General features: G+C 66.8%; 53 protein-coding genes and 1 pseudogene (1 of these 54 running past the window's edge). 34 read left to right on the top strand and 20 right to left on the bottom strand.

The window, feature by feature from the left end:
- A protein-coding gene (locus A5740_RS16225) for a PE-PPE domain-containing protein (RefSeq protein WP_175616267.1) crosses the window boundary here: on the top strand, nt 1-434 show its 3' end. 742 nt of this gene lie to the left of the window's left edge; only the last 434 of its 1,176 coding nucleotides appear in the window; its start codon lies beyond the left edge, outside the window; its stop codon occupies nt 432-434.
- A gap of 8 nt (nt 435-442) precedes the next feature.
- Here the strand turns inward: A5740_RS16225 and A5740_RS16220 are convergent, their stop codons facing one another.
- The 3 genes from A5740_RS16220 to A5740_RS16210 form a co-directional block, all read right to left on the bottom strand.
- Nucleotides 443-3,487: an RND family transporter gene (locus A5740_RS16220; protein WP_217696700.1), complete on the bottom strand. Its 3,045-nt coding sequence runs from the start codon at nt 3,485-3,487 to the stop codon at nt 443-445.
- A gap of 111 nt (nt 3,488-3,598) precedes the next feature.
- On the bottom strand, nt 3,599-4,333 hold the full coding sequence (locus A5740_RS16215) for a hypothetical protein (protein WP_076195500.1): 735 nt from the start codon (nt 4,331-4,333) through the stop codon (nt 3,599-3,601).
- Between the two features lie 11 nt (nt 4,334-4,344).
- Nucleotides 4,345-4,713, bottom strand: a complete 369-nt coding sequence (locus tag A5740_RS16210; protein WP_076195599.1) for a transcriptional regulator — start codon at nt 4,711-4,713, stop codon at nt 4,345-4,347.
- Between the two features lie 135 nt (nt 4,714-4,848).
- Here A5740_RS16210 and A5740_RS16205 point away from each other — a divergent pair, with 135 nt between their 5' ends.
- Both A5740_RS16205 and ileS read left to right on the top strand, forming a co-directional pair.
- Entirely contained in the window at nt 4,849-5,415 is a 567-nt protein-coding gene (locus tag A5740_RS16205) for a hypothetical protein (protein ID WP_076195499.1), read from the top strand.
- Nucleotides 5,416-5,661: 246 nt separating this feature from the next.
- Nucleotides 5,662-8,790 carry an isoleucine--tRNA ligase gene (gene ileS, locus A5740_RS16200; RefSeq protein ID WP_076195498.1) on the top strand — a complete coding sequence of 1,043 codons (3,129 nt, stop codon included), beginning with the start codon at nt 5,662-5,664 and terminating at the stop codon, nt 8,788-8,790.
- Between the two features lie 7 nt (nt 8,791-8,797).
- Here the strand turns inward: ileS and A5740_RS16195 are convergent, their stop codons facing one another.
- A complete protein-coding gene (locus A5740_RS16195) occupies nt 8,798-9,016 on the bottom strand; it encodes an RNA-binding S4 domain-containing protein (protein WP_076195497.1) in 219 nt (72 codons plus the stop codon).
- 33 nt (nt 9,017-9,049) lie between these two features.
- Between A5740_RS16195 and A5740_RS16190 the strand changes: the two genes are divergently transcribed.
- On the top strand, nt 9,050-10,417 hold the full coding sequence (locus tag A5740_RS16190) for a DNA polymerase IV (RefSeq protein WP_076195496.1): 1,368 nt from the start codon (nt 9,050-9,052) through the stop codon (nt 10,415-10,417).
- A gap of 7 nt (nt 10,418-10,424) precedes the next feature.
- Here the strand turns inward: A5740_RS16190 and A5740_RS16185 are convergent, their stop codons facing one another.
- Nucleotides 10,425-10,895: a hypothetical protein gene (locus A5740_RS16185; protein ID WP_371454764.1), complete on the bottom strand. Its 471-nt coding sequence runs from the start codon at nt 10,893-10,895 to the stop codon at nt 10,425-10,427.
- A gap of 23 nt (nt 10,896-10,918) precedes the next feature.
- Nucleotides 10,919-11,890, bottom strand: a complete 972-nt coding sequence (locus A5740_RS16180) for an asparaginase (protein ID WP_254849213.1) — start codon at nt 11,888-11,890, stop codon at nt 10,919-10,921.
- A 75-nt stretch (nt 11,891-11,965) separates the two neighbouring features.
- Here A5740_RS16180 and lspA point away from each other — a divergent pair, with 75 nt between their 5' ends.
- The 5 genes from lspA to dnaE all read left to right on the top strand — a co-directional run bounded on the left by lspA (nt 11,966) and on the right by dnaE (nt 18,813).
- The gene (gene lspA, locus A5740_RS16175; RefSeq protein WP_254849212.1) at nt 11,966-12,598 is read left to right on the top strand and encodes a signal peptidase II; all 633 of its coding nucleotides are present in this window, start codon (nt 11,966-11,968) and stop codon (nt 12,596-12,598) included.
- Nucleotides 12,598-13,521 carry an RluA family pseudouridine synthase gene (locus A5740_RS16170; RefSeq protein WP_076195494.1) on the top strand — a complete coding sequence of 308 codons (924 nt, stop codon included), beginning with the start codon at nt 12,598-12,600 and terminating at the stop codon, nt 13,519-13,521. Before lspA ends, A5740_RS16170 begins: the two co-directional genes overlap by 1 nt.
- Nucleotides 13,522-13,571: 50 nt before the next feature.
- On the top strand, nt 13,572-14,471 hold the full coding sequence (gene rarD, locus A5740_RS16165; RefSeq protein ID WP_076195596.1) for an EamA family transporter RarD: 900 nt from the start codon (nt 13,572-13,574) through the stop codon (nt 14,469-14,471).
- A 67-nt stretch (nt 14,472-14,538) separates the two neighbouring features.
- Nucleotides 14,539-15,243, top strand: a complete 705-nt coding sequence (locus A5740_RS16160; RefSeq protein ID WP_076195493.1) for a TetR/AcrR family transcriptional regulator — start codon at nt 14,539-14,541, stop codon at nt 15,241-15,243.
- Nucleotides 15,244-15,255: 12 nt separating this feature from the next.
- On the top strand, nt 15,256-18,813 hold the full coding sequence (dnaE, locus tag A5740_RS16155; RefSeq protein ID WP_076195492.1) for a DNA polymerase III subunit alpha: 3,558 nt from the start codon (nt 15,256-15,258) through the stop codon (nt 18,811-18,813).
- On the opposite strand, the gene A5740_RS16150 is transcribed toward dnaE, so the two are convergent.
- The gene (locus A5740_RS16150) at nt 18,810-19,268 is read right to left on the bottom strand and encodes a PPOX class F420-dependent oxidoreductase (protein ID WP_076195491.1); all 459 of its coding nucleotides are present in this window, start codon (nt 19,266-19,268) and stop codon (nt 18,810-18,812) included. The two genes, dnaE and A5740_RS16150, sit on opposite strands and share 4 nt — an antisense overlap.
- A gap of 58 nt (nt 19,269-19,326) precedes the next feature.
- Here A5740_RS16150 and A5740_RS16145 point away from each other — a divergent pair, with 58 nt between their 5' ends.
- Complete coding sequence (locus tag A5740_RS16145) at nt 19,327-19,716, top strand: MerR family transcriptional regulator (RefSeq protein ID WP_076195490.1); 390 nt, start codon at nt 19,327-19,329, stop codon at nt 19,714-19,716.
- A 15-nt stretch (nt 19,717-19,731) separates the two neighbouring features.
- Here the strand turns inward: A5740_RS16145 and A5740_RS16140 are convergent, their stop codons facing one another.
- The 3 genes from A5740_RS16140 to A5740_RS16130 form a co-directional block, all read right to left on the bottom strand.
- Nucleotides 19,732-20,565 (bottom strand): class I SAM-dependent methyltransferase, encoded by an 834-nt coding sequence (locus tag A5740_RS16140; protein WP_076195489.1) that lies wholly within the window; start codon nt 20,563-20,565, stop codon nt 19,732-19,734.
- Nucleotides 20,566-20,647: 82 nt separating this feature from the next.
- Entirely contained in the window at nt 20,648-20,878 is a 231-nt protein-coding gene (locus A5740_RS16135; protein ID WP_076195488.1) for a hypothetical protein, read from the bottom strand.
- 75 nt (nt 20,879-20,953) lie between these two features.
- Complete coding sequence (locus tag A5740_RS16130) at nt 20,954-21,352, bottom strand: lipoprotein LpqH (protein ID WP_076195487.1); 399 nt, start codon at nt 21,350-21,352, stop codon at nt 20,954-20,956.
- Nucleotides 21,353-21,478: 126 nt separating this feature from the next.
- On the opposite strand from A5740_RS16130, the gene A5740_RS16125 reads away from it, so the two are divergent.
- Entirely contained in the window at nt 21,479-21,913 is a 435-nt protein-coding gene (locus A5740_RS16125; RefSeq protein ID WP_076195486.1) for a nitroreductase family deazaflavin-dependent oxidoreductase, read from the top strand.
- Between the two features lie 31 nt (nt 21,914-21,944).
- On the top strand, nt 21,945-23,237 hold the full coding sequence (ilvA, locus tag A5740_RS16120) for a threonine ammonia-lyase IlvA (RefSeq protein WP_076195485.1): 1,293 nt from the start codon (nt 21,945-21,947) through the stop codon (nt 23,235-23,237).
- Nucleotides 23,238-23,254: 17 nt separating this feature from the next.
- On the opposite strand, the gene A5740_RS16115 is transcribed toward ilvA, so the two are convergent.
- Entirely contained in the window at nt 23,255-24,421 is a 1,167-nt protein-coding gene (locus A5740_RS16115; RefSeq protein ID WP_254849209.1) for an MFS transporter, read from the bottom strand.
- 83 nt (nt 24,422-24,504) lie between these two features.
- Here A5740_RS16115 and A5740_RS16110 point away from each other — a divergent pair, with 83 nt between their 5' ends.
- Nucleotides 24,505-24,963, top strand: a complete 459-nt coding sequence (locus A5740_RS16110) for a helix-turn-helix domain-containing protein (RefSeq protein ID WP_076195483.1) — start codon at nt 24,505-24,507, stop codon at nt 24,961-24,963.
- A 16-nt stretch (nt 24,964-24,979) separates the two neighbouring features.
- Here the strand turns inward: A5740_RS16110 and treZ are convergent, their stop codons facing one another.
- The 4 genes from treZ to A5740_RS16090 are packed head-to-tail and all read right to left on the bottom strand — an operon-like array spanning nt 24,980 to nt 33,310.
- Complete coding sequence (treZ, locus tag A5740_RS16105) at nt 24,980-26,716, bottom strand: malto-oligosyltrehalose trehalohydrolase (RefSeq protein ID WP_076195482.1); 1,737 nt, start codon at nt 26,714-26,716, stop codon at nt 24,980-24,982.
- Nucleotides 26,709-28,976 (bottom strand): malto-oligosyltrehalose synthase, encoded by a 2,268-nt coding sequence (treY, locus tag A5740_RS16100; protein WP_076195481.1) that lies wholly within the window; start codon nt 28,974-28,976, stop codon nt 26,709-26,711. The genes treZ and treY overlap by 8 nt, the downstream gene beginning before the upstream one ends.
- Before the next feature lies 1 nt (nt 28,977).
- Nucleotides 28,978-31,146: a glycogen debranching protein GlgX gene (gene glgX, locus A5740_RS16095; protein ID WP_076195480.1), complete on the bottom strand. Its 2,169-nt coding sequence runs from the start codon at nt 31,144-31,146 to the stop codon at nt 28,978-28,980.
- A gap of 4 nt (nt 31,147-31,150) precedes the next feature.
- Entirely contained in the window at nt 31,151-33,310 is a 2,160-nt protein-coding gene (locus A5740_RS16090; protein WP_076195479.1) for an acyltransferase family protein, read from the bottom strand.
- Nucleotides 33,311-33,401: 91 nt separating this feature from the next.
- On the opposite strand from A5740_RS16090, the gene A5740_RS16085 reads away from it, so the two are divergent.
- The 4 genes from A5740_RS16085 to A5740_RS16070 are packed head-to-tail and all read left to right on the top strand — an operon-like array spanning nt 33,402 to nt 37,095.
- Nucleotides 33,402-34,709, top strand: a complete 1,308-nt coding sequence (locus tag A5740_RS16085) for an adenosylmethionine--8-amino-7-oxononanoate transaminase (protein WP_076195478.1) — start codon at nt 33,402-33,404, stop codon at nt 34,707-34,709.
- A 52-nt stretch (nt 34,710-34,761) separates the two neighbouring features.
- Nucleotides 34,762-35,910 (top strand): 8-amino-7-oxononanoate synthase, encoded by a 1,149-nt coding sequence (locus A5740_RS16080; protein WP_076195477.1) that lies wholly within the window; start codon nt 34,762-34,764, stop codon nt 35,908-35,910.
- Nucleotides 35,907-36,584, top strand: a complete 678-nt coding sequence (gene bioD / locus A5740_RS16075) for a dethiobiotin synthase (protein ID WP_076195476.1) — start codon at nt 35,907-35,909, stop codon at nt 36,582-36,584. Before A5740_RS16080 ends, bioD begins: the two co-directional genes overlap by 4 nt.
- Nucleotide 36,585: 1 nt before the next feature.
- Nucleotides 36,586-37,095 (top strand): 2'-5' RNA ligase family protein, encoded by a 510-nt coding sequence (locus A5740_RS16070; RefSeq protein ID WP_076195475.1) that lies wholly within the window; start codon nt 36,586-36,588, stop codon nt 37,093-37,095.
- 10 nt (nt 37,096-37,105) lie between these two features.
- On the opposite strand, the gene A5740_RS16065 is transcribed toward A5740_RS16070, so the two are convergent.
- Nucleotides 37,106-37,723 (bottom strand): TetR family transcriptional regulator, encoded by a 618-nt coding sequence (locus tag A5740_RS16065; protein WP_076195474.1) that lies wholly within the window; start codon nt 37,721-37,723, stop codon nt 37,106-37,108.
- Nucleotides 37,724-37,818: 95 nt separating this feature from the next.
- On the opposite strand from A5740_RS16065, the gene bioB reads away from it, so the two are divergent.
- The 3 genes from bioB (at nt 37,819) to A5740_RS16045 (ending at nt 39,828) form a co-directional block, all read left to right on the top strand.
- A complete protein-coding gene (gene bioB, locus A5740_RS16060) occupies nt 37,819-38,826 on the top strand; it encodes a biotin synthase BioB (RefSeq protein WP_076195473.1) in 1,008 nt (335 codons plus the stop codon).
- 13 nt (nt 38,827-38,839) lie between these two features.
- Nucleotides 38,840-39,088, top strand: coding sequence for a hypothetical protein (locus A5740_RS16055; protein ID WP_083654174.1), 249 nt, complete (start codon nt 38,840-38,842; stop codon nt 39,086-39,088).
- 62 nt (nt 39,089-39,150) lie between these two features.
- A complete protein-coding gene (locus tag A5740_RS16045; RefSeq protein WP_076195595.1) occupies nt 39,151-39,828 on the top strand; it encodes a DUF2567 domain-containing protein in 678 nt (225 codons plus the stop codon).
- Here A5740_RS16045 and A5740_RS16040 read toward each other — a convergent pair.
- Both A5740_RS16040 and A5740_RS16035 read right to left on the bottom strand, forming a co-directional pair.
- Nucleotides 39,794-41,125: a lipase family protein gene (locus A5740_RS16040; RefSeq protein ID WP_076195471.1), complete on the bottom strand. Its 1,332-nt coding sequence runs from the start codon at nt 41,123-41,125 to the stop codon at nt 39,794-39,796. The two genes, A5740_RS16045 and A5740_RS16040, sit on opposite strands and share 35 nt — an antisense overlap.
- 42 nt (nt 41,126-41,167) lie before the next feature.
- Nucleotides 41,168-41,860, bottom strand: coding sequence for an NUDIX domain-containing protein (locus A5740_RS16035; protein ID WP_076195470.1), 693 nt, complete (start codon nt 41,858-41,860; stop codon nt 41,168-41,170).
- Between A5740_RS16035 and nadA the strand changes: the two genes are divergently transcribed.
- The 3 genes from nadA to nadC are packed head-to-tail and all read left to right on the top strand — an operon-like array spanning nt 41,859 to nt 45,378.
- On the top strand, nt 41,859-42,950 hold the full coding sequence (nadA, locus tag A5740_RS16030; protein WP_371454763.1) for a quinolinate synthase NadA: 1,092 nt from the start codon (nt 41,859-41,861) through the stop codon (nt 42,948-42,950). The genes A5740_RS16035 and nadA overlap by 2 nt on opposite strands.
- Nucleotides 42,947-44,521 (top strand): L-aspartate oxidase, encoded by a 1,575-nt coding sequence (locus A5740_RS16025; RefSeq protein WP_076195469.1) that lies wholly within the window; start codon nt 42,947-42,949, stop codon nt 44,519-44,521. Before nadA ends, A5740_RS16025 begins: the two co-directional genes overlap by 4 nt.
- The gene (gene nadC / locus A5740_RS16020) at nt 44,521-45,378 is read left to right on the top strand and encodes a carboxylating nicotinate-nucleotide diphosphorylase (protein ID WP_076195593.1); all 858 of its coding nucleotides are present in this window, start codon (nt 44,521-44,523) and stop codon (nt 45,376-45,378) included. The genes A5740_RS16025 and nadC overlap by 1 nt, the downstream gene beginning before the upstream one ends.
- A gap of 41 nt (nt 45,379-45,419) precedes the next feature.
- Here the strand turns inward: nadC and A5740_RS28415 are convergent, their stop codons facing one another.
- Both A5740_RS28415 and A5740_RS16010 read right to left on the bottom strand, forming a co-directional pair.
- Nucleotides 45,420-46,754, bottom strand: a complete 1,335-nt coding sequence (locus tag A5740_RS28415) for a hypothetical protein (protein ID WP_139335163.1) — start codon at nt 46,752-46,754, stop codon at nt 45,420-45,422.
- Nucleotides 46,755-47,149: 395 nt separating this feature from the next.
- Nucleotides 47,150-47,560 (bottom strand): nitroreductase family deazaflavin-dependent oxidoreductase, encoded by a 411-nt coding sequence (locus A5740_RS16010; protein WP_076195467.1) that lies wholly within the window; start codon nt 47,558-47,560, stop codon nt 47,150-47,152.
- Nucleotides 47,561-47,665: 105 nt separating this feature from the next.
- Here A5740_RS16010 and hisD point away from each other — a divergent pair, with 105 nt between their 5' ends.
- The 11 genes and pseudogenes from hisD to A5740_RS15955 all read left to right on the top strand — a co-directional run.
- Nucleotides 47,666-48,994, top strand: a complete 1,329-nt coding sequence (gene hisD, locus A5740_RS16005) for a histidinol dehydrogenase (RefSeq protein WP_076195466.1) — start codon at nt 47,666-47,668, stop codon at nt 48,992-48,994.
- On the top strand, nt 48,991-50,133 hold the full coding sequence (locus tag A5740_RS16000; protein ID WP_076195465.1) for a histidinol-phosphate transaminase: 1,143 nt from the start codon (nt 48,991-48,993) through the stop codon (nt 50,131-50,133). The genes hisD and A5740_RS16000 overlap by 4 nt, the downstream gene beginning before the upstream one ends.
- Nucleotides 50,130-50,738, top strand: a complete 609-nt coding sequence (hisB, locus tag A5740_RS15995; RefSeq protein WP_076195464.1) for an imidazoleglycerol-phosphate dehydratase HisB — start codon at nt 50,130-50,132, stop codon at nt 50,736-50,738. The genes A5740_RS16000 and hisB overlap by 4 nt, the downstream gene beginning before the upstream one ends.
- The gene (gene hisH / locus A5740_RS15990) at nt 50,735-51,352 is read left to right on the top strand and encodes an imidazole glycerol phosphate synthase subunit HisH (RefSeq protein WP_076195463.1); all 618 of its coding nucleotides are present in this window, start codon (nt 50,735-50,737) and stop codon (nt 51,350-51,352) included. Before hisB ends, hisH begins: the two co-directional genes overlap by 4 nt.
- Complete coding sequence (gene priA / locus A5740_RS15985) at nt 51,349-52,083, top strand: bifunctional 1-(5-phosphoribosyl)-5-((5-phosphoribosylamino)methylideneamino)imidazole-4-carboxamide isomerase/phosphoribosylanthranilate isomerase PriA (RefSeq protein ID WP_076195462.1); 735 nt, start codon at nt 51,349-51,351, stop codon at nt 52,081-52,083. Before hisH ends, priA begins: the two co-directional genes overlap by 4 nt.
- Complete coding sequence (locus A5740_RS15980; protein WP_076195461.1) at nt 52,080-52,910, top strand: inositol monophosphatase; 831 nt, start codon at nt 52,080-52,082, stop codon at nt 52,908-52,910. The genes priA and A5740_RS15980 overlap by 4 nt, the downstream gene beginning before the upstream one ends.
- The gene (gene hisF / locus A5740_RS15975) at nt 52,907-53,692 is read left to right on the top strand and encodes an imidazole glycerol phosphate synthase subunit HisF (RefSeq protein ID WP_076195460.1); all 786 of its coding nucleotides are present in this window, start codon (nt 52,907-52,909) and stop codon (nt 53,690-53,692) included. Before A5740_RS15980 ends, hisF begins: the two co-directional genes overlap by 4 nt.
- Entirely contained in the window at nt 53,689-54,033 is a 345-nt protein-coding gene (hisI, locus tag A5740_RS15970; protein WP_076195459.1) for a phosphoribosyl-AMP cyclohydrolase, read from the top strand. Before hisF ends, hisI begins: the two co-directional genes overlap by 4 nt.
- A gap of 109 nt (nt 54,034-54,142) precedes the next feature.
- Nucleotides 54,143-55,702, top strand: a complete 1,560-nt coding sequence (locus A5740_RS15965; protein ID WP_076195458.1) for an HNH endonuclease signature motif containing protein — start codon at nt 54,143-54,145, stop codon at nt 55,700-55,702.
- Between the two features lie 75 nt (nt 55,703-55,777).
- Nucleotides 55,778-57,400, top strand: a complete 1,623-nt coding sequence (locus tag A5740_RS15960; RefSeq protein WP_076195589.1) for an N-6 DNA methylase — start codon at nt 55,778-55,780, stop codon at nt 57,398-57,400.
- A pseudogene (locus A5740_RS15955) lies at nt 57,390-57,671 on the top strand (hypothetical protein); the annotation flags it as partial. The gene A5740_RS15960 and the pseudogene A5740_RS15955, both read left to right, overlap by 11 nt.

Genomic DNA, 57,671 nt, shown 5'->3' with positions numbered 1-57,671 from the left:
ACATCGTGGTCACCGTCAACTCCAAGGGAGCAACGCAGACGACCTATTTCCTGCCGACCACGGTCCTGCCACTGACCAGGCCGCTTCGCGATCTCGGCGTCCCAAATGAACTGGTCGACCAGCTCGACGGCGTGGTCCGGCCCATGGTGGACGCCGGATACTCCCGAAACGACTACCCGGGTGCTCCGGCGACCGGTATCGACCCGGTGGCTCGGGCCAACGTGGAGAACTGGCTGCGGCAGGCCGGCGCCGCGCTGCCACCGGCAGTGCCGGCGTCACCGCAGGCGGCTACCCAGCCCACCGTCAAACTGAGTCGCACCGACCAGGAGAACATCGACAAGGCCGTGCAGGGCATCAAGCTGAGCCCGACCGATCAGGCCAACATCGACAACGCGGCTCAGCAAGTGAAGAACCTGTTCCCGGGATTCGGCTGACGCTCGGCTCAGCTGCCGGTCCCAGCCTTTCGCCTGGCAGCCCCCGGTAGCCGGGGTCGGAGCCGGTCGAGTTGCCCGGTGACGAAGTCGGATGGCCACCAGTTCGCCGTGCCGATCAGGGTGGCGATCGCCGGAACGGTCAAGGTGCGTACCAGGAACGTGTCCAGCAGAATTCCCACGCCCACGACGAATCCGGCTTGGACGACTGTGGTGATACTGGCGAACAGCAGCCCGAACATCGAGGCGGCGAAGATCAGCCCCGCCGCGGTGATCACGCCGCCGGTGGATCCCACGGTCCGGATCACCCCTGAGCGCACGCCATTCGGTGACTCGTCCCGAATCCGGGAGATCAGCAACAGGTTGTAGTCGGCGCCGACAGCCACCAGCACGATGAAGGTCAGTGCGGGCACGCTCCAATGCAACTGTTGGCCGAGCACGTACTGGAACATCACGACACCGATACCCAATGCCGACAGGTAGGAGATCACCACCGAGGCAATCAGGTACAACGGCGCCACCAGCGCACGCAACAGCAGAACCAGGATCAAGAGCACCACCGCGATCGTGACGGCGATGATGAGCCGGATGTCGTGGTTGTAGAAATCGCGGGTGTCGCGAAGCATCGCCGGGTAACCGGCGATGGATACCGAGGACCCTTCGAGCGCGGTGTTGGGCAGGGCGCCGCGGGCGGTATCGCCGATCGAATTGACGAGATCCATCGCCTCGATACTGAACGGATTGATGTCGGTCTGGATCAGATAGCGGGCAGTATGGCCGTCGGGGGAGATGAATGTGGCTGCGGCCTTACGGAATTCGTCTTGTGTGAGAACCTGTGCGGGCACGTAGAAGCCGGACATCGGCGGGCTGGCCGCATCGGTCTTCATCGTGAGCAGGAACGCCGACGCCTCGTCGAGCCCCGATCCCATCCGTTTCGTCTCGCTGACCAGTTGCGACACCCCGTCTGCGATCTGCCTGCTGGCATCGGCGAGGGTATCGGCACCTTTCTGCAAGGTGTTCAGCTGCGATTGCGCTTGGGCCGGGTTGGCCAATCCGATGGATTGCATGGCCCTGCTCGCGGTGTCGACGGTGGTGCCGAGCTTCTTGACCGTGTCATCCAGGGTCTGCATGGGTTCGGTTGCCCGAAGATCCCTTGCCAGCGCGGCGATCTGATCGAAGGTTCCGTCGGTGCGCGCCGTGGCCAGTCGGCGCAGCGCGCCGCGGGCCTCGAGACAGGCCGGGTCGGTAAGGCAGACCGGGCTCGTATCCAGACCGCGCAGCACCGGATCGATCCACGGCATCCCGTTGGTCAGGTCGGCGAAATTGGCACCGAGCGAGTCGCCGAGCGCGCGCATGCTGTTGACGAGCTTTGCCGCGCTGTCGATCTGCTGCAGTGTCGCGTCGCCGCCGACCTGTTTCTGCATCGTCGCGAGCGCATCGACCAGGCCCCGCGCTCCGGCCACGCCACGGGTGACCTGGGTGCGTACGTCCAGCAGGCTGGCGGCCAGTGAATCGGCCCCGTCGGTGAGCCGGTTGAGATCGCTTGCCCGCCCGTTGATCTGAGTGGACGCGTCGTTCAGCTTGGTCCCGACCTCACCGGCCTGATAACTCAGTCGGGCCTGTTGCAGTGATTCTCCGGTCGGTCGGGTGATGCCGCGCACCGTCGCAATCCCGGGAAGCTGGCTCACGCGCTGGGCCATCTGCTCCAGATCGGCCAGCGCCTGAGGAGTACGCAACTCGTTCGGCGACTGGATTATCAGGTACTGCGGGATGGCCGAGCTGATCGGGAAGTGGTTCTCCAGGGCCGCGTAGCCCATCGAACTCTCGGCATGTGCCGGCAGCGCTTTGCGGTCGTCGTAGTTGTATTGGATCAGCGCCGCCGAACTGGCCAGTGCGGCAAGGATGACGAGGCTCACCGCCAGGTGCGACCACGGCCGGCGCACGATACGTACCCCGGAGCGTCGCCACATCCGGCTGGTCAGGTCACGGCGCGGGGCGATCCAGCCGCGGCGTCCCACCAAGACCATCACCGCGGGCAGCAGCGTCAGAGCAGCCAGTAGGGCGATGCCGATCGCGACTGCGAGCGCGGTGCCCACCGTGGAGAACACGCCGAGTTGGGCGAACGTCATCCCGAGGAAGGTGACGGCGACCGTGGCCGCGGATGCGGCGATGACCTTGCCGATCGAGCCGAGTGCCTGTTCGACCGCGCGGTCGGACTCCAGACCGTCCCGTAGGTAGTCGTGGTACCGACTGACCAGGAACACGGCATAGTCCGTGCCGGCACCGGCCATCATCGCGGTCAGAAAGACCACGGTCTGGTTCGAGATACCCATGCCAAGGTATGCCAGGCCGGCGATCACTGATTGCGCGGTGACCAGCGATGCGCCGATGGTGAGCAACGGCAGCAACATCGTGACCGGGTTGCGGTAGATCAGCAGCAGGATCACCAGAACCAGTCCGATGGTGGCGATCTCGATGGCGGTCGTGTCGCGTTCACCGATATCGGTCAGGTCGGCGACGGTGGCGGCGGGCCCGGTGAGACTCGCCGTGAGAGACGCGTCGTGGACGCTGTCTTCGGTGTTGACACTGTCTTTCACGATGTCGGCGACGCGGGTATAGGACGCGTAGGACTGGGGTGACCCGACGTCGCCGGCGATGCCGACCGGCAGGATCCAGGCCTTGCCGTCCTTGCTGGCCATGAACTCGCGCAAGGGCGGAGCACTGATGAAATCCTGCAGCATCACGACGTCCTTGTCGTTCTTGCGCAGGTTCTCGACCAGGGTGCGATAGGTAGCCTCGTCCGACGGGCCGAGCCCCTTGTCGTTGGTCAAGACGACCAACAGGACGTTCTCCGAACCCGATTCGTGGAACGCCTCGGTCATCTCGTGGGTGGCGATGGTGACCGGTGCGTGTGCCGGCAGGATCGCGACCGGCCGTTGTTGCACCATCAGGGTCAATGACGGGAATGTCAGCGGCAGGGCCGCTGCGATGACCAACCAGATTCCGATGACCACCCAGGGCCATCGGACGATCAGTGAGCCGAGTCGGACGAACAGCGAGGAGTGTTCGGTGCCGCTCCTACGTTCGGTCTGCGTCGGCACTTTTTGATCCTACGGGCGAGCGCAACGGCAGCGGTCGGTACCCGGAAAGCGGTGAGACGACGGGCGTCACCGATTACTCGACGCCAACCAACGCGTCTTGATCCGCCAGGAGTGGGCGGAGGTGAGTGCGAAAAGCGCACCGCAGCCGCAGGCGAAAATCCATACCAGCCGGCCGTTCTCGATCGGTTGCAGGGACGGCACCAACGCGGTGACGATGCGGACCGTGCAGGCGAGCATCCCGCTGGCCGAGGCGAACAGGTAGACGTTTGCGATCCGGCGGGACCGCGGGTCCTGGCGCAGTACCAGCATGGCGCGGAATCCGTAGCCCAGTAGATAGAGCAACGTGCCGCAGAGCAGGATCCAGTAGGCGCTGAGCCAGAAGTCGGTGGGCACCTGGAAGAAATCCGGCCGGTATATCGCGGCGCCGTTGCCCAGTGAGAACGTGGCCAGCAGCACCGGGATGCAGATCGTCGCCGGACGCTCGACGTACTGCTTGAACGAGCGCTGCATGGCGTTGTCGTCCTGGAGCCGGCCCAACGAGTTGTAGACGATCGCGGACGCGGCGACGATGTAGCAGTCGTGACCGATGTAATCCTCGAGGTTCCACTTGCCGGTCAGGTTGTACAGAACCGGACCGATGGTGCTCGACGCCCACGGTGACATCAGCAGCACCGCCGCGCCTTGCAGCGCGATGTTGAGCGTGGCGGCCACTTCCCATCGGCAGGACCAAGTGACTCGCCTGATCCACAGGCTCCACAGGATGCAGCCGAGTGTGATCGCGATGAGCGTGGCGACGGACATGGAAACTCCGCTCAGAGCGGTGGCGCGTCGGGACGTGGACTGAGGTCGGACAGCCGCGGGCGCCGATGAACGACCGGTCGATGGCGGGTGGCGGTGCGGCCGGCTTCCACGGTCACCGGTGCGGATTCCATGTAGTGCCAGACTTCCTCATGGCTCATCAGCCCGAACCGAATCTGCAGGTCCGGGTAGCTGAGCTGGAAACGATCGGCGACCTGGCGCAGTTCTTCGGCGTTGGGGTAGTCGGCTTCTTTGATGCGCCGGTAATACGTGCTGCTGGACACGCCCAGCGCACTGTAAACGGCCTTGGCGTCGACCTCGCCGTCCAGCAGGTAGTCGAGCAGGGCCTTGAGCTGCCTGCCGTTCTCGTCGGTGCGCGGCATTGGACCACCATAGACCTCGTCCCGGTGATTGGTCATCGCGAACCGCCACGAAGCAGTTGCCGCGTAATTGACAGCGATGTCAGACTTATGGCACAGGTCTCCCAATTTTGGGACTGAATGACTACCGTTACAGATATGTCTGTTTCCGTCTTGCCCGATGCGCCCGGCGCGAGTTCGTGGATCGTCGACTACGGCTTCGCCGGGCGGCCGCGTCCCGCCGACGTCGCCACGGTGTCCAGTTCGTTGGACGACGTGCTGATCGAGGAACTGCGGGGCGCCCAGGTCGCCATGGGATGCACCGTCGAGGACTTGTTGCTGGCCACGTTGGGCCGGGCAGTGGCTCGAACGATCGGTGAAGGCGTGTTGCGCGTGGACGTCGTCGGTGGCGTCGGACGCCACGACGTTCGCCAGATCGGCGTGCCCTGTGTGTCCCGTCGGGGTCTGTCGGGGCCCGAACTGCTGGCGGCGGCCTATCCGACGAATGACAGCTCGGGTCATCCGTCGGCGGACATCAGCTTTGCGTTCGGTGAGGGTTTGCCGGCCCACCGGGCCCGGTCTCCACTGGCCGTCCACATTCATCCCGGTCCCGAGACCACCATGTGTCTGCAGTGGCGATTCGACCGCCGGGGATTCGACCGGTGCACGATCGAGGAGTTGGCCGAGCAGTTCCCGCTGGCGCTGATCGAGCTCACCTCGGGATAGACGTCGGTGCGGCGCGATTTGCGGTGCTCATTAGACTTGGGAAATCGGCGTTGATCCGGCCATCACCGGGGAGCCTCCGGAAGAACAGCACTGACGCCCAGTAGAACCGGACGGGTGGGCCCGTGATCGCCCGAAAGTTGAGCGGCGCGTTGCGGTGCAACGCGCAAGCGGGGTGGTACCGCGGCGCTTGCGCACCCGTGCGACGTCGTCCCCGTGCCTGGAAGCGTCATAGGCACAGGAGACGACGTGACTGCCTCTTCCCAGCCGGCCTACCCCAAACCGGCCGCACCGAATTTCCCCGAGCGGGAACTCGAGGTGCTCGACTACTGGGCTGCCGACGACACCTTCCGGGCCAGCATCGCCCAGCGTGAGGGCGCCGAGGAGTACGTCTTCTATGACGGTCCGCCCTTCGCCAACGGTCTGCCGCACTACGGGCACCTGCTGACCGGGTACGTCAAGGACATCGTGCCCCGCTACCGCACGATGCGCGGCTACAAGGTGGAACGCCGGTTCGGCTGGGACACCCACGGTCTGCCGGCCGAGCTCGAGGTGCAGCGTCAACTGGGCATCGCGGACAAGGCCCAGATCGAAGAGATGGGCATCGAGAAGTTCAACGCGGCCTGCCGTGCCTCGGTGCTCAAGTACACCGACGAGTGGCGCGCCTACGTCACGCGCCAGGCCCGCTGGGTGGACTTCGACAACGACTACAAAACTCTGGACCCGACCTTCATGGAGTCGGTGATCTGGGCCTTCAAACAGCTGTGGGACAAGGGGCTGGCCTACGAGGGCAACCGGGTCCTGCCGTACTGCTGGAACGACGAGACCCCGTTGTCCAACCATGAGCTGCGCATGGACGACGACGTCTACAAGAGCCGCCAGGATCCGGCGGTGACCGTGGGCTTCACCGTGACCGACGGTCCGCTCAAGGGTGCGCACCTGTTAATCTGGACGACGACACCATGGACGTTGCCGTCCAACCAGGCGGTCGCCGTCAACCCCGACATCGATTACGTCCAGGTGCAGGGGCCCGACGGTCGACGTTATGTCCTGGCCCAAGCCCGGCTCGCCTCTTACGCCCGCGAGCTCGGCGAGGAACCCGAGGTGCTGGGCAGCTACGCCGGGCGGGACCTGCTGGGTACGCACTACCTGCCGCCGTTCGCCTATTTCATGGACGCGCCCAATTCGTTCCAGGTGCTGGCCGCCGATTTCGTCAGCACCGAGGACGGCACCGGCATCGTGCACATGGCGCCTGCCTACGGTGAGGACGACAAGGCGACTGCCGACACCGCCGACATCGTCGCGGTCACCCCGGTGGATTCGAAGGGCCGCTTCGACGCCACCGTGCCCGATTACGCCGGCCAGCAGGTCTTCGAGGCCAACTCCCAGATCATCCGTGACCTCAAGAACGGTGACGGGCCGGCCGCGGCGAACGGCGCGGTGCTGTTGCGGCACGAGACCTATGAGCACTCCTATCCGCACTGCTGGCGGTGCCGAAATCCGTTGATCTACCGCGCGGTCTCGTCGTGGTTCATCAAGGTCACCGAATTCCGGGACCGGATGGTCGAGCTCAACCAGCAGATCACCTGGTATCCCGAGCATGTCAAGGACGGGCAGTTCGGCAAATGGCTGGCCAATGCCCGTGACTGGTCGGTTTCGCGAAATCGGTACTGGGGCAGCCCGATCCCGGTATGGAAGTCCGACGATCCGGCCTATCCGCGGATCGACGTCTACGGCAGCCTCGACGAGCTCGAGCGTGATTTCGGGGTGCGGCCGACCGATCTGCACCGGCCCTTCATCGATGAGCTGACCCGGCCCAATCCCGATGACCCGACCGGCAAGTCGACGATGCGCCGCATCGAAGACGTCTTCGACGTGTGGTTCGACTCCGGGTCGATGCCGTACGCGCAGGTGCACTATCCGTTCGAGAACCAGGACTGGTTCGATACGCACTTCCCCGGCGATTTCATCGTCGAGTACATCGGCCAGACCCGTGGCTGGTTCTACACCATGCACGTGCTGGCCACCGCGCTGTTCGACAAGCCGGCCTTCAAAACCTGCGTGGCGCATGGGATCGTGCTGGGCAACGACGGCCAGAAGATGAGCAAGTCGCTGCGCAACTACCCCGATGTGTCCGAGGTGTTCGACCGCGATGGTTCTGACGCCATGCGCTGGTTCCTGATGGCTTCGCCGATCCTGCGCGGCGGCAACCTGATCGTCACCGAACAGGGCATCCGTGAAGGCGTGCGACAGGTGCTGCTGCCGTTGTGGAATGCGTACAGCTTCCTGGCGCTGTATGCCCCGAAGAAGGGCGCCTGGCGCACCGATTCGGCCAACGTCCTGGACCGCTACATCTTGGCCAAGCTGGCCCAGCTGCGTGACGATCTCACCGTGTCGCTGGACAACTGCGACATCTCCGGGGCGTGCGACGAGCTGCGGCAGTTCACCGAGGCGTTGACGAACTGGTATGTGCGCCGGTCGCGTTCACGGTTCTGGGAAGAGGATGCCGGCGCCATCGACACGTTGCACACCGTGCTGGAGGTGACCTGCCGGCTGGCCGCGCCGCTGCTGCCGCTGGCCACCGAGGTGATCTGGCGCGGTTTGACGGGGGAGCGGTCGGTGCACCTCACCGACTGGCCGGAAGCCGATGTGTTGCCGAAGGACGCCGCCCTGGTCACGGCGATGGACCAGGTGCGTGAGGTGTGCTCGGTCGGGTCCTCACTGCGCAAGGCCAAGAAGCTGCGCGTGCGCCTGCCATTGCCGAAGCTGACTGTTGCTCTGGACAAGTCGGTGAACCCATCCGCCCTCGCCCCTTTCGCCGACCTGATCGCCGATGAACTCAACGTCAAGGCGGTCGACCTGACCGACGACATCGACGCCTACGGTCGGTTCGACCTCGCGGTCAACGCCCGCGTCGCCGGTCCCCGCATCGGCAAGGACGTGCAGGCAGCGATCAAGGCCGTCAAGGCGGGCGAGGGCGTGGTCAATCCCGACGGCACCCTGTGCGCCGGTCCGGTGGTGCTTCAGCCGGAGGAGTACACCGCCAAACTCGTTGCCGCCGAACCGGAATGGACTGCGGCGCTGCCCGATGGTGCGGGGCTGGTGGTGCTCGACGGCACGGTCACCGAGGAACTCGAAGCCGAGGGCTGGGCAAAGGACCGAATCCGTGAGCTTCAGGAACTGCGCAAGTCGACCGGGCTGGAGGTGTCCGACCGAATCGAGGTGCAGATGTCGGTGCCGACCCAGTTCGAGCCGTGGGCTCGCACCCATCGTGATCTGATCGCCGGTGAAATCCTGGCCACGAGTTTCGAATTCGGCGACGTGGTTGACGGGGCAGAGATCGGGGACGGCGTGCGGGTCGCGATCGCCAAGGCGTGAGCTCGGATCAGTCGGCGGCCACCCGCGCTGCTTGGTCGCCGAGGGTGACGGTGTCGCCCGGGCGTAGCTGGCGTCCGCGCCGGATCTCGACCTCGCCGTTGACGCTGACCAGACCGTCGGCGATGACGGCCTTGGCGTCGGCGCCGCTGTCGATGAGCGATGCCAGCTTGAGGAACTGCCCCAGGCGGATCGAGTCGTCCCTGATCGGTACGTCAACCGGGTCCATGAAAGTCAGGCTAGCGCCATAGCATCTGCAGGTATGAACGGCGCCGAGGTCACGGGCGCGGGCGGACGCTGGGTTCTGCACCTGGACATGGACGCGTTCTTCGCGTCGGTCGAGCAGCTGACCCGGCCGACCCTGCGCGGTCGCCCGGTGCTCGTCGGCGGTCTGGGTGGGCGTGGTGTGGTGGCCGGGGCCAGCTACGAGGCCCGTCGGTACGGTGCCCGCTCCGCGATGCCGATGCATCAGGCCCGCAGGCTCGTCGGCGCCCCGGCCGTGGTGTTGCCGCCGCGCGGCGCGGTCTACAGCGCCGCCAGCCGTCGTGCCCTCGACACCGTCCGCAGTGTCATACCGGTGCTCGAGCAATTGTCGTTCGACGAGGCGTTCGGTGAACCGGCCGAGTTGGCCGGCGCCACCGCGGCCGATGTCGAGCAGTTCTGCCAGCGGTTGCGCGCCAAGGTGCGTGAGCAGACCGGGCTGGTGGCGTCCGTCGGGGCGGGGTCGGGAAAGCAGATCGCCAAGATTGCCTCGGGGTTGGCCAAGCCCGATGGCATCCGGGTGGTCCGCCGCGACGAGGAGGCGCGGCTGCTCGACGGTCTGCCGGTGCGCAAGCTGTGGGGGATCGGCCCGGTGGCCGAGGAGAAGCTGCACCGGCTGGGTATCGAGACGGTGGGCGCGTTGGCCGCGCTGTCGGATGCCGAGGCGGCCAGCGTGCTCGGCACGGCGGTAGGCGCCGCGCTGCATCGGCTGGCCCGCGGCATCGATGATCGCCCGGTCGCCGAGCGCGCAGAGGCCAAGCAGATCAGCGCGGAGTCGACCTTCCCCGAAGACCTCACCACCCTGCGTCAGTTGCAGGAGGCGATCGGTCCGATCGGCGAGCATGCCCACCGGCGCCTGGCCAAGGACGGGCGGGGCGCCCGCACCGTGACGGTCAAGCTCAAGAAGTCCGACATGAGCACGCTGACCCGCTCGGCCACCCTGGCGTATGCCACCACCGAGGCTGCCACCCTGATCGGCACGGCCCATCGGCTACTGCTCGACCCGGTCGAGGTTGGACCGATTCGCCTTGTCGGCGTGGGTTTTTCGGGGTTGTCCGATATTCGTCAGGAATCGCTGTTTCCGGATCTGGACCAACCCGACGAAATTTCGGACTCCCATCAGCAGGCCACCGAAATTGCCCGGGTGACCGAAACCGGCTGGCGCATCGGCGACGATGTGGCGCACCCCGATCACGGCCACGGTTGGATCCAGGGTGCCGGACACGGTGTGATGACGGTGCGTTTCGAAACCCGCGCCACCGGACCGGGTATCGCCCGAACGTTTCCCGCGGATACGCCTGGGTTCGCCCGGGCCAACCCCATCGAGAGCTTGGACTGGGGCGACTATCTGGCCGAACTGACCGACTGAGCCTCGGCTACCAGAGAAAGCCGGAGTCGGGATCCAACGAGAAGCCGTGTCGGCCAGACGTTTTGCAGATCAGGGTGCCGTCATGGGTGACACCGCAGGCGGCTCCCCAGTTCTCCAATCGGTGACCCGCGGGCAGCACGTCGACATCTCGGGTGAACAGCTTGGTCTCCGAATGACGGTAGGAAGCCGGGTCGCCGGCCTCGACAAAGGTCTGGTTCATGCCCTCCGGCGCATCTGCGGGCACCGCGTCACAGCCGACCGGGCCGCGGTTGGGCAGGATTCCGCAGAACCGGCCGTCCGGGGTCTGGAAGTACAGCCCGTAAAAATCGGAGGGCGAGGTGTAGTTGCCTTCGGCGATCGGGAACGCGTCGATGTCCTCGACCCCCGGTGGCGGCGGCCACGGCCACGCCGCTGCGGTGGGGGCGGGTCCGAGCGCGAGGACGCTGACGGCCACTGCCGCCGCAATGTGGAATCGCACGTTCTCTATTTGAGCACAGACCGTCAACCCCAGCGATCGATGACTTCTGCGGCTGGCCGGCCGGCCGCCAGCGCCGCCATCAGCAACACCCGGGCCTGAGCCGCGCGCAGGCGGGGCACCATCACGGCACCGGCACCGACAAGCTGTTGTCCCGGGCCGTACTGCGCGGCGACCGGACCGTCGGGCACCCGGCTCGACACCGCGACCGTCACGCCCGCGCGGCAGTGCCCACGGACCGCGTCGATCAGCGCCGTTCCGGCATTGCCCGAACCCATTGCCTCCAGAACGACGGCACGTGCTCCGGCGGCCACGCAGGCGTCCAGGGCGGCCGCGTCCCCGCCCGGATACGCGGCGACGATGTCGACGCGAGGCGCCGCCGCTGCGGTCAGCCCGCCCAGAAATGCACCGTGCTTGTCCCCGGTCACGTCACAGGTGCCTGCGGTGACCGTTGCCAGCGCGGTGCCGGCAAACGCGTTCAACTCCCGGGTATGGCGCTTGCGCAAGCCCAGCGGTTGCCACACGGTCCCGGCGAAGCTCACCACGACCCCGAGTCCGCGGGTGTGGGGACTGGAGGCGACGGTGATCGCGTCGTGCAAGTTGCCCGGTCCGTCACTGTCGGGCGCATCGGCACTGCGCTGGGACCCGGTCAGCACCACCGGCACGCCACCGGAGTAGCCGAGCTCGAGCCAGAGCGCGGTTTCCTCCATGGTGTCGGTGCCATGGGTCACCACGACGCCGGCGGCCCGGGTCGAGGCCGTGGCGACGGCGGCTGCGATCGCATCCCAGTCGGCAGGTGTGAGCAGCGCGCTGTCGACGGACATCAGGTCGACGACCTCGATCTCGTGGCCGGGGGCCAACCCCGCCGTCAATTCGGCTCCGGTACGGGCCGGATGTCGGATTCCGTGGTCGTCGGTGCTGGTGGCGATGGTGCCGCCGGTGGTGATGACGACGATGCGCTCACTCGGCCGCGCAGGCACCGTCACGGTCTGGGTCACGGTGCAGATTGTCGCGCATGAACTGTTTGGGATGATGGGGGAGTGACTGATGAATCGTCAGGCCCGGTAGAGCCGGTGACCGACGCAACCGGGGATACGAAATCGTCCCCTGCGGCCGTGGTCCGGCCTCGGCGACGGCTGCGCCTGCTGCTCGCCGTGGCGGCAGTGGTGCTGGTCGTCGACGTGGTGACCAAGGTGCTTGCGGTTCGGCTGCTGACTCCGGGCCAACCGGTGTCGATCATCGGCGACACGGTCACCTGGACACTGGTGCGCAACTCCGGTGCGGCGTTCTCGATGGCGACCGGATACACCTGGGTGCTGACGCTCATCGCGACCGGAGTGGTGATCGGCATCGTCTGGATGGGCCGTCGGCTGGTGTCGCCGTGGTGGGCGCTCGGCCTCGGCATGATCCTCGGCGGTGCCACCGGAAACTTGATCGACCGCTTCTTCCGGGCTCCCGGGCCGTTGCGGGGCCACGTCGTCGATTTCTTCTCCGTCGGATGGTGGCCCGTGTTCAACGTCGCCGATCCGGCCGTGGTCGGCGGCGCGATCCTGTTGGTGGCGCTGTCGTTGTTCGGCTTCGACTTCGACACGGTCGGGCGGCGGCGCCCCGACGAGGTCTCGGCTCCCGACACCAAGGCCGACGCCGATGAGACGACCTCCTCCGACGAGTCGAGCGCAGTCGGCGGCCAGGCCGAGACGTCATAGTGACGACCCGATCGATGCCGGTGCCCGAAGGCCTGGCGGGAATGCGAGTCGACGCCGGGTTGGCCCGTCTACTCGGACTGTCCCGCACCGCGGCGGCAGCCCTGGCCGAGGAAGGCGGCGTCGATCTCGACGGTGCGCCCGCAGCCAAGTCCGACAAACTCGTCGCGGGGGCCTGGCTGGAGGTCCGGTTGCCACCGCCTCCGGCGCCGGTCGAGAACACCCCGGTCGACATCGAGGGCATGGACATCCTCTACTCCGACGATGACATCGTTGCGGTGGACAAGCCGCCCGGCGTGGCCGCCCATGCCACGGTGGGCTGGCACGGACCCACCGTGCTGGGCGGACTGGCTGCCGCCGGGTTCCGGATCAGTACCTCCGGGATCCACGAGCGGCAGGGCATCGTGCACCGACTCGATGTCGGCACGTCCGGTGTCATGGTGGTGGCGCTGTCCGAACGGGCGTACACGGTGCTCAAGCGAGCGTTCAAACAGCGCACGGTCGACAAGCGCTACCACGCCCTGGTGCAGGGCCACCCGGATCCGTCGAGCGGGACGATCGATGCCCCGATCGGGCGGCACCGCGGGCACGACTGGAAGTTCGCGGTCGTCGACGGCGGCCGGCACAGCATCACCCATTACGACACCGTGGAGGCGTTCCAGGCGGCCAGCCTGCTCGACATCGAGTTGGAGACGGGCCGGACCCACCAGATCCGCGTGCACTTTGCGGCACTGCACCACCCGTGTTGCGGCGACATGACCTACGGTGCGGACCCCACACTCGCGAAAAAGCTTGGGCTCGAACGGCAATGGTTGCATGCGCGGTCGCTGGCGTTCGCGCATCCGGCCGACGGTCGGCGCGTCGAGATCACCAGCCCCTACCCGGCTGACCTGCAGGCCGCACTCGACGTGCTGCGTCGCCACTGACTGTGGGTGGCGGCGCGGTCCGGAAACCGGCGGACGCGGGGCGCTCCGGGATGCTGTACGGAGCCGGGGCGTACATCTGGTGGGGGTTGTGCCCCGGGTTCTTCCTGCTTCTGCTGCCCGCTGGTGCACTCGAGGTGCTGGCGCACCGGATCGTCTGGAGTGCGGTGTTTCTGGTGCTGGTGCTCGCGGTGGGCCGGCGGCTGGGGGATGTGCGCCGGTTGCGGCGGCGGACCTGGCTGCAACTGGCTGCGGCAGCAGCGCTGATCTCGCTGAACTGGGGGACCTACATCTATGCGGTCACGACCGGCCATGTCGTGGATGCCGCCCTGGGGTACTTCATCAATCCTCTGGTCAGCGTGCTGCTGGGCGTAGTGGTGTTCCGGGAGCGGATTAGCCGATGGCAGGCGGTCGCGGTGATGCTCGCGGTCGTGGCCGTGGTGATTCTGACCGTCGGCGTGGGGGCGCCGCCCTACATCGCGGTCACGCTGGCGCTTTCGTTCGGCATCTACGGGTTGGTCAAGAAAGTGGTGCAGGCTGACCCGAGGGTGAGTGTGGCCGTCGAAACGTTGGTGGCTCTTCCGGTCGCCGGCGGCTATCTGCTCACGCTCGAGCTGGCCGGCTACGGAAACTTCCTCGACCACGGCCCCGGGCACGCGGCGTTGTTGCTCCTTGCCGGTCCGGTCACCGCCGTGCCGTTGCTGATGTTTGCCGCCGCCGCGCAACGGCTTCCGTTGGTGACGCTGGGTCTGCTGTTCTACCTCAACCCGGGTCTGCAGATGGCATGGGGCGTGTTCATCGGCCATGAGCCGATGCCGCCGAGTCGGTGGATCGGGTTCGCCCTGATCTGGCTGGCGCTGCTGATCATGACCATGGGTGCGCTGCGCAAACGGTCGGCTGAACCGGGCCAAGGCGACATCGGTCGCGCGGAGTCCCAGCCGCTGTCCGGGTAACGGGCGCGGCAATCGTTTGCGAATGGGGCTTTTGACCTTGATTTAGCTATGTCATAGGGTTTGCTCGATGACTTCGCAAGGCAGACCCCCGCGCGGCCGTCGAGGGCCCGGCCGACCGGTCGGAGCCGATGCCGCGCAAACCCGTGAAAGCATTTTGCGAACGGCCTTCGAGGTCATGAACGAGCACGGGTACGCCGCGACGACGTTCCAGGAAATTGCCAAACGCAGCGGCCTGAGCCGTCCCACGCTGAACTACTACTTCTCCAGTCGTGAGGAGCTCTACCGCGCACTGCTCGCGCGGGCGCACGAGGTGGTCGACGAGTGTATTCACGCCGCGAAAAAGCATGAGGCAGCGCTCGATCGATTACGCGCCTATGTCGATGCGGTGGTGGCGGTGTGGCAACACGACCGGGCGCTGGTCGGGTTCCTGATCAATGCCCGGCTCGAGGCGCTTCGTCATCCTCAGCTGCCCGCGGTCACCGTCGCGGCCACCCGGGAGTTCCTCGGCGAGGTGATCACCCTGGCGGTGGCCCGCCGCGAACTGCCGCCGCACACCGAGCCGGCGGTTCTGGTCGAATTGCTGTACGCCATGTTGTGGGGCGTGGGCGCCTACACCGGTTGGCAGCGCCGTTCGGTGGATCTTCCCGAGGTTGCCAAGCAACTTCAGCTGGTGATCGGAAACGGCTTGCTGTCGGCGGCCGGTGGGCCGTGCCGGCCCGTGGGCAAAGACACGCGTTGCGACACGCGCGGCGGTGTCGGTGGGGCGCAATAGACTGGCAGCCCTATGAGCGGTTCATCTTCGGGGTCCTCGGGATCTTTCGTCCACCTGCACAACCACACCGAGTATTCGATGCTGGACGGGGCCGCGAAGATCACTCCGATGCTGGCCGAGGCCCAACGCCTCGGCATGCCGGCCATCGGGATGACCGACCACGGCAACATGTTCGGCGCCAGTGAGTTCTACAACTCGGCCACCAAGGCCGGCATCAAACCGATCATCGGTATCGAGGCGTACATCGCGCCCGCGTCTCGTTTCGAGACGAAACGTGTCCAGTGGGGCGACCCGAGCCAGAAGGGTGACGACGTCTCGGGTAGCGGTGCTTACACCCACATGACGATGGTCGCGGAGAACGCGACGGGTCTGCGCAACCTGTTCAAGCTGTCCTCGCTGGCGTCGTTCGAGGGTCAGCTCGGCAAGTGGTCCCGCATGGACGCCGAGATCATCGCCGAGCACGCCGAGGGCATCATCGCCACGACGGGTTGCCCCTCGGGTGAGGTGCAGACCAGGCTGCGGCTCGGTCACCGTCAGGAGGCGCTGGAGGCGGCCGCCAAATGGCGCGAGATCTTCGGGCCCGACAACTTCTTCCTGGAGCTCATGGACCACGGCCTCGACATCGAGCGCCGGGTCCGAGAGGGCCTGCTGGAGATCGGTCAGAAGCTCGGCATCCCGCCGTTGGCCACCAACGATTGCCACTACGTGACCCGGGAGGCCTCGCAGAATCACGAGGCGTTGCTCTGCATCCAGACCGGCAAGACCCTGTCGGATCCGAACCGCTTCAAGTTCGACGGCGACGGCTACTACCTCAAGTCGGCCGAAGAGATGCGGGCCCTGTGGGACTCCCAGGTGCCGGGCGCGTGTGATTCGACGGTCCTGATCGGTGAGCGGGTGCAGTCCTACGCCGACGTCTGGACGCCCACCGACCGGATGCCGGTGTTCCCGGTCCCTGACGGCCATGACCAGGCTTCGTGGCTGACGCATGAGGTGCGGGCCGGGCTGGAGCACCGATTTCGGGGCGCCGACGTGCCCGCCGAGTACACCGACCGCGCGGCCTACGAGATCAAGGTCATCTGCGACAAAGGCTTCCCGTCGTACTTCCTCATCGTGGCCGACCTGATCAACTACGCCCGCTCGGTCGGCATCCGGGTGGGTCCGGGCCGTGGATCGGCCGCCGGCTCGTTGGTGGCATATGCGTTGGGCATCACCAACATCGACCCGATTCCGCACGGGCTGCTGTTCGAGCGGTTCCTCAACCCGGAGCGCCCGTCGGCCCCCGATATCGACATCGACTTCGACGACCGTCGTCGCGGTGAGATGCTGCGATATGCGGCCAACAAGTGGGGCAGCGACCGGGTGGCCCAGGTGATCACGTTCGGCACCATCAAAACCAAAGCCGCGCTGAAAGACTCGGCGCGCGTGCACTACGGCCAACCCGGTTTCGCGATCGCCGACCGGATCACCAAGGCACTGCCGCCGCCGATCATGGCCAAGGACATCCCGGTCTCGGGGATCACCGACCCCAGCCACGAGCGGTACAAGGAAGCCGCCGAGGTCCGGACTCTGATCGACACCGATCCGGACGTGCGGACCATCTTCGAGACTGCGCGTGGTCTGGAGGGGCTGGTCCGTAACGCGGGTGTGCATGCCTGCGCGGTGATCATGAGCTCCGAGCCGCTCATCGATGCGATCCCGCTGTGGAAGCGGCCCCAGGACGGCGCGGTCATCACCGGCTGGGACTACCCGTCCTGCGAGGCCATCGGCCTGCTGAAGATGGACTTCCTCGGGCTGCGGAACCTGACGATCATCGGTGACTGCATCGAGAACATCAAGGCCAACCGCGGTATCGACCTCGATCTGGACACGTTGCCGTTCGACGATCCGGCGGCCTACGAACTCCTCGGCCGCGGTGACACGCTGGGCGTGTTCCAGCTCGACGGCAGTGCGATGCGTGACCTGCTGCGCCGAATGCAGCCCACCGGTTTCAACGACATCGTGGCGGTGCTCGCGCTGTACCGCCCGGGACCGATGGGCATGAACGCCCACAACGATTACGCCGATCGTAAGAACGGCCGGCAGGCGATCAAGCCGATCCACCCCGAACTCGAGGAACCGCTCAAAGAGATCCTGGCCGAGACGTACGGCCTGATCGTCTACCAAGAGCAGATCATGTTCATCGCCCAGAAGGTCGCGTCTTACACCATGGGTAAGGCCGATGCGCTCCGTAAGGCCATGGGTAAGAAGAAGCTTGAGGTGCTCGAAGCCGAGTACAAGGGCTTCAAGGAAGGCATGACCGCCAACGGGTTCTCCGAGGCGGCAGTGAAAGCCCTGTGGGACACCATCCTTCCGTTCGCCGGCTACGCGTTCAACAAGTCCCACGCGGCCGGCTACGGCCTGGTGTCGTACTGGACGGCCTACCTCAAGGCGAACTATCCCGCCGAGTACATGGCCGGCCTGCTCACCTCGGTCGGTGACGACAAGGACAAGGCCGCCGTTTATCTGGCCGACTGCCGCCGGCTCGGCATCACGGTCCTGCCGCCCGACGTCAACGAGTCGGTGCAGAACTTCGCCTCGGTGGGGGACGACATTCGCTTCGGTCTGGGCGCCATCCGCAACGTGGGCGCGAATGTCGTTGCGTCGCTGATCACTACGCGCACCGAGAAGGGCAAGTACACCGACTTCTCCGACTATCTCAACAAGATCGACATCGCGGCCTGCAACAAGAAGGTCACCGAATCACTGGTGAAGGCGGGTGCGTTCGATTCGCTCGGCCATCCCCGGAAGGGGTTGTTCCTGGTGCACACCGACGCCGTCGACTCGGTGCTCGGTACCAAGAAGGCCGAAGCGATGGGCCAGTTCGACCTCTTCGGTGGCTCCGATGACGGTGGCGGCACGGACGCTGTGTTCACCATCCGCGTTCCGGAAGAGGAGTGGGAGGACAAGCACAAGCTCGCCCTGGAGCGGGAGATGCTCGGGCTGTACGTGTCCGGCCACCCGCTCAACGGGGTCGCCCATCTGTTGGCCAACCAGGTCGACACCCAGATCCCGGCGATTCTCGACGGCGATGTTGCCAACGACGCCCAGGTGGTGGTCGGCGGCATCCTGGCCTCGGTCAACCGTCGGGTGAACAAGAATGGTTTGCCTTGGGCCTCAGCCCAATTGGAAGACCTCACCGGTGGTATCGAGGTGTTGTTCTTCCCGCAGACCTATTCACTGTTCGGTCATGAGATCGCCGACGACGTGGTGGTGCTGGTCAAGGCCAAGGTGGCCGCTCGCGACGACCGGATCTCGCTGATCGCCCACGAACTGGTCGTGCCCGACTTCAGCAGCGCCCAGGCCGACCGTCCGTTGGCGGTCAGCCTGCCCACCCGTCAGTGCACGATCGACAAGGTCAGTGCGCTCAAACAGGTGTTGGCCAACCATCCCGGTACTTCCCAGGTCCATCTGCGGCTGATCAGTGGCGAGCGGATCACCACGCTGGAGCTGGATCAGTCGCTGCGGGTGACGCCGTCTTCGGCGTTGATGGGCGACCTGAAGGCGTTGCTCGGCCCGGGCTGCCTGGGTTAGGCCGGTAACTCCTGCGGCGCGAGTGCGATCCGGACGATGGCGCTGTCCGGCCACACCTCGCGCATGCGGGCGCGTCGTAGTTTCTCCCGTAGCGGCAAGTCGCGGTGCACGTTGGTGACGCCCGGGATCTTCAGCAGCGGCACGATGTTCCACTGCCACCCGTAGCGCCGGTGCAACACCCGGTTGGCCCGCTGGGCCGGGGCGCCCGACAGGATGGTGGCCCGGCCGTGCCGGGGGTGCGGGTCGGTGATGCGGCCGCGGTAGTCGCAGGGGATGAGTTGAACTTCCGGGTTTGCGTTCAGGCGTGTGGTTTTGGGGCCTACTTTGGTTCGGAAGACGATGCTCTGATCGTCGTCGAGGGCGAACCAGATCGGGGTGTCGACGGGTGAGCCGTCACGGCGGAAGCTGCGCAGGACCGCGTAGCGAGTGCGGTTCAAGGTGTCTTTGGATGGCATGGCACGAGTCAACAACTTAGAGTTGACTCTAAGTCAAGCCTCCCGTGAGGAGTTCACGATGAGCGATCGGCTGACCATCGGCGAGGTGGCCCGTCGCGCGGGCGTCGCCCAGACCGCGTTGCGCTACTACGAACAGCTGGGTCTGCTCCCCGCTCCGGAGCGCGTCGGTGGACAGCGGCATTACCACGAGTCGGTGCTCGTGCGGCTGGAGGTGATCCGGCTCTGCAAGAGCGCCGGATTCAGCCTCGACGACATCGCCGTGCTGATGGATGACAACACCCCGGGCCGGCCGGCCGCGCGGGCCCTGGCACAGGCGAAGCTCTCCGAGATCGACGAGCAGATGAGTGCGCTGACACGGGCCCGGGCGATCATCGAGTGGGGTATGCAATGCACGTGCCCGTCCATCGACGTGTGTACCTGCGGCATCCATGCGGCGGTGCCGACGTGATGTCGGTACACGGCGTCAGAACTGGTAGCGCAGGATCCGCGCCTTGCGGGCCGTTGCCCTGCTGAGGCCCGACGCTCGGGTGGCGATTCGCAGCCAGCCGGGGAAGAGATCGACTTCCGGTTGGTGGGTCAGACTGGTTTCCTCGACCAGGTGCAGCCGAGGATTCCAGGTTTCGGGATGGTGGGCATCCTTGAAACCGGGGTAACCCCACTGACTTCCGACATCTTTGAACATTTTGGCCGGAAACAGTTTGAGGGCCGCCCGGCTGACCCAACCGATGCGGCCGTAGTCGTTGAAGGTCAACTCGCCGGAGCGGAAGTGGTCGGTGATCGTGCCGAAGATGCCGACGATCACCGGCTCGGTGAGGAAGGCGAACAGCCCATCGGCCACCAGTATGGTGGCGCGGTCGGAGGGAATCGCGTCGGTCCAGTCCGGGTCGGCCAGAGACGCCGCGACGGTGTGTGACCGGGGGAGTGGCGGCATCACGCGGTCCCGCAATGCGCTGATCCCCGGGAGGTCGACGCTGTACCAGTCCACCGTGGCCGGCGGCGCGACACGGTGGACACCGCTGTCGAGGCCTCCACCCAGATCGACCACGACCGCGTCGGGATGGGCGGTGACGAACGCGCGGACCCGGTCGTCGAGCATCTTGGCCCGCAGCGCTGACTGGCACACCACGCTGGCCTGCACGCCCAGACCGGAGAAGTCGTAATCGAGTTCGTGAACTGCCTGGTCGGCGAAGGTGTCGCCGAGGATAGGCCGGGTCCAACGGCTGTCGAGTGCCCTGGCATACAGCGTCAGGAATGCGGTCTCTTCAACCGGGGTCAGACCCGTCGTCGCAATGCCCACAAGCCCGACCGTACACCCGGTCCGGGGCTGAACGTTCAGCCCAAAACGTTTACCGCACTTGCCATCACGGGACCCGGGAAGGTCAGTGGTCTGAGTTCGACGCGTGCCCGAGGCCCAGCCACACCACAAGGGCAGCGGCGCTGGCCGTGAGGACAGCGGGTGCCGCACTCATCGTCGCCACGCCGACCGCTACGAGCACCACGAGACCGACCGCCAGGGCGATCAACTTGTAGACCGGCCAGGGCACCCCTGCGACGTCGACCCGATGATCAGCCCGGGAGGTGGCGTTGCGAAAATTCCCGGCCGTGGTCATATGTTGACGATAGCTCGCAACAAAGATTTCGGCCACCCGAAACGCCGGATTGGGACGGCACTCGACCGGTCCAGCTCAGCAGTGGGCTTCCATCTCGAACCGAACCTCGGCCGACTTGGTGGGCCGATCGGCGAATGCGCCGTGCGCGGTGCCGCTGACCCGGATGGTTGAGCCGTCCATCTCGGCTCCTACCAACGCCTCATCCGCCGCGTTACCGGTGAACCCGGCCAGGTCGTGGATCCGCACCAGTTTGGGTGCGACAGCGTGGCCCGTCTCGACGATCGCCGTGAAACCGGGTGTTTGCGGCAGTGTCTCGATGGTCCAGAGCCAGCCTCGCTGTGTGCAGTCGATCGGATACGTGGTGTGCGTCTCCTGGTTGTCGATGACCATCCGCGCGGTCATGGCGCCGGCCGGCACGTCGGTGGGGCCCGCGCACGCAGTTACTGCCGCCGCGGGAGCTACCACAGCGCACATCGCCAACCGCCGAATCCTGGGCCGCCACATGATGGTGGTCTTCCCGGTTCAGAGCCCGGCCAACCACATTTCGGCCGGCTTGCGCGGTTTGGTCTACTGGTTGGCCTGGGGTCTTAGGCTGGTGGCATGCCATTGAACGGAGAGTACGAACCGAGCACATCCGACTGGGCCCGCGAGAACGCCGAGACGTACATGTCCTCTGGGGGCACCGCAGGCACCGAACTCAACGGGCGGGCGGTGATACTGCTGACCACCGTCGGTGCGAAAACCGGCAAGATCCGCAAGACCCCGCTCATGCGCGTCGAGCACGACGGTGAATACGCGGTGGTCGCGTCATTGGGTGGCGCACCGAAGAATCCGGTCTGGTACTACAACGTCAAGAAGAATCCGCACGTCGAACTTCAAGACGGAACCGCGTCGGGTGACTACACGGCGCGCGAAGTGACCGGTGACGAGAAGGCGGTGTGGTGGCGACGCGCGGTGGAGGCATTCCCCGACTACGCCGAATACCAGAAGAAGACCGATCGTCAGATCCCGGTATTTGTGCTTACCCCGGTGTAGTGAAACCGCTGGCCAGTGGCACCATTGAACGGTGACTGCCGAATTGAGCAAAGGCTCTCGAGTGCCTCCGACGACGGCGCCGCTTTCCGCGGCCGACATCGACGAGGCCGCCGAGCGAATTTCCGGCGTGGTCACTCGCAGCCCGCTGCAGTACAACGAGCGCCTGTCGGAAGCCACCGGTGCCAACGTCTACCTCAAGCGCGAGGACCTGCAGGCAGTGCGGTCATACAAGGCGCGCGGGGCGTTCAATCTGATGGCCCAACTCTCGCCGGACGAACTGGCCGCCGGTGTGGTGTGCTCCTCGGCGGGAAACCACGCACAGGGTTTCGCCATGGCCTGCCGGTCCATGAAAACCCACGGCCGGGTCTATGTACCGGCCAAGACCCCGAAACAGAAGCGCGACCGGATCCGCTATCACGGGCGTGAGTTCATCGACCTCATCGCCGTGGGTTCCACGTACGATCTCGCGGCGGCCGCCGCACTGGATGACGTCGCCCGTACCGGCGCCACCCTGGTGCCGCCGTATGACGATGTGCGCACCATCGCCGGTCAGGGCACCATCGCCGCCGAGATCCTCGAGCAGCTCGAGGAGGAACCGGATCTGGTGATCGTGCCCGTCGGCGGTGGCGGTTGCATTGCGGGCATCACGACCTATCTGGCCGAGCGGGCCTCGGACACCTCTGTCCTCGGCGTCGAACCGGCGGGGGCGGCGTCGATGATCGCCGCCCTGGCCGAGGGGGCGCCGGTGACCCTGGAGAACGTCGATCAGTTCGTCGACGGTGCCGCGGTGGCCCGGGCCGGGGCGCTGCCCTATGCGGCGCTGGCCGCGGCCGGTGACATGGTCGCACTCACCACCGTCGACGAGGGCGCGGTGTGTACCACGATGCTCGACCTGTATCAGAACGACGGGATCATCGCCGAGCCGGCAGGTGCGTTGTCGGTGGCGGCGTTGTTGGAGGCCGACATCGAGCCGGGCGCCACGGTGGTGTGCCTGATCTCGGGCGGGAACAACGACGTCTCCCGCTACAACGAGGTGGTCGAACGATCATTGGTGCACCTGGGGCTCAAGCACTACTTCCTGGTCGACTTTCCCCAGGAGCCAGGGGCTCTGCGCCGATTCCTCGATGAGGTGTTGGGGCCGGGTGATGACATCACGTTGTTCGAGTACGTCAAGCGCAACAACCGCGAGACCGGTGAGGCGTTGTGCGGCGTCGAGTTGAGCGCGGCGACGGACCTCGAAGGCCTGCTGGCCCGCATGGAGGGCTCCGATATCCACGTCGAGCTGCTCGAACCCGGTTCGCCCACGTACCGCTATCTGACCTGAGTCGGTCCGCAGGGTCGTCATCGTGGCGGCCGGAGCGCGGATCGGCTGACTGACCACACAACGAGTGCGCAGGCCGCGAAGGTCGCGCCGAGGATGCTCGATCCGACCCATCCCGCGATCGAGTACACCGCGGTCGTCGTGGTCGCGCCGGCAGCCGAGCCCAGCGAATAGAAGAACATGTAGCCGCCGATGACGCTGCTGGTGCGGTGTGGGTAGGTAGTGGTGAGCACATGCTGGTTGCTCACATGCGCTGCCTGCACGGCGAAATCGAGCACGATCACACCCGCGACGACGAGGACCAGCGACCAACGGGCCTGTCCGATGGCCAGCCAGGACGCGATCAGTAGCCCGAGTGCCCCGCCGGTGACGGCGCCGGCGATTCCGGTATCGGCCCAGCGTCCCGCCCGCGCGGCGCCGAGCGCGCCGGCGAGGCCCGCGACGCCGAACAGTCCGGTTTGTGCTGCGCTCAAGTGCCACGGACCCGCTGTGAGCGGCAGTGCCAGGCCACTCCACAGCGTGCCGAAGGAGGCGAACAGGAAGAACGCGATCAGTCCTCGCGAGATGAACAGAGGTTCGCCGAACAGCCGGCCAAACGATGCCAGCACCTGTGGGTAGTTGCTTTGGTGGATTCGTGGGTCGGGCGGCAGCAGTCGTGCGCCCGCAGCTGCCAGCATGACCAGAACTACGGCGAGTCCGGCGTAGATGCTGCGCCACCCCCATGCTGCGGCAAGTGCTCCCGCCACCACGCGCGCGCCGATGATGCCGACGACGACACCGGAGGTCACCACGCCGAGGGTGCGGCCGCGTTCGGCGGGTGTGGACAGGGCCGCCGCATAGGCGACGGTGGTCTGGACGGCGACCGCGAACAATCCGGCGACTGCCAATCCGGTCAGCAGTACCCATGTGTCGGGGGCAATCGCGGCGACGGTGACGCCGACGGCGGCCAGCGCCAGATGTCCACTGATGAGCCGACGTCGGTCGAACACGTCACCGAAAGGAACCAGCAGGACCAACCCCACGAGATATCCGAGTTGCCCGGCTGTGACGATCCAGCCGAGCTCGGCCTCCGGCACGCCGAGTTCACCGCCGATCTGAGTCAGTACCGGCTGCGCTGCATAGACCGTGGAAACCGCCACTGCGCACACGGCGGCGAAGAACATTCGCATACCAAGGGTCAGTTCCACTGCCACCTCCAATTGGTTGCATATTGCAACTCAATGAACGCTACGGCAGAATGGTTTCAATCAGCAACTCTTCAGGGGGTGTGATGGGGGACTCGACGGTCCGTCGCGACGACGTGACCTGGACTGACCCACCGTGTCCGGTGGCGCGCACTCTCGACCTGATCGGGGATCGCTGGAGTCTGCTCATCGTCCGTGACGCGATGGACGGCGCGCGGGCGTTCACCGACTTTCAGCAGCGAACCGGCATTGCCCGCAACATCCTCACCGACCGGCTGCGCCGCCTCGTGGAACGGGGCATTCTCCATCGCGAGACGGCACAGTCCGGCCGGCGGCAGGTGTACACGCTGACTGCGGCCGGACGTGACCTCTTCACGGTCGTACTGGCGCTTCGTCAATGGGGCGAGCGGCACGCATTCGCTACGGACGAGGCGCATTCCGTCCTGATCGATGAGCGCGGGCAGCCGGTTCCAGAACTGCGACCCATCGGCGCGCGCGGTCTACCCGTCGGACTCGACACGACATCTGTGCTGAAGAATCGCTGAACGCCCGCAACGCCTCTCAACCACATTTCCGGGCGCCACGCAGAACGACGAACGAATGTCCGGGCAACGTCGTGGCCTCGGCGCCGACCTCCGGGGTATCCCAGGCCGCGACCAGTTCACCGGTCACCGGAACCGGCACCGGGTCGGTGCCGAGGTTGCAGGCGATGGACACGGTGCCTCGATGCAGGACAATCCAGCGTTGTTCCTCGTCGAAGTCGATGGCCAGGTGATCCAGCCACGGATCGGCGAGATCGGGTTCGTTGCGGCGCAACGCGATCAGGTCGCGATACGTGTGGAGCAGCCGACGGTGCTCGCCTTCGGTGACCTCGTCCCAGTTCAATTTGGACCGCAGGAACGTCGCCGGATCCTGCGGGTCGGGGACCTCATCGGCATCCCAGCCGTGCTCGGCGAACTCGGCCTTGCGGCCCTCGGCGGTGGCGCGGGCCAGATCCGGCTCCGGATGTGAGCTGAAGAACTGGAACGGTGACGAGGATCCCCATTCTTCGCCCATGAAAAGCATTGCCGTGTAGGGAGAACCGAGGGCCAGCGCGGCCTTGACCGCGAGTTGGCCGAATGTCAGCACCTGGGACGGCCGATCCCCGATGGCACGATTTCCCACCTGGTCGTGGGTCAGGGTGTAGGCCAACAACCGGGTGGCCGGGATCGTGGCCGTGTCCAACGGGCGGCCGTGCCTGCGATGACGGAACGACGAGTACGTGCCGGCGTGGAAGTATCCGTGCTTCAAGGTCTGGGCCAATGTGGCCAGTGACCCGAAGTCGGCGTAGTAACCCTGCCGTTCCCCCGACACCGCGGTGTGGATGGCGTGGTGGATGTCGTCGTCCCATTGCGCGGTCAGTCCGTATCCGCCATGGATTCGGTCGGTGATCAGGCGGGGGTCGTTGAGGTCGCTCTCGGCGATCAGCGACAGTGGCCTACCGAGCTCGTCGGCCAGTGCGTCGGTGCGGGCAGCAAGCTCCTCGAGCAGGTGGATGGCGGTGTTGTCCATCAGCGCGTGCACGGCGTCGAGGCGCAAACCGTCCACGTGGAATTCACGCATCCAGCGCAATGCGCACTCGATGATGTAGCTGCGGACCTCGTCGGCGTCGGCGTCGGACAGATTGATCGAGCTGCCCCAGGGATTGTTGCCCGCCGAGAGATATGGCCCGAACCGCGGGAGGTAGTTCCCAGAGGGGCCGAGGTGGTTGAACACCGCATCGATGAGCACTCCGAGACCGCGCGCGTGGCAGGCATCGACGAAGCGGACGAGGCCGTCGGGCCCGCCGTAGGGTTCGTGGACGGCATACCAGAGCACGCCGTCGTAGCCCCAGCCGTGGGTGCCGCTGAACGCGTTGACCGGCATCAGTTCCACGAAGCCGACGCCGAGATCTACCAGGTGGTCCAGCTTCTCGATCGCGGCGTCGAATGTGCCTGCGGGCGTGAATGTCCCGATGTGCAGCTCGTAGATCACGTCGCCGCAGATCGATTTGCCTGTCCACCGGTGATCCGTCCAGGCATCCGCGGCAGGTTGCCAGAGCTGCGAGCGTTCGTGCACGCCGTCGGGTTGGCGCGGTGATCGTGGGTCGGGCAGGACCTTCGGGTCGTCGCCGAGCACGAAACCGTAGCGGGCGTCGGCACGGCAGGTGACCTCGGCGCGCCACCATCCATCGTCGGATCGGGCCATCTCGTGCAGAGTTCCGTCGACATCGACGCGCACCCGGTCCGGTTCGGGCGCCCACACCGCGAACTCAGACATCGGTTCTCTCCAGCAGCGCGACGGGTGAATCGGAGAGTAGTTCGCCGACCTGGACCCGGCCGGACCAGGTCCGGCCACTGAGGCGATCGGTCCACCGGCCTCCCGGCAATGGCAGTACCGTGTCGTCCCAGCCGGTTTCGGCGAGGCTCACCGTCCAGCGACTCACCGTCACCACCACGTCTTCACCTCGCCCGAAGGCCACCACGTGCCGGGCTGCGCTGCCGGTGGCGGCCAGGGGACGGTAGACGCCGCCGAGGAACGACTGTGGACGCGCACGCCGCAACGCCAGCGCCGAGGTGGTCACCCGCAGCTTCGGATCATCTCCGCGCTCCAGGGATGCACGCAACGTCGAATAAACGACCGGGCGCCGGTTGTCGGGGTCCACCAGGCTGTCCTCGGTGGTCTCGGTGCCCTGGTAGACGTCCGGAACTCCGGGGGCGGTCAGCTGGAGGAGTTTCTGGCCCAGGCTGTCGTTTCGTGCATGCACCTCCAGGCGGCTCACCAGCGCCGTCACCTCGGCTGCCACCGGCCCGTCGAGTACCCGGTCCAGCCAAGCGTGCACCTCGTCCTCGAAGTCGGTGTCGGGGTCATGCCACGAGGTGCGGGTGGCGGCCTCGCGGATCGCTTTCTCGGTGTAGGCATGGAGCCGGTCACGAAGCTGGTCGGTGACCATGCCGTCCACCGGCCACACCCCGAAGATGTTCTGCCACAGGAACAGCGCGGTGGCACGGTCGGGGGGAGCGGTCAGGGCGGTCCATCGCTGAACCGAATCGGTCCACGTTTCCGGTACCTGCGACAGCAGCCCGATGCGAGCGCGGACATCCTCTCCACGCTTCGTGTCATGTGTCGACAGCGTGGTCATCGCCGACGGCCAGGTGTGGGCTCGCGTCGCGCTCCGCTGATGGAACTCGGCAAGAGTGACCCCGAACAGATCCGGTGCGCCGCCGACCTCGTTGAGCGATACGAGCCTGGCGTCACGGTAGAACAGGCAGTCCTCGACCGCTTTGGCGGTCGCCGCTCCGCACAGTTGGTTGAAGCGTGACACCACCTCGTCGCTGGTGGCCATGGCGACCGAGATCGCCGACAGCGCTTCGGTCAGTTCAGGTACAGCGGAAGCGGTTTCGGCCAAAGCCACCGGAAGGAGCGGGGCCAGCGCCGGGTAGTCGCTTCGGTAGACACCGATCCGGCTGACAAGGGCTGCGACCGCGGCCGGAACGTCTGGATCGTGGTGTGCGGTGACGGCCGAGATGACCCGGCACAGCCGGTGGAGTTCGCTGGACAGCGTGTCGGTGACGGTCGCCGCCTTGAGCCTGCGTTCGTCCTGCGGGTCTCGGGCGCCGCTCAGTGCGGTCAGCACGTCTTTGCCGGTCGGGTCGACGAAGATTCCGCCGACCTCGCGCAGCGCGTCATATCCGGTGCTGCCGTTCACCGGCAGCGACGCGTCGAGGCTCTCGTCGGTGGCCAGGATCTTTTCCACCACGATCCAGGCATCCGGACCGGTCAGTTCACGCAGCCACCGCAGATACCCGGCCGGATCGGACAACCCGTCCGGGTGATCGATGCGGAGGCCGTCCACCAGTCCCTCGTCGAACCAGCGTTTGACCTCGACATGAGTGGCGTCGAACACCGCCCGGTCCTCCTGGCGCAGCGCGGCCAGGGAGGTGATCGAGAAGAACCGGCGGTATCCGCAGCTCCCGGTGCGCCACCCGGTCAGCCGATAGTGCTGACGGTCGTGCACCTGAGGTCCGGTGCCGCCGTCGGTACCCGGCGCGATCGGGAAGGATAGATCACCCAGGCGCAACACGTCGCCGTCGACGGAAAGATCGGCCACATCCTCGTCAGAGCCCAAGACTGGCAACACAATTCGGCCATCGGCGAGATCCCAGTCGATGTCGAAATAATCGGCATATCGCGAATCGCGACCGTGTCGCAGCAGGTCCCACCACCATGGGTTCTGCTCGGCGTGTGCGACGCCGACATGGTTGGGAACGATATCGACGACGAGGCCGATGCCCCTGGCATGGGCTGCCTCGGCGAGTCGTCGCAGTCCGTCCGGGCCACCGAGGGCAGCCGACACCGTGGTCGGGTCGGTGACGTCGTAGCCGTGCGTGGACCCGGGGGCCGCGGTCAGGATGGGTGACAGGTACAGGTGCGAGACACCGAGCTGGTCGAGATAGTCCAGAAGCTGCACCGCATCGTCGAATGTGCAGCAATCCGCGCGCATCTGGAGCCGATACGTCGAGACGACCGGGCGCGGCATGTCAGGCGGTCTTACGGAGGACGAGAAGCGAGCGTGCCTGCAAGGAAATGGTGGCACCGGCGGCGATCACCACATCCGAATCTCCGGTCGGGCTGGCGGTGTCGATGTCGGCCGTCCACTCGGTCGCGTACTCGCCGTCGGGAGTGACGAACTCCTGCTCGTGGTCATTGGCGTTGAAGCACAACAGGAACGTGTCGTCGACCACGCGCTCGCCGCGGGCGTTCGGAGCCGGGATCGAGTCGCCGTTGAGGAACACCGCCACGCAGGTGCCCAAGCCGGCGCCCCAGTCCTGCGGGGTCATCTCGGTGCCGGCCGGCGTGAGCCAGGCGATGTCGCGGACCTGATCGCCGCTGCGGATCGGTTTGCCCTCGAAGAACCGGCGGCGCCGAAACGCCGGATGGCGCTTGCGGAATGCCAGCACCTTGCGGGTGAACTCCAGATGGTCGGCGTTGGTCTCCTGCAGTGACCAGTCCATCCAGGACAGTTCGGAGTCCTGGCAGTAGACGTTGTTGTTTCCCAACTGGGTTCGGCCGATCTCGTCGCCGTGGGCGATCATCGGCGTTCCTTGCGACAGCATCAAGGTCCCGATGATATTGCGCATCTGCTTGGCACGCAGCGCGTGGATGTCCGGATCGTCCGTCGGACCCTCGACCCCGCAGTTCCAGGAGCGGTTGTGGCTCTCGCCGTCGCGATTGTCCTCGCCGTTGGCCTCGTTGTGCTTCTCGTTGTAGGACACGAGATCGTTGAGCGTGAACCCGTCATGGCAGGTGACGAAGTTGATGCTGGCGCTGGGCCGGCGGCCGGTCGCCTCATAGAGGTCCGACGACCCGGTCAGCCGGGACGCGAACTCGCCGAGGGTCGCGGGCTCGCCGCGCCAATAGTCACGCACAGTGTCGCGATATTTCCCGTTCCACTCGGTCCACAAACCCGGGAAGTTGCCGACCTGATAGCCGCCCTCGCCGATATCCCATGGTTCGGCGATCAGTTTGACCTGGCTGATCACCGGATCCTGCTGGACCAGATCGAAGAACGCCGAAAGTCGGTCCACGTCGTAGAACTCGCGGGCCAGGGTCGAGGCCAGGTCGAACCGGAAACCGTCGACATGCATCTCCAGCACCCAGTAGCGCAAGGAGTCCATGATCAGCTGCAGCGTGTGCGGATGCCGGGCGTTGAGGCTGTTTCCCGTGCCGGTGAAGTCCTTGTAGTACTCGGGCTGGCCGTCGATCAATCGGTAGTAGGCGGCGTTGTCGATACCGCGGAAGTTGATGGTCGGGCCGAGGTGGTTGCCTTCGGCGGTGTGGTTGTAGACGACGTCGAGAATCACCTCGATACCCGCGTCGTGGAAGGCCTTGACCATGGATTTGAACTCGGCCACCGCGCCGCCGGCATGCCGGGTGGCCGCGTACTGGAAATGCGGGGCGAAGAAGCCCACGGTGTTGTAGCCCCAGTAGTTGCGCAGCCCGAGATCCAGCAGCCGGTGGTCGTGCATGAACTGGTGGACCGGCATCAGCTCGATCGCGGTGATGTTCAGCGACTGGAGATGCTCGATGATCACCGGGTGGCTCAGACCGGCATACGTGCCGCGCAGCTCCTCGGGGATTCCCGGATGTGTCTGGGTCATCCCTTTGACGTGCGCCTCATAGATCACCGTGTCGTGATACGGCGTCTTGGGTGCCCGGTCGGAGCCCCATTGGAAGAACGGGTTGATCACCACGCTCGTCATGGTGTGGCCCAGCGAGTCGATCTGCGGCGGGGTTCCGGTGCCCGCCGGTTCGGCCGTCAAGTCGTAGGAGAACAGGGCCTGACTGAAATCGAAGTCGCCGTGGAAGGACTTCCCGTAGGGGTCCAGCAGGAGCTTGCTGGGATCACACCGGTGGCCGGCGCCCGGGTCCCACGGGCCGTACACGCGGTAGCCGTAGCGCTGCCCCGGGGTGACCGTGGGCAGGTAGGCATGCCACACGTAGCCGTCGACCTCTTCGAGATTGATCCGGTTCTCCGAACCGTCCTTGGCGATCAGGCACAGCTCGACGCGTTCGGCGACCTCGGAGAACAGCGAGAAATTGGTGCCTGCCCCGTCATAGGTGGCCCCCAGGGGGTAAGCCTCTCCGGGCCAGACCATCGAGATCGGCGTGGGTACTGGTCCGGACGGTACGGACGAGGACGGCAGCATGGCCTCACCACCAACCGGTGGCCGCCGCCATCTGACGGCCCAGTTCGCCCGTCATCGTGCGCATGTAGGTCGTCGAGAGGTGATGGGAATCGTGGTACAGCAAGACATTTCCCTCGACCACGCGGCAATAGTCTTTCCGGCACACCGCATCGCTCATGTCGAGTGGCTTGAGCCCAGGGAACCGCCCGACGAAATCGAGCGTCGGATTGTGGTCGGCGAGTACCTTGGACCGTTCGATGCCGCAGGAGACGGAATCACCGCCCTTGGCCAGGCAGTCGTACGGAAAGTACGGCTTGCCATTTCGGGTGAGCCAGGGCGTGTCGCGCATGGCCAACACCGGAATGTTGGCCTGGGCGAACGCTTCCCAGATCCCGATATAGGTCCCTGGCATCACATCTCCAGGCTTGATGTTCCATGGACGGGTGGAGGTGGTGAAGACGTAATCCGGATGATCGGCGATGAGTTTGGCCATCACCTTTTCATTCCACTGGTGGCACTTCGGGTATGGGCGATTGTCGCCCATCACCAGCGGTGTCTCCTCTGTGGTGAGTGGGCAGCCCATCTTGAGGTAGGTGACCACCTTGAAATCGTGCAGGCGACCCAGCAGATCCAGAGCGGTGATCCAATGCTCGGCGTGCGAACCGCCCGCCACGGCGATGGTGCGCGATGCGTCCTTGGCACCGTAGGTGCAGTTGATCACGTCGGTATTGCCGAAATCGCTGATGCACCCGTCGGTGGTGGAGACCGGGAGGTCGTCCTTGGCCTCGAGCACCGTCGGCCGCATCGGCAGCTTCGGCACCCGCGCATGCTCGGTCAACGCGCGCGCTCCCGGGTAATCGCGGGCCGAGAGCCCGGACAGTTCCTTGCCGCTGGCGCGCTGCACGGTCACGTGTTCACGCCAGGTGAACGAGGTGGCGGTCAACGCGACACCCAGGAGCCCGACGATGGAACCCAGAACGATGGTGGGCCGGCGTAGCCGCACCCGGATCGGAACAGCCGGGGCCGGGGTGGGGACCTTCACCTTCTGCGGCCGCAGCGGATCCTCGATGTAGCGGGTGGTGAGCCAGGCCAGCACTCCCGAGATCAACAGCACGATCGTGCCCTCGAGGAAGTTGGCGTGGGCGTGGCCGGAGTAGGACAGCCAGAAGATCAGCAGCGGCCAGTGCCACAGGTACAGCGAGTAGGCCATCGAACCCAACGACACGAACGGTTTGGTGGCCAACATCCGGTTGGGGGCCGGCAGCCGTTCGGTGTCCGGGTCACGGTTGGCGGCGGTGAGGATGAAGATGATCGTGGCCCCGACCGGGACGAGCGTCCACGGGCCCGGGAATTCCTTGACGCCGTCGATCAACCATCCGCATGCCAGGATCGCAGCCAGAGACACGGTGGCCAGGATGGTGCGCAACCACATCGGCCACCGCACCACCGGCACCAGCGCCCCGGCAAGTGCGCCCACGAGCAGTTCCCACCCGCGCGCGAAACTGTTGTAGTAGGCCGTGGCCTGGTCGGTGTTGTGGGCGATGATCGCGTACACGAACGAGGCGATGGTCAGGGCAACCAGTAACCCGATGAACGCCGCGCGCAGGTGACGCCCGAACATCCGGCGGCCCAGGAAGGCGAACCCGAAGACCACCGCCAGGAACGCCACATAGAACTGTCCCTGGACCGACATGGACCAGATGTGTTGCAGTGGGCTGACCGCCTCACCGGCGCGAAGATAATCCGCGGCGGTGTTGGCCAGCTCCCAGTTCTGGTAGTAGCCGAGGCTTGACAGGCTTTGGTCAGCAAACGTTTCCCAGCGGGTCTCGGGCTGTACGAGGATGGTCAGCACCGCGGCCGCGGCAAGCACTACGACCAACGCGGGCAACAAGCGCCGCACCAGGCGGACGACCTCGGGCAAGGGCCGCAGCGGCGCGTCCGGATTGAGCGCGATGCGCAGCATCTTGCCGCCGAAGAAGAAGCCCGACAACGCGAGGAAAACGTCAACACCACCGGAAACCCGACCGAACCAGATGTGGAACACCGCCACCAGGGCAATGGCGATACCGCGCAGTCCGTCAAGGTCGTGCCGGTAGAAACCCGATGTGCGAGACCCCATCGCGGCGCGCGAATCGGAACCGGATTCGGTGCCGGGCTCCGTCCGGGGGGCGTCAAGGGTTCTCATGATCGAGGCCAATTTACCTAACATCGGCCCGCTGCTCATATTTCGGATGCGTGCGTCCCAGTCTGTGAGCAAAGCGCTAGGCTGCCCGACTGTGGCTGAGCTGACCCCAGCGCAGATCAATGCCATCGACGCGGCCCACATCTGGCATCCCTACAGCGCCATGGGCGCGCAGGTCCTGCCGCCGGTGGTGGCGGTCGGTGCCAAGGGTGCGTGGCTGACTGTGATCGATCCCGCCGACGGCGCGCGGATCGAGGTGCTCGACGCGATGGCGTCATGGTGGACGGCCGTGCACGGGCACGGTCATCCGGTGCTCGACCGGGCGATCACCGACCAGCTCGCGACCATGAATCACGTGATGTTCGGCGGCCTGACCCACGAACCGGCCGCGCGCTTGGCCCAGCTGCTCGTGGAGCTGACTCCCGACGGTCTGGAGACCGTGTTCTTCAGCGATTCGGGCTCGGTGTCGGTCGAGGTGGCCGTGAAGATGGCGTTGCAGTACTGGCGCAGCCTGGGCCGCGGCGCCAAGCACCGCCTGATGACCTGGCGCGGCGGCTACCACGGTGACACGTTCACGCCGATGAGCGTGTGCGACCCCGATGGCGGCATGCACGAGCTGTGGTCCGGGGAAAACTCTGTGCTGGCTCCTCAGATTTTCGCGCCGCCGGTGCCCGCCGACTATCAACCGGCCTACATCGAGGCGTTCGAACGTCAACTGGCCGGGCACGCCGACGAACTCGCCGCGGTGATCGTCGAACCGGTGGTGCAAGGCGCGGGGGGGATGCGGTTTCACGACCCGCGCTATCTGTCGGACCTGCGCGCCATCTGCGATCGCCACGGCGTGCTGCTGATTTTCGATGAGATCGCCACCGGATTCGGTCGCACCGGAAAGTTGTTCGCGGCCGAGCACGCCGGCGTCACCCCGGACATCATGTGTGTCGGCAAGGCACTGACCGGTGGCTACATCACCCTGGCCGCCACGCTGTGCACCAACCGAATCGCGCGCACGATCAGCGCGGGGGAGCCGGGCGCACTCATGCACGGCCCGACGTTCATGGCCAATGCTCTGGCGTGCGCGGTGGGCGTCGCCGCGGTGGAACTGCTGATCGGTGATGACTGGCAGGCTCGGGTTGCCGCGATCGAGACGGGCCTTCGGCAGGGTCTGGAGCCGGCGCGCGGCTTGCCGGGCGTCGCCGACGTGCGGGTACTCGGTGCCATCGGCGTGATCGAGATGAGCGAGCCGGTGGACATGAAGGTGGCGACCCTGGCGGCCTTGCGGCATGGGGTCTGGCTGCGTCCGTTCGGCAAGTTGATCTACGCGATGCCGCCGTTCATCTGCTCGCCGGCCGAGGTCGATCAGATCACCGCGGGGATGGTCGGCGTCGCCCGTACACTAACCTGAACGGTGTTCAACTGTCGGCGTCGCCGACGTGTTCAAGCGCCGGAGGAGCACCGTGACACGCACCGATCTGTCCCCGCTGGCCTGGCTGGCCGATGTCGAGCAGCAGCGTCGTCAGTACGGACTGCGACGCGAACTGCGCACCCGCCCCGCGGTGGCGACCGAACTGGACCTGGCCTCCAACGACTATCTCGGGCTGTCGCAGCACCCCGATGTTCTCGCAGGCGGCGTCGAAGCACTTCGCACCTGGGGCGCCGGTGCCGGCGGTTCACGCCTGGTCACCGGAAACACCGAGCTTCACGAGGGGTTCGAGGACGCGCTGGCTACGTTCGTGGGTGCCGAGTCGGCCCTGGTCTTCTCGTCGGGCTACACCGCCAACCTCGGCGCTGTCGTCGCGTTGTCCGGCCCGGGCTCGCTGCTGGTCTCGGATGCCCTCACCCATGCGTCGCTGGTCGACGCCTGCCGGCTGTCGCGGGCCCGCGTGACCGTCACCCCACACCGCGACGTCGAAGCGGTCGAGGCCGCACTGTCAGCGCGCACAGAGGAGCGTGCGGTGGTGCTCACCGAGTCGGTGTTCAGCGCCGACGGGGTTCTGGCGCCGCTGCGCGAGCTGCACGAGGTTTGTCGACGACACGGTGCGCTGTTGCTCGTCGACGAGGCACATGGTCTCGGCGTGCGTGGAGTGGGCGGCCAGGGTCTGTTGTACGAAGCCGGGTTGGCGGGGGCGCCGGATGTCGTGATGACCACGACCTTGTCGAAGGCGCTGGGTAGCCAGGGTGGAGTGGTGCTCGGTCCCGCCGCGGTGCGGGCCCATTTGATCGACGCCGCCCGGCCGTTCATCTTCGACACCGGCCTGGCGCCCGCCGCCGTCGGTGCGGCGTGGGCGGCGCTGCGCGTGCTGGTCGACGAACCACAGCGGGCCCGCGCCGTGCTCGACCACGCCGCCGAGCTGGCCCGGATCTCGGGGGCGACGGCGGTGCCGGATTCCGCGGTTGTCTCGGTGATCCTCGGCGAACCCGAGGTCGCGGTGGCGGCTGCCGCAGCCTGTCTGGACCGCGGTGTGCGGGTGGGCTGCTTCCGTCCGCCGACCGTTCCCGAAGGCACGTCGCGGCTGCGTCTGACTGCCCGAGCCTCGCTTACCGCCGACGAGATCGGCCTCGCGCGACAGGTGCTGATCGAGGTGCTGGCAGAGGCCCGCCCGTGAGCACCCTGGTCGTCACCGGAACCGACACCGGCGTCGGGAAAACGGTGACCACCGCGGCCCTGGCCTGCGCGGCACGCCTGGCCGGTCTGGACGTCGCAGTCAGTAAACCCGTGCAGACGGGAACCATCGACGGTGACGACGACCTCGGTGAGGTGCGTCGGCTCTCCGGCGTGACCAACCTGCACGGCGGATGGCGCTACCCGGAGCCGCTGGCTCCCGTCGCCGCCGCGCAGCGCGCCGGCCTGCCGTTGCCGACCCGCGGCGAACTCGTGTCAGCGATCCGTGACACGCAGACTGCCGACCGATTGACCCTGGTCGAAGGGGCCGGCGGCCTCCTGGTCGAACTGGGGGCCGACGGCGTCACCCTGCGCGATCTGGCGGACGACCTCTCCGCGGCCGTCCTGGTGGTGGTGTCGCCAGGGTTGGGAACGCTCAATCACACCGCATTGACCTTGGAATCGCTTGCCGGGCAAGGAATTTCCTGCGCCGGTCTGGTGATCGGCGCGTGGCCGGAACACCCGGGGGTCGCCGAGTCCGGGAATCGGGAGGCGCTGGCCCGGCTGGCGCCCGTGCGTGCGGTACTCCCGTCGGGTGCCGGCGGCGCGAGCGGCGGAGAATTCGAGACACTGTGCGCCGCTGCCTTTGACCAGGACTGGCTGACCGGCCTGATCTGACATGGTGCACTCCGTCGAGCTGATCTTCGACCCCGACACCGAAGCTGCGGTCCGCGGAATCTGGGAAGCATTGCGTGAGGCGGACATTCCCAGTCAGGCGCCGGCCGGCCGGCCACACGCCACGCTGACCGTCGCCCAGCGCATCGACGCGCAGGCCGACGATGCGCTGCAGGCACTCACCGATCGATTTCCGCTGACCTGCCGCCTGGGCGCGACGCTGATCTTCGGGCGTTCGGCCGGAGTGCTGGCACGGCTGCTGATCCCGACCGAGGAGCTACTCGGCATACAGGCCGAGGTCCACCGACTCTGTCTGCCGTTCATGGATCCGGCCCCGTTGCCCCACGCCGAACCGGGGCAGTGGACCCCACACGTGACGCTCGCCCGCCGGATCGCTCCGGCCAGCTTGACCACCGCCGTGCGGATCGCCGGCCGGCCGGCGGAAATCATCGGCCGCGTGACCGGGCTACGGCATTGGGACGGTGACACGCGCGTCGAGCACTTGATCGGCTGACGCGCCGAGGTCAGCCCTGACCCTGCTGCGGAAGGTCGCGTCCGGCGCTCAGAGTGCTGGCGCCGCGCACCGCCAACCCGTCGACGAGCAGTTGTAGGCCAAAGGCGAACTGCCGCGAGGTGTCCCGGTTCAACACCGACTGCTCGTCGGTGAGGGCGCCCGCGGCGTCCCACTGCAGCCGGGACTGCTCATCTGCGGTGAATCCGAGCACGTAGTAGAGCACTGTGCGAGCGGCCAACTCGTCGTCGGGCGAGGACACTCCCGCACGCTGCGCGGCCCCGGCCAACTGCGCGACGATCTCGGTGGCGATCTTCGACTGGCCGGCCGCAAAGCTGGACGAGACCAGCTCGGCGCCATCGGTATGGGACAACAGCGCGTCGCGCAACGCCGCGCAGATCCGGTGAATTTGCCCCGGCCAAGCCATCGCGGTCGACTCGGCCGGCACGGCTTGCAGGATGCGGTCGGCGACGGCACCCAGCAGCTCCTGCTTGTTGGCGAAGTGCCAATACAGCGCGCCCGGACTGACGTTGAGCTCGCGTCCCAGGCGCCGCATCGTCAGGTCGGCGATGCCGTAGTTGTCGAGGATGGCCGTCGCCGCTTCCACCACGTCGGGTTTGTGGAGTTGCACACCGTTACCCTAGCCTGAACGGTGTTCAAGTGTCGGCTCGCCGACGTGTTCAAGTGCCGGCCCACCGGCCACACGATCCACAGGAGGACGTTTCAGTGACGCAGGCGGCCGTAGATGTGTTGGGCGTAGCACGTGAGCAGGTTCTGGAGCGGGGCGTGGGCCTGGACCAAGACCAGACGCTGCAGGTGCTGCAACTGCCCGACGACAAGCTCGAGGAGCTGCTCGCCCTGGCCCACGAGGTCCGGATGAAGTGGTGTGGACCCGAGGTCGAGGTCGAGGGCATCATCAGCCTCAAGACCGGCGGCTGCCCGGAGGACTGCCACTTCTGCTCGCAGTCGGGCTTGTTCGCCTCTCCGGTGCGCAGCGCGTGGCTGGACGTGCCGAGCCTGGTCGAAGCTGCCAAGCAGACCGCCAAGACCGGTGCCACCGAATTCTGCATCGTCGCTGCGGTACGCGGCCCGGACGAGCGGCTGCTGGCCCAGGTGGCCGCGGGTATCGAAGCGATCCGCAACGAGGTCGACATTCAGATCGCCTGCTCGTTGGGCATGCTGACCCAGGAGCAGGTGGACCGCCTCAAGGACATGGGCGTGCACCGCTACAACCACAACCTGGAGACCGCGCAGTCGTTCTTCCCCAATGTGGTCACCACCCACTCGTGGGAAGAGCGCTGGGGCACCCTGGAGATGGTTCGCGAGGCCGGTATGGAGGTGTGCTGCGGCGGCATCCTCGGCATGGGGGAGACGCTGGAGCAGCGGGCCGAGTTCGCCGCCAATCTGGCCGAGTTGAATCCGCACGAGGTGCCGTTGAACTTCCTCAACCCGCGTCCGGGCACGCCGTTCGGCGACCTTGAGGTGCTGCCGGCCGCCGAGGCCCTCAAGGCTGTCGCCGCATTCCGCCTCGCACTCCCGCGCACCATGCTGCGTTTCGCCGGTGGACGCGAGATCACGCTCGGTGACCTCGGTGCCAAGCAGGGCATCCTGGGCGGCATCAACGCTGTCATCGTCGGCAACTACCTGACCACGCTGGGCCGGCCGGCCGAGTCGGATCTGGAATTGCTCGACGATCTGCAGATGCCGATCAAGGCGCTCAACGCCAGCCTGTAGAACTACGGTCGTGATGATCGAGGAAACGCCGGCGCTGCCCGCGCCCGTGGGCGCCGGCCGGTACAACGTCTACACCGGGGTCCAGGCCGATGCCGCGGACGGGAATGTGGTTCCGACCGCCGCGCAGCTCGGCCTGGAGCCGCCCCGGTTCTGCGCCGAGTGTGGTCGCCGGATGATCGTCCAGGTGCGGCCCACCGGCTGGTGGGCCAAGTGCTCGCGGCATGGGCAGGTGGATTCGATCGACCTGGATTCTCGGCGATGAGCCCCTCGGGCGAAGAGCAGAAGGTGCAGATGAGCCCCTCGGGCGAAGAGCAGAAGGTGCAGATGAGCCCCTCGGGCGAAGAGCAGCAGTCCTCTGTCGTTGTCACGCGGGCGGATATCCCTGGCGCACCGGGGGTTTCACGTGGGCGTGCAGCGCTTCTCGTCATGTCCGTGATGGCGGTGGCGGGTGCGTTACTTGGTGCGCTGTGGGCCTGGCTGGCGCCCGGCGTGCACGGCGTGGTCGCACTGTCTCGCAGCGGCGAGCGGGTGCACGCCTATCTCGGCGGTGAGGCCGACCACTTCTTCACGGCAGCGTTCATGTTCGTGGGCCTGCTCGTCGTGCTGGCGGTGGTGGCGGCGGTGGCGGTGTGGCAGTGGACTGCCCATCGCGGGCCGATGTTGGTGGCTGCGTTGGCCGCCGGATCTGCACTGGCCACCGGGGCGGCAGCCGGCGTCGGTACGTCGTTGGCCCATGTACGGTTCGGCTCGTTGGACATCGCGGCGGCACCGGTCAGTCCCGAACACCGCGTCCACTATGTGGTTGAGGCGGCGTCGGTCTTCTTCGGGCCTTCGCCGCTACAGGTCGCCGGCACCGTGCTGTTTCCGGCGGCGATGGCGGCGCTGGTCTATGCGCTGATGGCGGTTTCGACGGTGCGCGATGATCTGGGCGGCTGGCCGCCGCAGGAACTGCGTCTGGCCTCGCCGGTCAGAGCGGACGCCGTCGGACCGTCCGCCCCATAGCGACCTTCGCGGTGATGCCGGCCAGACGCGCCATGCCCGCGTAGGTCATCGGGTTGAGCAGCGTCGGCCACTTCGACCGCACGAGGTTCGCGGTGAGCGGCCGGCCGGCGAACCGGTCGGTCAGCCAGCGCAGCGCCATCGGGGCCGACATCGGGTGCAGCAACAAGTGCTCGCTGAACAGGTCACGGTGGTACGTCACGTCGGCGCCGCCGGCCAGGTAGGTGTCGGCGAGGGCGTCGATGTCGTCGACCGAGATGATCTCGTCGTGCACGGCCTGCACGATCAGCACGGGCGGAACCGGGGTGGCCACACCGAGTTTGGTGTCGTGGAAGACCTCGCTGACCTCGGGTCCGTCGAGGATTTCGTCCAGGGGCATGTCGACCATGTCACCCATGTCGGTCCGGAACATCCGTACCAGGGCCTGCACGGTGGTCATCCGGTGCAGCCGGTCCAAGAGTTTGCGTCCCTCGGTGGTGGCGTGGTCGGTGACCACCTGGTTGAGGTTGGGATAGATGTCGGCAAGCGCGGCCACGACCAGGGCGGGCAGCCCCGAGAAGATGGTGCCGTTGAGGCGGCGGAAGGTGTTTCCGAGGTCACCGACGGGGGAGCCCAGGACGGCGCCGACGATGTTGAGGTCGGGGGCGTAGCTGCCGGCCATCTCGGCGGCCCAGGCGCTGGCCAGTCCGCCGCCGGAATAGCCCCACAGCCCGATGCGCGCCGAGGGCGACAACGGAAACCGCTCGGTGTTGAGTGCCGCTCGTAAGCCGTCGAGTACCCGATAGCCGGGCTCGTAGGGCGCGCCCCACATACCGTTGACGCCTTCATGGTCGGGCACTGACACCGCCCAGCCCTCCGCCAGCGCCGCGGAGATCAGCAGGAGTTCCAGCTGGGCCAGGGAGCCAGTGGCCTTGGCGTGGCGGCGCAACGCGTACGACGGGAAACAGCGGCCGGTGATGGCGTCGATGGCGCATTGATAGGAGACGACCGGACAATCCGGTGCGGCGTCGGGTGGGACGATCACCGTGGTGACCGCGGCCTCGGGAATGCCGTTGCGGTCAGTGGAGCGGTACAGCAGTTGCGTGGCGTGCAGGCGTTGCGGGATCAGCCCCAGAAAGGCGAGCTCGACGTCGCGGCTGCGCAGTACGGTGCCGGGTTCGGCGTGCTGGAAGCCCGCAGGCGGCACGTAGAAATCGTCCTTGTGGGGCAGTTCGGGTCGCGCCGTGCGGTCGAGGTCCTCGTGAGGTGCTCGACCGATCCATTCGGCTGCGGAGGCACTGACCGCGCTGCCCAAGTCCATCCCGGCATTCTTACTTAAGGAGGGTCTAAGAATCCAGTCGACTCACACGGGCGGGCGCAATGCGGCGAACTCGTCGGTGACGCGATAGCGGGAGTCTGTGAAGCGGAACAGCGCCGCGGGACGGCCGCCGCTGCGACCGGATCTCGCCGTGGTCCCGGTGCGGGTGATCACCTTGCGGCGTTCCAGAACCCGCTGCAGGTTGGTTGCGTCGACCTGGTAGTCGAGGGCGGCGCTATAGATGTCGCGCAAGGTGGAGATTGCGAATTCCTTTGGCGCCAAAGCGAACCCGATATTGGTATAGGAAAGCTTGGCGACCAATCGGTTGCGCGCGTGCTCGACCATCGGGGCGTGGTCGAAGGCCATCTGGGGTAGATCGTTGACGGGGTGCCACCGGGTGTCCGACGGCAGCGCCGGGGTGGCGGGTGAGGGCACGAGCCCGAGAAAGGTCGACGCGATGGTGCGCGTCCCGGGGACCCGCCGCGGGTCGGAGAACACGGCCAGTTGTTCCAGGTGGGCCAGCTCGCGGAGGTCGACCTTCTCGGCAAGCTGCCGGCGAACCGAAGTGGTCAGATCCTCGTCGTCGTCCAGGCGACCGCCCGGTAGAGACCATTTTCCCTGTTCAGGATCGAGGGCACGTTCCCACAGCAACACGTTGAGGCTGGGATGGCGGGAGTCGACGTCGCGAACCTGGAACACGGCGGCGAGCACTTCGTGCGCGGTGTTACCATATGGCATGTTTTCGATTATAAGTCGAAAACCTGACGGAGTGGAGGAGGTCGACGTGACCGCTATCGATGACACCCTTGCGGGGGGCTTGGCGGATCTGATCGTCGATGGTCCCGGTGGTTATTCCGGTGTCGACGGCGACGAGAAGTGGGCCGCTGAGATCCGCCGCCTGGTCGACCTGCGCGGCGCGACGCTGCTGGCCCACAACTACCAGCTGCCGGCCATCCAGGACGTCGCCGACCATGTCGGCGATTCCCTGGCGCTCTCGCGCATCGCCGCTGAGGCGCCCGAGGACACGATCGTGTTCTGCGGCGTGCACTTCATGGCTGAGACGGCCAAGATCCTCAGCCCGGACAAGACCGTACTGATCCCGGACCAGCGGGCCGGCTGCTCGCTCGCGGACTCGATCACCGCCGACGAGCTGCAGGCATGGAAGGACGAACACCCCGGCGCGGTCGTCGTCTCCTACGTCAACACCACCGCCGCGGTGAAGGCTCTGACCGACATCTGCTGCACCTCGTCGAACGCCGTCGAAGTGGTGGCCTCGATACCCGAGGACCGCGAGGTGTTGTTCTGTCCGGACCAGTTCCTCGGCGCACACGTCCGGCGCGTCACCGGTCGCAAAAATCTGCACGTGTGGGCGGGAGAGTGCCACGTGCACGCCGGCATCAACGGTGACGAGTTGGCGGACCAGGCGCGGTCGCACCCCGATGCCGAACTGTTCGTGCACCCCGAATGTGGTTGCGCCACCTCGGCGCTGTACCTGGCCGGCGAGGGCGCCGTGCCCGAGGAACGGGTGAAGATCCTGTCCACCGGAGGCATGCTCGACGCGGCCCGGGAGACCCAGGCCCGGCACGTTCTGGTCGCGACCGAGGTCGGAATGCTGCACCAATTGCGCCGGGCCGCACCAGAAGTGGACTTCCTGGCGGTCAACGACCGGGCCTCGTGCACTTTCATGAAGATGATCACTCCGGCTGCGCTGCTGCGCAGCCTGATCGAAGGCGCCGACGAGGTGCATGTCGATCCCGAAACCGCCCGGCTGGGTCGTGCCAGCGTGCAGCGGATGATTGCGATTGGTCAGCCCGGCGGCGGGGAGTGACCACCTTCGCGTGCGGTGGGTCGACACTGTGGCAACAGCCCGCTGATGTCGTCGTCATCGGCACCGGAGTCGCCGGTTTGGTCGCCGCGTTGGCGGCGCATCGGCGTGGCCGTCGCGTGGTGGTGCTGAGCAAGGCGCGTGAGACGGCGACTTTCCACGCACAGGGCGGGATCGCGGTGGTGCTGCCCGACGCCGAAGACTCCGTGGACGCACACGTCGCCGACACGATCGCCGCCGGCGGTGGCATGTGTGATCCCGATGCCGTGCGGTCGATTGTTGCGGCCGGCTACGGCGCGGTGGCCGATCTGGTCACCGATGGCGCCCACTTCGACGAGGCCGCCCCCGGCCGGTGGGCGTTGACCCGCGAGGGTGGCCACAGCCGGCGTCGCATCATCCACGCCGGCGGGGATGCCACCGGCGCCGAGGTGCAGCGCGCGCTCGACGCCGCCGCCGCCACCCTCGACATTCGCCGCGACCATGTGGCCTTGCAGATCCTGCGGGATGACGCGGCGGTGACCGGTGTCCTGGTCCGCAACGAGGACGGCCTGGGCATCGTGCACGCACCGTCGGTCATCCTCGCCACCGGCGGTCTCGGACACGTCTATGCGGCCACGACCAATCCCAGCGGATCTACCGGGGACGGCATCGCTCTGGCGTTGTGGGCCGGTGTGCCGGTCCGTGACATCGAGTTCGTCCAGTTCCACCCCACCATGCTGTATGCCGAGGGCGGCGGCGGGCGACGTCCGCTCATCACCGAAGCACTTCGCGGTGAGGGAGCGATCCTCGTTGATTCACACGGTGATTCGGTGACCGGCGGGGTGCATCCGATGGGCGATCTGGCTCCCCGTGACGTGGTTGCCGCGGCAATCAATGCCCGGTTGAGTGAAACCGGCGACCGGTGCGTATATCTGGACGCGCGAGCGATCAACCGGTTTCCTGAGCGGTTTCCCACGGTCTCGGCGGCCTGCGCGGCGGCCGGGATCGACCCCACCCGTCAACCCATCCCGGTGGTTCCCGGCGCCCACTACAGCTGTGGCGGTGTGGTCACCGATGTGTACGGGCGCACCGAACTTCCCGGGCTGTTCGCCGCCGGTGAAGTGGCCCGGACCGGCATGCACGGGGCCAATCGGTTGGCGTCGAACAGCCTGCTGGAAGGGCTGGTTGTCGGAGGTCGAGCCGGTGTCGAGGCGGCCGAGCATGCCCGCCTGGCGGGTACCGTGCGTGCCCAGGCTCCACCGGAGCATCGCCGCGATGCGCTTGACCGAAATGTATTGCAGCGCACGATGTCCGAGCACGCCTCGGTGGTCCGCGACGGCGACGGTCTGCGCCGGCTCGGAGACATCCTGAGCGAGGCGAGACCGGTCCGCCCGTCCGGTCGTCAGGAGTTCGAGGACGCCGCACTGACCGCGACGGCAGGCGCCATCGCCGTCGCAGCACTGGCCCGCACCGAAAGTCGTGGTTGCCACCATCGCGGCGACCATCCCTACACCGATCCCGCCCAGGAGCACCCCGTGACAGTTCGTGCCGTAGCCGGCCGTCTCGCCCTCGACACCCCGACGGTGGTGTGCTGATGGCTCTTTCCGAAACCGAACTCGCCGAGGCTCGGGCCACCATCGCCCGCGCACTCGAGGAAGACCTGCGGTACGGCCCCGACGTGACGACCGTCGCCACCGTGCCGGCCGAGGCGATGACCACCGCCGCGGTGGTCAACCGGGAACCGGGGGTGATCGCGGGGGCTGACATTGCGCTGCTCGTGCTCGACGAGGTGCTCGGCGTTGACGGTTACCGCGTGATCGACCGGGTCCAGGACGGGGCCCGGTTGGACGCCCGTTCGGCGATCCTGACCGTCGAGGCGCCGACGCGGGGCCTGCTCACCGCCGAACGCACGCTGCTCAATCTGATGTGTCACCTGTCGGGGATCGCCACCGCCACGGCCGCCTGGGTGGATGCCGTCTCCGGCACGAACGCCAAGATCCGTGACACCCGCAAGACGCTCCCGGGTCTGCGTGCCTTGCAGAAGTACGCGGTACGCGTCGGCGGCGGCGTCAACCATCGGATGGGGCTCGGGGACGCCGCCTTGATCAAGGACAACCACGTGGCGGCGGCCGGGTCGGTGCTCGCCGCACTCAAAGCAGTGCGGGCTGAGGCGCCGGACCTGCCGTGCGAGGTCGAGGTAGATTCCCTCGAACAACTCGACGAGGTCCTCTCGGCCGACGTGGAACTCGTGCTGCTGGACAATTTCCCGGTCTGGCAGACCCAGATGGCAGTGCAGCGGCGGGATTCACGTTCCCCCAAGACACTGTTGGAATCCTCCGGTGGCCTTTCGGTCGACAGCGCCGCCGAATATGCCGGCACCGGGGTCGATTACCTCGCCGTCGGGGCGCTCACCCACTCGGTACGGGTACTCGACATCGGCCTCGACACCTGAGATGTGTTGGGGCGCCCCGGATGCCGGTGACGCCCACCACATCAGTCTCGGTCCGAGCCGGTGGCCGCACCGGCATCTGATGCGGAACTACGGCTTTTCCCGCCCTTGACCCTGGCCGTGCGCGATGAGCTGGTGCCGGACTTTGGTGTGCTTCCTTTGAGCGTGGACCTGGCGGCCCGGCTGGCACTGCCGTTACTGCCGGCCTTACCGTCACCGCCCACGCTGCCCTTGCCGGCCTGGCCGCCTCGTCCACCGAAGGATCCGCCGGCAGAGCTTTGCGCACTACCGCCGTTGCCACCGTCGCCGCCACCGGCCACCCCGTTGCCGCCTGCGCCGCCGTTGCCGCCGGTCGAGTCGTTGATACCGGTCGCGGTGCCGCCCGAACCGCCGGCTCCGCCGGTCCCGAAGCCGGTGGAACCGCCGTTGCCACCGTTGCCGCCGGCCGCAACGCCGGTGTTGCCGGCGTTTTCGGCATTTCCACCGCTGCCACCGGCACCACCATGGCCGAACACGCCGCCGAGCCCGCCGTCACCGCCGTTGCCGCCGCGGCTGCCCGCGGTCTCAGGAGCTTCGCCCACACCGTTACCGCCGCTTCCGCCGTCGCCACCCGAACCTGCGATCAGGCCGCCGTTGCCGCCGTGGCCTCCACGACCGGCGCCGCGGACGGGTTCACCGGCCGAGTTGGTGTTCGACCCCCCGGCGCCGCCCTTACCGCCGTTGCCGGCCAGCCCGGCGTTGCCACCGTTTCCACCGACTCCGCCCGTGGCGGCGTCACCGCCGGCGCCACCGTTTCCGAACAATCCGGCGTTGCCACCATCACCGCCATTGCCACCGTTCAGGCCATCCACGCCACTACCACCGTTGCCACCGTTACCGAGCAGAAACCCGCCATTGCCGCCGCTCTGACCGGGCCCGCCATCGGCACCGTTACCGATCAGGAGGCCACCGCTCTGGCCGGGCTCGATACCGTTGCCGATGAGCCAGCCGCCCGGCCCGATGATCGGGCGAAAATTGGGGTCGGCCGCCGTCAGCGTGGCCAGTGCCGCTTCGGTGGCGGCGTCGAGATGTGCGGGCAGTACGGCTTGTGTGGCCGGCACGGCGCCGACGGCACGGATAGCCGGAGCGAACGCGAAACGGACGCTTCGGCCGCCGGTTTCGTCGCGTCGGTCGTCGCCAATGCCCGGAACGGCGTAGAGCGGGGGCACAGCGGTCGCGGACTGCGTGCTGGCGGCAGCGAAGAGGGCGTTGGGCGTGGCGTCCGTTGTCAGCGGAGAGAAGCTACTCACCGCCCTGACTGCCGGTGCGTCCGATGCGAGCACGGAAAGATGCGGAATCGGCGGCACCGTGGGCGGCACCGGCTTGTAGGAAACTGTCACACCGGCGACAGTCAGGGCTCCAACTGCCATTGCACTCGCGAACCCGGGAAGATTTTTGGTGGCAGATTTCTTCTGCGTCATGTGGCGCATTTCCTGTCATTCGTCATCTGATGCATCCAAATGTGTGAACAATGCGCTGATATCTATACACGGCAACAGGCGAGGTCAACGCCAGGTTGAGAGGGGTCGTTGATATTGCGGTCATCAAGATCGCGCTATCGTCGCGTGAATTGATAAGCCAACTCAACAACGGACGTGGTTATAGCGACCGCACATGCCGAGTGCGGGCCGCCATTACTCGACAATCCGCGGATATCGCCGTTTCCGGCAAATGTCACGCAGTGCTGTCGCACGTTGCCACGTGTGTCGGTTCCGGTTCCCCGGAGATCTCCGGGTCAGACGATGTCGGCGACGAAGACGCCCATCCGCCGGGCCGCGCCGCGGGGAATTCGGGGCAGGGTCGGGTCGTCGGTGCCCGCAGGCAACACGCGGGGGTTGGTGATCGTGATGTCGTCGCGGAACAGGTGTACGTCGGCCCCTCCCGCGGCGAGCACGTTCTTCACCCAGTTGGTCTTGCCGTGCAGAAGTGTCACGGCGAAAACGTTGCCCTTGCGGTAGCTGGTGACGATCGTCTCGTACGGCGTGCCCGAGGTACGGCCCCGATGCTTGATCACGGTGAACCCCGGCAGGCGTTTCGAGAACGGTTTCACCAGCGGGTTGATGTATTTGATCTGGAACCGCTCCAGCGCCGGCGGCACCAGCATCGGCACACCGGGGGCATGGTTCGGGTGGTCTTTCGCAGACATCTCGGGGCTCCATTCGATGGTCTGCGAACACCCTACGGGGGCTCACACGACATGGGCAGGGCTACGGATTTTTATCAGCTGGACTGATCAGGGACAATTGAACCGATGGCCGAGTTTCAGATGTCCCGTATCGACCTGCGCAACCGAGCACTGAACGCTGCGCAGTTGCGAACTGCGCTGCCTCGCGGCGGGGTCGACGTGGACGCAGTGGTGCCCAAGGTCCGCCCGATCGTGGAGGCCGTCGCCGAGCACGGCGCATCGGCTGCCCTGGACTACGGCCATACGTTCGACGGGATCCGCCCGGAGACGGTCCGGGTTCCCGCGGCGCACCTGGCCGCGGCCCTGGCTGAACTGGACCCCGACGTGCGCACGGCGCTGCAGGTCTCCATCGACCGCGCCCGCGCCGTGCACGCCGATCAGCGTCGGACCGACACCACCACCACGCTGGCGCCCGGGGCCACCGTCACCGAACGCTGGATCCCGGTCGAGCGTGTCGGGTTGTACGTGCCCGGCGGCAATGCTGTCTACCCGTCGAGCGTGGTGATGAACGTGGTGCCGGCCCAGACGGCCGGGGTCGATTCGCTGGTGATCGCCAGCCCGCCGCAGGCAGAGCATGACGGCCTGCCGCACCCGACCATCCTGGCCGCCGCGGCGCTGCTCGGTGTCGACGAAGTCTGGGCCGTCGGTGGCGCGCAGGCAGTGGCGCTGCTGGCCTACGGCGGCACCGACACTGACGGCAACGAGTTGGCACCGGTGGACATGATCACCGGACCCGGCAACATCTACGTGACGGCTGCCAAGCGGATCTGCCGTTCGCAGGTCGGCATCGACGCCGAGGCCGGGCCCACCGAGATCGCGATCCTGGCCGACCACACGGCCGACCCGGTGCACGTCGCGGCAGACCTGATCAGTCAGGCCGAGCACGACGAAATGGCGGCCAGTGTGCTGGTCACCGACAGCGAGGCGCTGGCGGCGGCCACCGACCGCGAGCTCACCCGCCAGTTGGAGACCACGGTGCACACAGAGCGTGTCACGGCGGCGTTGAGTGGCAAGCAGTCCGCGATCGTGCTCGTCGACGACATCGAGGCCGGGGTGCGGGTGGTGAATGCCTATGCCGCCGAGCACCTGGAGATCCAGACCGAGGACGCGCCCGGTGTGGCCGGCCGGATTCGTTCTGCGGGAGCCATTTTCGTGGGTGCCTGGTCGCCGGTCAGCCTGGGTGACTACTGCGCCGGATCCAATCACGTGCTGCCGACCGCGGGATGTGCGCGGCACTCCAGCGGCTTGTCGGTGCAGACGTTCCTGCGCGGCATCCACGTCGTCGAGTACGACGAGGCCGCACTCAAAGACGTGTCCGGCCATGTGATCACGTTGTCCAAGGCCGAGAATCTGCCTGCCCACGGTGAGGCGGTACGACGGAGGTTCGAACGGTGACGGGCGCGGACGTGACGCTGGCCGATCTGCCGCTGCGGGAAAACCTGCGCGGCAAGTCGCCGTACGGGGCGCCGCAACTGGTGGTGCCGGTGCGGCTCAACACCAACGAGAATCCCCACCCGCCGACCCAGGCCCTGATCGACGATGTCACCGCATCGGTCCGTGAGGTCGCCGCCGAGTTGCACCGCTATCCGGATCGCGACGCGGTCGCGCTGCGTACCGATCTGGCCGCCTACCTGACGGCAGCCACCGGGGTGGCGCTCACCGTCGACAATGTGTGGGCGGCCAACGGTTCCAACGAGATCCTGCAGCAGTTGTTGCAGGCGTTCGGTGGGCCGGGGCGCACCGCGATCGGGTTCGTGCCGTCGTACTCGATGCACCCGATCATCTCCGACGGCACCCAGACCGAGTGGCTGCAGGCCACCCGTGCCGACGATTTCAGCCTCGACATCGACGTGGCCGTCGCGGCGATCCAGGACCGCAAACCTGACGTCGTATTTGTCACGAGCCCGAATAATCCGTCCGGACAGAGCATTCCACTCGATGACCTGCGCCGCCTGCTCGACGCGATGCCGGGCGGGATTGCGATCGTCGATGAGGCCTACGGCGAGTTCTCCTCCCAACCCAGCGCGGTGGCGTTGCTCGACGAGTTCCCGGCCAAGCTGATCGTCAGCCGCACGATGAGCAAGGCCTTCGCCTTCGCCGGTGGGCGGCTCGGCTACCTGGCCGCGGCTCCAGCGGTGGTCGACGCGTTGCTGCTGGTCCGGCTGCCCTACCACCTGTCGATGCTCACCCAGGCCGCCGCGCGGGCCGCACTGCGGCACGCCGACGACACCTTGGGTAGCGTCGCGAAATTGGCCGCCGAGCGCGATCGGGTCAGCGCCGAACTGGCCCGGCTGGGTTTCCGGGTGATCCCCAGCGACGCCAACTTCGTGTTGTTCGGGGAATTCACCGATGCACCGGCCGGCTGGCAGCGTTACCTCGACGCCGGCGTCCTGATTCGCGACGTCGGTATCCCCGGTTATCTGCGCACCACGATCGGACTGGCCGAGGAGAACGACGCATTCCTGGCGGCCAGTGCCGAACTGGCCACGACCGAACTTCAGCCAGCCGCCCACAGCCCGGTAGGAGCATCGTGACCCGTCGCGCGAAAGTCGAACGTAAGACCAGGGAATCCGACATCACCGTCGAGATCGATCTCGACGGCACCGGTGTCGTCGACATCGACACCGGCGTCCCGTTCTTCGACCACATGCTGACCGCGCTGGGCACCCACGCCAGCTTCGATCTCACGGTGCACGCGAAGGGCGACATCGAAATCGAGGGTCACCATACGATCGAGGACACCGCGATCGTGTTGGGCCAGGCGCTGGGGCAGGCCCTCGGTGACAAGAAGGGCATCCGCCGGTTCGGTGACGCCTTCATCCCGATGGACGAGTCGCTGGCGCATGCCGCCGTCGACGTGTCCGGTCGGCCCTACTTCGTGCACACCGGGGAACCGGAGTTCATGGTGGAATTCACCATCGCCGGTTCCAGCGCGCCGTACCACACGGTGATCAACCGGCACGTGTTCGAATCGCTGGCGTTCAACGCCCGCATCGCATTACACGTCCGCACGCTGTACGGACGCGACCCGCACCACATCACCGAGGCGCAGTACAAGGCGGTGGCCCGTGCGTTGCGCCAGGCCGTCGAGTTCGATGCTCGCGTCACCGGCGTCCCGTCGACCAAAGGCACGCTGTGACCAAGAAAGTCGTCGTTCTCGACTACGGGTCGGGCAATCTGCGCTCGGCCCAACGGGCGTTGGAACGTACCGGTGCCGATGTCGAGGTCACGGCAGATCCAGGCGCCGCCGCGGCGGCCGACGGTCTTGTGGTACCGGGGGTCGGGGCGTTCGAGGCGTGCATGACCGGGCTCCGGTCGATCGGCGGTGAGAAGATCATCGCTGACCGATTGCAGCATGATCGACCGGTGCTGGGCGTATGTGTCGGGATGCAGATCCTGTTCGCCCGCGGCGTGGAGTTCGGCGTGGAGTCCACCGGTTGCGCGCAGTGGCCCGGCGCGGTGACCCGGCTGGATGCCCCGGTGATCCCACACATGGGCTGGAACGTCGTCGAGGCGCCGACCGGCAGCACCCTGTTCAAGGGCCTCGACGCCCAGACGCGCTTTTATTTCGTGCACTCGTACGCCGCCCAGGAGTGGTCCGGTAATCCGGACGCGTTGGTGACCTGGGCGACGCACCACGTGCCGTTCATCGCCGCCGTCGAGGACGGTGCGTTGGCGGCCACGCAATTTCATCCGGAGAAGAGTGGCGACGCCGGTGCGACGCTCCTCGCGAATTGGGTTGAGGGACTGTGAGTTTGATTCTTTTGCCGGCTGTCGACGTGGTGGACGGCAAGGCGGTGCGCCTGGTACAGGGCAAGGCCGGCAGCGAGACCGATTACGGCTCGGCGCTGGAGGCGGCGCAGACCTGGCAGCGTGACGGCGCCGAGTGGGTCCATCTGGTCGACCTGGACGCTGCCTTCGGTCGCGGCTCCAACCGGGAGTTGCTGGCCGAGGTGGTCGGCAAGCTCGACGTGAAGGTGGAGCTGTCCGGCGGCATCCGCGACGACGACTCGCTGAAGGCGGCCATGGACACCGGCTGCGCCCGGGTGAACATCGGCACCGCCGCGCTGGAGAGTCCGGAGTGGTGCCGGGGAGCCATCGCCGAATACGGCGACCGGGTGGCGGTCGGGCTCGACGTGCAGTTCGAGAACGGCAGTTGGCGCCTGCGGGGCCGTGGTTGGGAAACCGATGGCGGTGACCTGTGGGATGTCCTGGATCGCCTTGACCGCGAAGGGTGTTCGCGTTACGTCGTCACCGACGTCACCAAGGACGGCACCCTCACCGGACCGAACCTGGAACTGTTGGCAACGGTCGCCGACCGCACCAACGCCCCGGTGATCGCCTCGGGTGGAGTGTCGAGCCTCGATGATCTTCAGGCGATCGCCACTCTGACCGGGCGCGGTGTGGAAGGTGCGATCGTCGGAAAAGCGTTGTATGCGGGACGATTCACTCTGCCGCAGGCACTGGCTGCGGTCAGCGGATAAGCGAGGTGGGCGACCTGGATCCGTCGAAGCTGGCCGCGCTGGTCGATGCGGCGACTGAGATTCTCGACGCGGCGTCGGTGCCGTTCATTGCCGGGCACCGGGCCGATTCCGCGGTCGCCAAGCAGGGCAACGATTTCGCCACCGAGGTCGATCTCGCGATCGAGCGGCAGGTCGTGCGGGCGCTGACCGAGGCCACCGGGATCGGCGTGCACGGCGAGGAGTTCGGCGGTGAGCCGATCGATTCCCCGCTGGTGTGGGTGCTCGATCCGATCGACGGCACCTTCAACTACGCGGCCGGCTCACCGATGGCCGCCATCCTGCTCGGCCTCCTGGCCGACGGTGAACCGGTGGCCGGGCTGACGTGGCTGCCGTTCACCGGGCAGCGGTACTCGGCTCTGGCCGGAGGCCCGGTGCGCGACAACGGATCCGCACTGCCCGCATTGGGTTCGCCGACGTTGACCGACTCGATCGTCGGTATCCAGACTTTCAACATCGACTCGCGGGGGCGGTTCCCGGGCCGATACCGGGTAGAGGTGCTGTCGAATCTCAGCCGAGTGTGCTCCCGGGTGCGGATGCACGGGGCCACCGGCGTCGACCTGGCTTACGTCGCCGCCGGGATTCTCGGTGGGGCGATCAGTTTCGGCCATCACATCTGGGACCATGCAGCCGGGGTGGCGCTGGTGCGGGCCGCCGGCGGCATCGTCACGGATCTGGCCGGCGATCCGTGGACGGCCGAGTCGAAGTCGGCGCTGGCCGCCGCGCCGGGGGTGCACGAACGCATGCTGGAACTCGTCAAATCTGCTGGCAATCCGGAGGACTACCTGTGAGCACCATCAGTGACGTCGCGACGAGGGTCATCCCGTGTCTCGACGTCGACGCCGGCCGGGTGGTCAAGGGAGTCAACTTCGAGAACCTGCGCGACGCGGGCGATCCCGTCGAGCTGGCGGCGGCCTACGACGCCGAAGGGGCCGACGAGCTGACCTTCCTCGACGTCACCGCTTCCTCGTCGGGCCGGTCCACGATGCTTGAGGTGGTCAAGCGCACCGCCGAGCAGGTGTTCATCCCGCTGACCGTCGGCGGTGGGGTGCGTTCGGTGGAGGATGTCGACGTGCTGCTGCGCGCCGGCGCCGACAAGGTGTCGGTCAACACCGCGGCGATCGCGCGGCCGGAGCTGCTGGCCGAGCTGGCCCGCCAGTTCGGTTCGCAGTGCATCGTTCTCAGCGTCGACGCCCGTACCGTGCCGGCCGGTGATGCGCCGACCCCGTCGGGGTGGGAGGTGACCACCCACGGTGGGCGCCGCGGCACCGGGCTCGATGCGATCGAATGGGCCGTGCGGGGCGCCGAACTGGGTGTCGGCGAGATCCTGCTCAACTCGATGGACCGCGACGGCACCAAAGCCGGGTTCGATCTGCCGATGCTGCGGGCGGTCCGCGCCGCGGTGGGCGTTCCGGTGATCGCCAGCGGGGGTGCCGGTGCGGTGGCCGATTTCGCGCCCGCCGTGCAGGCCGGCGCCGACGCGGTGCTGGCGGCCAGTGTGTTTCACTTCCGCGAGCTGACCATCGGGCAGGTGAAGGCGGCGATGGCGGCGGAAGGGATCACTGTCCGATGAGTCTCGATCCGGCCATCGCGGCGCGGCTGAAGCGCAACGCGGACGGACTGTTCAGTGCGGTGGCGCAGGAGCGGGGGACTGGCCAGGTGCTGATGGTCGCCTGGATGGACGACGACGCCTTGGCGCGCACGCTGGAAACCCGTGAGGCCACGTACTTTTCACGATCCCGAGGCGAGCAGTGGGTCAAGGGCCTGACGTCGGGGCATACGCAATATGTGCACTCGGTCCGGCTGGATTGCGACGGCGACACGGTGTTGCTGGAGGTCGACCAGATCGGCGCCGCCTGCCACACGGGCGCGCACACCTGTTTCGACGCGGACGTGTTGCTGTCCGACCGCTGAGTCGGCGATTTGCCGATCGGACACGTTGATCGCATTTCCGGTGTACAACTCCGGATTGCTGCGAAGAAAATGCTTGCCAATCCGTCATTTCCGGCGGATAATCGAATGTATGTTCGAATCCGACGCGTCCTGGGAGCTGGTGCTCTGTATCAGCGACTCGGTGTCGGAGGAGGCCATGTTGATGGCATCTCGGATGGCGATGATCGGTGAATTGCTCAAACGGCGCATCGATGAGGTCGAATTCGAGGATGACGATCCCGGTCACATGTTCTTGACCGGTTTTGCCCGCACAGTCGCTGAAGTGGGAGCGGCGATGCATCTCTCGCCGTCGGCGGCGTCACAAGTGGTGTCGCAGGCTGAATCGTTGACCAATCGATTACCGCGGGTGGCGGCCGCGTTGAAGTTTGGAAAAATCGACTGGAATTCGGTCGCGGTGGTCATCGCCCGTACCGAGTTGGTCTCGGATCTGGGGATCATGGCGCGGCTCGACGCCGTGTTGGCCGAGCGGATCACGGGGTGGTTGTCGTGGTCACGTCGCCGGGTGACCGACGCCGTCGATGCCCTGGTGCGGGAGATGGATCCCGACGCGATCTCGGAGCGGGAGCGGGCCGAGCGTGGCCGGTTTGTCCGGGTGCGCCCCGGCGGTGACGGAACCATGCGGCTGGACGGCGTGGTTACCGCTTGGGCGGGTGCCATTTTCGACAAGCGGTTGACCGAATTGGCGGAGGGCGTGTGCGCTGAGGACCCCCGCACTCCGTCCCAACGCCGAGCAGATGCGGTGGCGGCACTGGCGGAGGGGCGGGCCTTGCTGTGCCATTGCGGACGTGTCGACTGTCCGCAGACCAAGCCGGCTGGGCCGTCTCCGATAAAAACCGTATTCAATGTGATTGCGCCGCAGTCTGCGCTCCTCGGTGGGTCGGATCCGGCGTATATCGCCGGATATGGCGTGATTGATGCGGAGCAGCTGCGCGATTTGGCGCAGGAGGCCACGATGCGGGTCGTGCAGGCACCGGATGTGCCCACTGCTGACGCCTTGCGGTACCGGCCGTCGGCTGCCCTGGAGCGGTGGATCCGGTGCCGGGACATCACCTGCCGGTTCCCCGGGTGTGACCGGCCGGCCGAGAAGTGCGATGTCGACCATACGGTGCCGTTCGATCACCGCCATCCCGAACAGGGCGGGCTGACCGTACCGTGGAATCTGAAATGTCTTTGCCGTCAACATCATCGGTTGAAAACGTTCCACGATGGATGGCGGGATGAGCAGCTGCCGGACGGGACCGTCGTCTGGACGTCACCAAGCGGGCAGGTGTATCGAACGAGTCCGGGTGCATCCGAGATCTTCGAACCCGAGGGTCCGCCCCGGCGTGCACCGTCGCGAACCAGGGCCAAACCTCGGTCGGTACGAGTGGCCGAGCGCAGGGCGAAGAACGCGCAATTGCGTCCGATCAACGCCGAGGCTCGCCGCGTTGGGCGGGTTAGACGCCGGGAGATGGAGCGTCGCCGGGAACGCAACCGTATGCGGGCCACCCTGGTCCTTTTCAAAGGTGATGACCTCAGTTCCAGTCCGTTCGCCAGGTGGATCAACGAGCCGCCCGAGCCCGAGAATCTCCCCGAGGACTGGCAACCTCCGCCTCCACCGGACCCTGGCCCAGACGAGCCGCCGTTCTGAGGCAGTCCGTTGTATTACCCGCGATCGCGCGTTGCGGTGTCCGGAGTTGTCGGTGCCGTCGGCGACAATGACGGGATGACCGACACCGCGGCGACTCGCAAAGCGCGTGGTGCGTTCTTCACTCCGGCCGCGATCACCGCCTATCTCGCGGAGTGGGCCGTGCGTTCGGTCGATGAACGGATCCTGGAGCCCTCGGCCGGGGACGCGGCCTTCATGGTGGCCGCCACCCATCGGCTACAGCAGCTCGGTGTCGAGTGCCCCGAACTCGACGGCATCGAAATTCACCGGAGCAGCGCCACCACCGCGCGTCGCCGCGTCACCGAGGCCGGGGGGCGGGCCCGCATCAGAACGTCCGACTTCTTCGCCGTCGAACCGTGTGCTGAGTACACGGCAGTGATCGGCAACCCGCCTTACATCCGCTATCAGGACTTCCGGGGTGCCACCAGGGCGCAGTCTCGCAGAGCCGCGCTCAAGGCCGGGGTCACGTTGTCCGGGCTGGCCTCGAGTTGGGCCGCGTTCACCGTGCACGCCGCGTTGTTCCTGAAGCCTGGCGGCAGGCTGGCGCTCGTGTTGCCCGCCGAGTTGCTCAGCGTGAACTATGCCTCGGTGGTGCGGAAGTTCTTGTTCGACCGGTTCGCCAGCGTCGAGTTGGTGATGTTCGACGAGCAGGTGTTCCCGGAGGCCGAGGCCGACGTGGTGCTGTTGCTCGCCGACGGCTACGGCGGCGGGCCGACCGGTCACGCCGTCATCCACCGTGCCCGCAACGCGGCATCCCTGACATCTGAACTGGCACAACGTCGTTGGTCGCCTCGCGATCCTGCCGACAAATGGGTCAGCGGCCTGATCGGTAACGCGCCGGTGGATGCGCTCCATGGTCTGCACGACGGCGGGCAGTTCACCACGCTGGAGACGTGGGGTGACACCACGCTGGGCATGGTCACGGGCAACAACGGCTTTTTCGCACTGTCCCCAGATCGCGTGCGGGAACTGGGGCTGCGACGCACCGACCTGCTCCCATTGTCGCCTCCCGGGAGCGCCCACCTGCGGGGTCTGACCCTCTCGTCCGAGCAGTTGGCCAAACTGGGGGAGGACGGGCGGTCCATCCACCTGTTCCGGCCGGCCGGCACCCCGTCGTCGGCTGCGCAACGCTACATCGACGCCGGACACGCCGCCGGCGTGCATCTGGCCTACAAGTGCCGGGTGCGCCAGCCTTGGTATCTGGTGCCGCTCGTGCACCCGGCCGACCTGCTGTTGACCTGTATGAACGCCGACACCCCTCGGCTGATCAGTAACCGGGCCAAGGCGCATCATCTCAACTCGGTGCACGGCGTCTATCTGCGTGACGGGATCCGCACGCTGGGGCGCGACCTGCTGGGGTTGGCCGCGCTGAACTCGGTGACGGTGCTGCACGCCGAGATCGTCGGCCGCTCCTATGGCGGCGGGATCCTCAAGATCGAACCGCGCGAGGCCGACCGCTGGCTGGTGCCGTCGCCCGACCTGGTGGTCGCTCGTGCCGACGAGTTGCGGGCGGTGCGCCGACGGGTCGGCGCGTTGTTGGAGCGCGGACAGCTGCTTGAGGCGACCCACATCGTCGATGACGCATTGGGCCTGTCGGGCCAGATCGTCCTGGAACCCGTTCGGACGGCGCGCGATTCATTGGCGGCCCGCCGGACGGTAAGGTCTCGGCGTGCCCGCTGAACCGTCGACCAAGGCCACAGCGTGGGCCATCTTCGATCGCATCGTGGCCGACGCCGCACCCGGCGGTGTGCATACGAATCCCTGGGTGCGCAGCGCTGGCGCGCTGACCTTCGTTCCAGACTTCCGGGTGTTGCGCAAGCTGCTTGGTGTACCGCTGTATCTCGACGCACCGTCGACCACAGGCGTTCCGGCGCTCGCGCTGGGCATGATTCGCGGGTCGGTGGCGCGTGGCCACACGGCGTCGGGATCAAACCCGGCGCGGCGCAGCTCA

The organism is Mycobacterium sp. GA-1841, assembly GCF_001954135.1.
GTDB lineage: Bacteria > Actinomycetota > Actinomycetes > Mycobacteriales > Mycobacteriaceae > Mycobacterium.
Note: the sequence above shows the minus strand (reverse complement) of the source record. Positions and strands in the feature narration are given on the sequence as shown.

Excerpts from the sequence above, each read along its gene's own strand:
- A5740_RS16215 (WP_076195500.1), bottom strand. The coding sequence starts at position 4,333 with ATGTCCGTCGCCACGCTCATCGCGATCACACTCGGCTGCATCCTGTGG.
- A5740_RS16210 (WP_076195599.1), bottom strand. The coding sequence starts at position 4,713 with ATGCCGCGCACCGACGAGAACGGCAGGCAGCTCAAGGCCCTGCTCGAC.
- A5740_RS16205 (WP_076195499.1), top strand. The coding sequence starts at position 4,849 with ATGTCTGTTTCCGTCTTGCCCGATGCGCCCGGCGCGAGTTCGTGGATC.
- A5740_RS16195 (WP_076195497.1), bottom strand. The coding sequence starts at position 9,016 with ATGGACCCGGTTGACGTACCGATCAGGGACGACTCGATCCGCCTGGGG.
- A5740_RS16190 (WP_076195496.1), top strand. The coding sequence starts at position 9,050 with ATGAACGGCGCCGAGGTCACGGGCGCGGGCGGACGCTGGGTTCTGCAC.
- rarD (WP_076195596.1), top strand. The coding sequence starts at position 13,572 with ATGCTGTACGGAGCCGGGGCGTACATCTGGTGGGGGTTGTGCCCCGGG.
- A5740_RS16160 (WP_076195493.1), top strand. The coding sequence starts at position 14,539 with ATGACTTCGCAAGGCAGACCCCCGCGCGGCCGTCGAGGGCCCGGCCGA.
- dnaE (WP_076195492.1), top strand. The coding sequence starts at position 15,256 with ATGAGCGGTTCATCTTCGGGGTCCTCGGGATCTTTCGTCCACCTGCAC.
- A5740_RS16150 (WP_076195491.1), bottom strand. The coding sequence starts at position 19,268 with ATGCCATCCAAAGACACCTTGAACCGCACTCGCTACGCGGTCCTGCGC.
- A5740_RS16145 (WP_076195490.1), top strand. The coding sequence starts at position 19,327 with ATGAGCGATCGGCTGACCATCGGCGAGGTGGCCCGTCGCGCGGGCGTC.
- A5740_RS16135 (WP_076195488.1), bottom strand. The coding sequence starts at position 20,878 with ATGACCACGGCCGGGAATTTTCGCAACGCCACCTCCCGGGCTGATCAT.
- A5740_RS16130 (WP_076195487.1), bottom strand. The coding sequence starts at position 21,352 with ATGTGCGCTGTGGTAGCTCCCGCGGCGGCAGTAACTGCGTGCGCGGGC.
- A5740_RS16125 (WP_076195486.1), top strand. The coding sequence starts at position 21,479 with ATGCCATTGAACGGAGAGTACGAACCGAGCACATCCGACTGGGCCCGC.
- A5740_RS16110 (WP_076195483.1), top strand. The coding sequence starts at position 24,505 with ATGGGGGACTCGACGGTCCGTCGCGACGACGTGACCTGGACTGACCCA.
- treZ (WP_076195482.1), bottom strand. The coding sequence starts at position 26,716 with ATGTCTGAGTTCGCGGTGTGGGCGCCCGAACCGGACCGGGTGCGCGTC.
- treY (WP_076195481.1), bottom strand. The coding sequence starts at position 28,976 with ATGCCGCGCCCGGTCGTCTCGACGTATCGGCTCCAGATGCGCGCGGAT.
- glgX (WP_076195480.1), bottom strand. The coding sequence starts at position 31,146 with ATGCTGCCGTCCTCGTCCGTACCGTCCGGACCAGTACCCACGCCGATC.
- A5740_RS16090 (WP_076195479.1), bottom strand. The coding sequence starts at position 33,310 with ATGAGAACCCTTGACGCCCCCCGGACGGAGCCCGGCACCGAATCCGGT.
- A5740_RS16070 (WP_076195475.1), top strand. The coding sequence starts at position 36,586 with ATGGTGCACTCCGTCGAGCTGATCTTCGACCCCGACACCGAAGCTGCG.
- A5740_RS16055 (WP_083654174.1), top strand. The coding sequence starts at position 38,840 with ATGATCGAGGAAACGCCGGCGCTGCCCGCGCCCGTGGGCGCCGGCCGG.
- A5740_RS16045 (WP_076195595.1), top strand. The coding sequence starts at position 39,151 with ATGAGCCCCTCGGGCGAAGAGCAGCAGTCCTCTGTCGTTGTCACGCGG.
- A5740_RS16040 (WP_076195471.1), bottom strand. The coding sequence starts at position 41,125 with ATGGACTTGGGCAGCGCGGTCAGTGCCTCCGCAGCCGAATGGATCGGT.
- nadA (WP_371454763.1), top strand. The coding sequence starts at position 41,859 with ATGTTTTCGATTATAAGTCGAAAACCTGACGGAGTGGAGGAGGTCGAC.
- A5740_RS16035 (WP_076195470.1), bottom strand. The coding sequence starts at position 41,860 with ATGCCATATGGTAACACCGCGCACGAAGTGCTCGCCGCCGTGTTCCAG.
- nadC (WP_076195593.1), top strand. The coding sequence starts at position 44,521 with ATGGCTCTTTCCGAAACCGAACTCGCCGAGGCTCGGGCCACCATCGCC.
- A5740_RS16010 (WP_076195467.1), bottom strand. The coding sequence starts at position 47,560 with ATGTCTGCGAAAGACCACCCGAACCATGCCCCCGGTGTGCCGATGCTG.
- hisD (WP_076195466.1), top strand. The coding sequence starts at position 47,666 with ATGGCCGAGTTTCAGATGTCCCGTATCGACCTGCGCAACCGAGCACTG.
- hisI (WP_076195459.1), top strand. The coding sequence starts at position 53,689 with ATGAGTCTCGATCCGGCCATCGCGGCGCGGCTGAAGCGCAACGCGGAC.
- A5740_RS15965 (WP_076195458.1), top strand. The coding sequence starts at position 54,143 with ATGTTCGAATCCGACGCGTCCTGGGAGCTGGTGCTCTGTATCAGCGAC.
- A5740_RS15960 (WP_076195589.1), top strand. The coding sequence starts at position 55,778 with ATGACCGACACCGCGGCGACTCGCAAAGCGCGTGGTGCGTTCTTCACT.